We start from the raw sequence: 46,907 nt of genomic DNA on the forward strand, positions 1-46,907 counted from the left end.
ACCAAGCGGTGTTGTAATTTCTACTCTGTAAGTACCAGGTTGTGATACCTCTAGAGTAGCACTATTTTCATTAATAATAGGTGTTGTACTACCATTTAAAAACCATTGATATGAGGATGAAAAATTTTGTATATCAGCATCAAGAGTTACAGAACTTGCACAGGTTGTTATATCTTCTCCAAGATCTAATATTTTAAAACTATCGCCTTCAATAAATACAGCAGAATCAAATGTTTGATCACTTTGATCTGCAATAACTAATTTAATATGATATTGTACATAAGGTGTAATAGAAGCAGTAGCAGTTAAAACTTCTGTTCTACCATTATAATTAGTATCTCCAATATTATAGCCGTCAAAAAATTCTTCATTTAGAGCAGGACAAACACCAACTATTTCATCACGAACTGTATTAGTGCTTACAGGTGTAGATGTACCTGGTACTATTGCGATATTTTGATAAGGTGCAGTGCTTCCCGCTTCTCTAATTAAAAATGCAAAACCATCAGAAAATTGACAGGGGTTTATACCCGAATATTCTTCGGAAGCTAAAAGGTAATTAAATTGTACTTGATTTGAAATTGAAACAAAATCGAATTCTATTGCTGTGGCATTTAAAAAATTATTATTTCCTAATGCTGTTTCTAAATCTGTGTCTGTTCCCCAAGTCGTTGATCCCTCGCTTAAATCTGTAGTTGTTAAATTATTACCACCAGATTCGGCACGACCTGTAGAAAGCATAATACCATTCTCAAAAGGAAAATTAGAATTACCACGACTAAATTCGCCAAAACTTCTAAAACCATTAGCATCTCCGTTAACTACAGATGTTACGTTTGAAACTTCAACACAGCCATCCACTAAATTATCCTCAATAAGTTGGTTTACAGTAACGTTTCCATTAACGTTAATTTGTTGTGCAGTAAGCGTATATACACTAAAAAAAAGTGTAAATAGTATGAAATTGAAATGTGGGGGCTTTTTCAATGTGTTTAATTTATGATAAAATTACAACTTTTAAAAGATGTAAAGCGTGTTCGAAAGTAAATATTTTTTAGATGAAACGCAAAAATAATCGATAAAAAGCAGTTTTGCAAGTTCATGATTAAATTTTTAGAGTAAAGTGATCCTTAAAAATTTTCCCATTTTGGAGCTTAATATAAAACCAATAATCATCTGCTGGTAATACTTGTCCATTTAGTATGCCATCCCACCCTTTTCCTAAAGGTGAAATTTCTTTTAAAAGTTTACCATACCTATTAAATATCATAATTTTTGTATTGGGTTGAAACATTTCAGAAACACCAAATATTTGCCACGTATCATTTTGTCCATCATTGTTGGGTGTAAAAAACTTTGGGAAACCAATTACGGATACAGCATCATCAATTGTGCCACAATTATTTTCAATATCTGTAACAAATACAGTATAAATACCCGGTTTTACATTTTGAAAAATATTACTGTCTTGGAAAGGCGTTCTTAATTCAGTATCATTATTTAATATACTATATTGGTATAAACCTTCTCCAGAAGCATTTACTGTTATTGTATTATTTTGTGATGTATCAATAACTTCAATAGATCTAATAGTAGCTTCATTTGAAGGATCTACAGTTATAACTCTATCAGCGAAGCAACTAGAGGTAATATTAGTTATTCTTACGGAATAAGTGCCAGCATTATTAATATCTATACTATATGTTGAAGCTCCTGTGGACCAAGAATAGGTAAATTCATTCTCATTGCCATCAATTGGTCCTGCATCAATACTAATTGTTTCAGGAAAAAAATTAGTACAATAGTATTCTAGTGTTTCTTTTTCAATTTGTGGTGGTAAAATTACCATCAAATTTACAGCACTAATACCAAAACAATTATTATTGTTTTCAACGCGTGCATATATAGTTTGTTGTTCTGGTTGGGTGTTAGTATATGTAATATTTAAAATATTTTGTTCTCGTAAGGCGTCTTCATAATTTTCATAATACACTACATCAAGGTTGAGTGAAAGGTTACTAATAATATTTGCGCTAGCATCATTTAAATTAAAAGTAAAAAAACCGTCTTCTATTCCATCATCATCGCACCTTATAATACTAGTGTTAACTACATCTGTTGTACTTATATTTAAGGTTAATTCAGCTTCAGTACTACAACTGGTATCGTCATTTATAACACTAACATAAATTGTTTGTGGATTTGATGTGTTGTTGTAGTTTTCAGGGTTTGGTATTTCATTTATTCTAGCTGCATCAGTATAAAACGTTGTGGAAAGATTAGCAACACCATTTGTTAAAGCAGCGTTAGCTTCATTTAAATTAAAAATAGTAATATCGTCAAAAACACCATCTTCATCACATTGTAGAATATTAGAGTCTATCCTTTCAGGTGCAGGATTAACAATCAAAGTTAAAGTTGCAGTACTCACACAATCAGGATTCATTACATCTTCAATACGAACAAATATATCTTCATTAAATGGTGAATTATTATAATAATTATCAGGTAAAACAGTTGAAGATGTATTTAATTCTGCCCCTAAGGCTGTACTATGATATGTTACCCTTATATCTGATGGGTTTTGGCCATTTAAAATTTCATTAGTCCTACTTGATAATGTAAAAATAGCTCTTCCGTTGGCGTCATCGCCATCAGATAAATCATCACAAATTATATAATTGGAAGGTTCAGTAAAATTTGGACCTAACGTTGCAGAAAGATTAAATTGGGTAAACTCAAAACAACCAGTTGTATTATTAGTAATACGAGCATAAATTGTTTCAGGGTTAGATGTATTTATATATGGGCTAGATAATTGATTTGTTCCTATGTTAGCATCACTTTCTGATGTATGATATGTAACCGTTACGTTAGTTTGTGTACCCAAAATTTTAGTTGTGTTGCTCTCTAAATCAAATGTTGTAAGCCCATCATTAAATGGTGCAGTAATATCACAGCTTTCGAGATCTATTGAATCGCCAGAAGTATCGGCATTGTTTACAGGTGGATCTGAAAATTCGGCACTTCCAGTCCACTCTAGTGTGAAGGCACTTTCTCCAATGGGTCTGTCTATTACAATAAAATAAGTTTCACCTACCAGTGCATCAATAGTGCTTACAAAACTATCACCATCGGCACCAGGGCCTTCAGAAGTATCTACAGATGTAGAATTCATTCCTGTAAAATTACTAGACAATCCTGCTTGAACTGGGTTTGTGGTAGAACAACGAATTGCAGTTCCTATATTACCACACGATACATTGGGCCCAAAAACAAAAAAGTCATAATCTTCGTTTATATTAGTGCTTGCAGGTTTTAAGGTAAACCCTAAAGAACCGTTAGTAATTGTAGTTACTTTTAACCATACACTATTATTTTCTCGTCCAAAGCAGCTATTACTTTCTGATAGTTCTTGTTGTCCGGGGCCATTTACATCTAAATTAATTTCAGAATTCCCACATGCAATTACTGCATCTATACAATCCGTAGGAGATTGGGCTAATAGTAAACTATAGCTTATAAGAGTTAATAATATTGATGTTACTGTTTTAACAGATTTCAACGTGTTAAATTTTAAGAGTGAAATGATCTTTAAAAACTCTTCCGTCCTGAAGTTGGATAGAGAACCAATAATCATCCGCAGGTAATACTTGTCCATTTAATATACCATCCCAACCTTCACCTAAAGGTGATATTTCCTTTACAAGTTTACCGTATCTATTAAATATCAGAATTTTTGTATTTGGTTGAAACATTGCAGAAACGCCAAATATTTGCCATGTATCATTTTGTCCATCATTATTCGGAGTAAAAAATTTAGGAAAACCTATAACCGAAATATTTTCATCAACAGTACCACAGTTGTTTTCTACATCTCTAACAAATACGGTATAAATACCTGGTTTTACGTTTTCAAATGTATTACCGTCTTGAAATGATGTGCTTATTTCATTATTTATGTTAGCTATACTGTATTGATACAAACCTTCTCCCGTAACGTTAATTGTTATTGTATTATTTTGTGTAACATCAATAACTTCTATAGATGTAATAGTAGCTTCATTTGAAGGATCTACAGTAATTACTCTATTAGAGGCGCAACTTGTAATAGCATTGGTTATTGTTACCGTATATCTTCCAACAGTATTAATATCTATACTGTATGTAGTAGCTCCTGTAGACCAATTGTAAGTAAAATCATTTTCATTACCATTAATTGGACCAGCATCAATGCGTATCGTTTCAGGGAAAAAATTAGTACAATAATGTACTAATGCCTCTTCTTCAATTTGAGGTTCTAAATCCACTATTAAATTAACTGTACTAATACCAAAGCAATTATTATCGCTTTCTACACGCGCATAAATATTTTGTATAAATGGTGTTGTGTTAGTGTAAGAGGTATCTAGTGTGTTTTTTTCTGTTAGTGCATCTTCATAAGTTTTATAATATGAAATTGAGACATCATCAGGTAAGCCATTTGTTATTCTATCATTTGCATCAGCTAGATTAAATACATGAAAGCCATCTTCAACACCATCGTCGTCACACTCAGCAATTAAAGTATCAAAAGCATCTGTTATACTAGTGCTTAACGTTAATTCTGCATAAGAGCTACATAAGGTATCAATATTATAAACTTCAACATAAATAACTTGACCACTACTTGAATTGGCGAAATTAGAGGGGGTTTCTATGCGTTCTGTTCTAGCAGCGTCTGTATAAAAACGTACCATTAATTCATTATTGCTACCAGTTAAAGTTGTAGTAGCTTTTTCTAAATTATATACTGTTAAACCATCTGAAAAACCGTCTTCATCACACTGAATTAGTTCTGCGTTTATAACACTAGGGTTTTCTGTAAAACTTACACTAGCTACACCTTCTAATCTGTCTTCACACCGTCCAGTATTAAGATCAATAAGTACAGAATATAAGCCATTTAAACCATTTTCTATATCAAGAAAACTCTCGGTGTTAGTGAGGTTATTTCCATTTCTTGTCCATTCATAAGTAGCACCAGTTAGATTTGGGGCTTCTAATCTAAAAGTATCTCCATCGCATAATTGCAAATCAATACTTGTGGAGTCATTATCGCCTATAATATCTATTTTTTGAGTAAAAAAAGAAGTTATAAATGGAGGTAAACCTTGTGTGGAATTTCTACTTAATGAGATTTTGTTATGCTGATAGTTACAATCTAAACCTCTTGCATTTGGAGCGTTTATAACCGAAAGATTTGGAGAACCAGTAAAGAAAGTTCTGCTCATTGCTCTATAAATTCTACCATCAATACCGAGTTGCAGTCCACCTCTAAAGCCAACACGCTCATCTATAGTAACAGCACTATTAGAAACATCTGTAGCAGTTATATCATATTGTATTAAAGATGTAAACTGCGCATTTGGGTCACTAAACTCAATAGGGTCTGCTGCATCATAATACGCGGTAACATACAATAGTTCATTACTTTGCGAGAATTCTAAACCGTAAGCTGATTGCGGTTTACTTGCTTGAGACGAATTAATTTGTAATGGTGTTTGGTTTGAAACTTGGCCAGTATTAACATCAAAATCATATAAATACAAACCTGAGGTAACATTTGCACAGGCTATTTTGGTACCATCTGGTGAAAATTTTAAGTATCCTCTAGGATCTGTTATATTTAAAGATGGAAACGGAGACACTACAGGAGTTGTATTTATGCCGCTATCAGTTACTTGATAAGCATAAAATGTATCATAAAAAATCTGATTGTTTTCTATTCTATTAGAAGGGCCAAAAGTTATAACCCAAAGTTCTTGAGATTCGCAATCTTTTACTACAGCACTAATTTTTTCAGAACTATCATTGCGTAGGTTTATGTTTTTAGCTGTTGGCACTATATCGCCAAAGCCATTATTTAATCTCATATCTACGATAGAGTAATTAAAACCTAAATCTATAGAATCATTAGGGCCTCTAGTATCCACAGTAAATACGTAAAATAAACTCTCATTATTTGGTTGTGGAATAACTATAGCCGATTGTGTACTTGAAGGATCACCAAATAAACCACCACTGGTTTGGTTTGCATTTGGCATTGTACGGTGTAGCCTATCCCAAACGGTAATACCGTCTGTATAAAATAATAAATTCCCCTCTGTGTCAGAGATTGTGGTGCAGCCTTCAGCTGTACTTAGACTACCATCAGTAAGTTCAGATACTGTACCATCATCATTAAAAGTAATACCTGCGTTTTGACCAAAATACCAATTTGCAGCTTGTTTTTGAGCAAATAGGCTAAAGGTTGTAATACATAATAGTATTAATATGAGGGTGTTTTTCATCTTTTACATAGCAAATGCTATCAAAGATATTATAAATCCCGCTTTTTTAATAATCTATACGACAAAAAGATAAATAGGGCTGTCCAACCTAGAACTATGGCAATTTCATACCAATGCACAGCATAGTCATAAACTAATTCTGCTTTGTTAGGAAACTTTGTCATTGCCACACGCTGAAAAGGCTGGTCTATAAGTTTATACATAGATTCTAAAGGCATAAAGTTTTTAATTCTAAATGCACCATCAGCGGTTCCCACTATTTTGTAAGCTATCCAAAATACCAACCATTCAAAAAGATACAAAACAAATAAAAAAGCTAATGCAAATGCTGACCGTTTTACTAACATACCTAAGAATAAGCATAGACTAAAGAAGCCAACTAATTTTATAAAATATCCAAGCAAATAGTTCATCTCCTGAATAATTATTCCAAATTCATTGTAACTTGAGTAATACAAGCCAATACATAAAGAAATTAATCCTATTAAAATTGTAGATACAAATGAGAAAAATACAATGGTATAAAATTTAGATAGTATAAATTCCTTTTTACTTAAGCCATCTATCAAGTTTTGTTTTAATGTTTTATTACTGTATTCATTACCAATCATACTTACCACTACAATAGCAAAGAAAAATTTAAATTGTGAAGAAAAAAATGTAGTTAAATGCCAAATAATAGGAAAGTTAAACACGCCTAATTCTCCTAATTCTAGAGTAAAAAAACCAAAAACATTTATTTTTAGTGATGATAACAGAATAACAAAAAAAGGTAATACAAAAGATATAAAAATAAGTATTTTACTTGTTTTATTAAGTAGTAACTTTTGTAATTCTAGTTGTAAAAGTCGTAACATGGGTTGTGCGGGTTAGTTATTATCGGTTAGTTGTAAAAACTGTTCTTCAAGGCTTTCTTTACGTTGTACTAAATGTGTTAATACAATGCCATTTTTAAACAATTGCTTGTTAAAATCTTCAGAACTTAATGGTGCATTTAAAAATGCAGTAATTAAATGATCTTCAATTTTTACTTTACCAAACGCAGGATTATTTTCAATAAAATCAAGAAGTGGTTTTTCCGTATTACATTTTAACTCAAAAAAACCATAACTAGAAATCATCTCATCCACACGTCCAGAATATAATTTTTCACCCTTGCGTAATACAACAACATGCGAGCATACTTTTTCAACTTCATCCAATAAATGAGAAGCTAAAAGTATTGTAGTCCCCTTATTTGCAATGTCTTTAATAATTTGGCGTATTTGGTGTATTCCTTGTGGGTCTAGTCCATTTGTAGGTTCATCTAAAATCAATATTTCAGGATCGTTTAGTAGGGCAGAAGCAATAGCTAAGCGTTGTTTCATACCAAGAGAATAGGTGCTAAACTTGCTGTTTTTACGTTCTAGAAGTCCAACAACTTCTAGTTTATCATCAATTTTTGTTATAGCAACATCTTTAATTTTACATACCAGTTTCAAGTTTTGGTAGGCCGTCATATAAGGGTAAAAATTAGGCCTTTCAATAATAGCGCCTACTTTTTTTAGTGCATCATGTGTTGAAATACTACCGTCAAACCACTTAAAGTTACCTGCTGTTTTATTTACCACATTAAGTACAATGCCTAAAGTAGTAGATTTTCCGCTACCATTAGGACCTAAAATGCCGTAAACATTACCTTTATTGATAGTAAAGGATAGGTTTTTTACTGCTGTTAAATATCCAAAGTTTTTGGTGAGGTTGTTTATTGTTAAAATAGGTTCCAAACGCAAAGATTTTATACTGAAATATATTCAGAGATTGATTAGTTATAATGTTAAGACGATGGTACTATAAATTTGTTACATAAATGCTAAGAAAAGCTTAAATTTGAATAATGTTGCACTTATGGATGATTTAAAAATATCAAAACGGAAACCCTCTTATCCTATTTCAGATAAATTAGACCATTATCTTTCTGCATATAGCAGAAACCTTAAGTTGCCAATTTTTTATGAAGATTTACTAAGGTTTCAAGGCGCAATAGAGGTACTAGATGATGATGATCAAGATACACTTTGGGTACGCGTGTACTACAGCGAATTTGATAGAAAAGAAATTGATGCCTCTTTAAAAAAAGTATATACAATTTTACATTCTGATGGTAATGAAGCTATTTTTCCTTTTTTAAGCGTTGATGCTATAGACTACTGTACTTTTGGAAATTCAAAGCCCTTTAGAATAAAGGTTAGAAATGTTTTAAATGATAACTATACCTATTTTTATGTAAAAACCGCTGATGCTTCTAGAATTTACGGATTAGAGTTAGAGCATATGCTATCTCCTTACAATCTTAACTTTTTAGTGAGTAATAATACGCTTATTGAGGAGCATATTGCTGGTATTCCGGGTGATGTTTTTATTAAAAATATATTGCCAAATTGTAACAAAGGTGAAAAAGCACAAATAGCTAAAGAGTTTGTGAAATTTAATGAACGCTGTATGATTAGACTTTTAGGCGATATGCGTTCTTATAATTACGTAATTGTGCCTACGCATGATTTTGATAAGGTGGTTTATAAAGTTAGAGCTATAGATTTTGACCAGCAGTCCTACGAAGGAAAATTTAATATTTATCGCCCACAGTTTTTTAAAGAAAATCTAGAAATGGTAAAAATTGTTTCAGATTCTTTTCAAAAACTATCTATAGAACAGTACAAAATAGAAGAACGTTCTATTTTAGTAAAGCGATTAAAAAGTTATAACTCTCGTATTAATGAGCTTTTAGGTGCTATGGTTAAGGATTCAATTTCAAAAAAGGATCATATAGACTTATTAAAAATTAAAATATTTGAATATACCTATGATGTAAATTTTAAAAAATGTAAGAGTATGGGAGATATTTTAGAAAAAGCACTCGAATTTTTAGTACATAATTACGAAAACGTAAACCCTTTAAATATTAAAAATAAGCGTATTTAGTTCCAGTTCTCGTCAAAATCTAAATTATCATAATTTTCAACGTCTACATCGTCATCAAAAGCATCAAAATCATCAGTTTTGTCTGCTTCAAAAACACGGTCTGGTGCCGTATCCGGTACTTGCCCTTGCACAAACATTAGGTTAGGGTAGTCGTGCCCTTCAACAACTTCTACAATTTCAGCTAGCTCAACATAAAACGTCCACATGCTTAAAAAGTCATACACATAAATTAATTTAGTTTGTACTTCGTGTACCACGTCGCAAATCTCTGTTTCGTTCATTAAACGTGCAGCACCATCATCACTTAAATCAAATAATGATATTTCTTCACCCTGTTCCCATTGGTCATTACTAACATAAAATGATGCCATTTCTGTGCCGTCAAAACCAAACGATTGTGTGATAATGTTGTGTAAATCTTCTAAGGAATCTGTCTCGACAATTTCTAAATCACGAAAAATGTCTTCCTCGGTATCGTTGTCTAAAATAACCCTAAATCTGTAAATCATACTAAATAATTATAGTGTACAAAGATAGATATTTTTGAATCAAATTTAATTTTGAAGTGATAAATGTTACAGCATAAAAAAGCCCCAACATTACTGTTGAGACTTATAGTTAATTTGAGTTAGTCAATTCTTTTAATTATCCATTCATAGAAATTAAAAATTCTTCATTATTTTTAGTTTGTCTAAAACGATCATTAATAAACTCCATTGCTTCTACAGGGTTCATATCTGCTAAATATTTACGCATTACCCACATACGTTGTACAGTGTTAGAGTCTAGCAAAATATCATCACGACGTGTACTAGAAGATGTAAGGTCTATAGCAGGGAAAATACGACGGTTAGATATTTTTCTATCCAATTGCAGCTCCATATTACCAGTACCTTTAAATTCTTCAAAAATAACCTCATCCATTTTAGAGCCAGTTTCAGTAAGTGCAGTAGCAATAATGGTTAAAGAACCACCATTTTCAATATTACGTGCTGCACCAAAGAAACGCTTTGGTTTGTGTAAAGCGTTAGCATCTACACCACCAGATAGTATTTTACCCGATGCAGGTTGCACAGTATTATAAGCTCTTGCCAAACGTGTAATAGAATCTAAAAGAATCACAACATCATGCCCACATTCCACCAAACGTTTTGCTTTTTCTAGTACGATATCGGCAATTTTTACATGCTCATGCGCCTCTTTGTCAAAAGTAGAAGCAACTACTTCTCCACGAACATTACGTTGCATGTCGGTAACTTCTTCAGGGCGTTCATCAATTAATAAAATCATTTGATACACCTCAGGATGGTTTGCAGCTATGGCATTAGCAACATCTTTAAGCAACATTGTTTTACCAGTTTTAGGTTGTGATACAATCATACCACGTTGTCCTTTACCAATAGGCGCAAACAAGTCCATAATTCTAGTAGAAATAGTACTTTGTCTATCTGCTAAATTAAATTTTTCTTCGGGGAATAGAGGCGTTAAATGCTCAAAAGCAACTCGATCTCTCACCACATTTGGGTCTTGTCCGTTAATTTTACTCACTTTTATTAAAGGGAAATATTTTTCGCCTTCTTTTGGTGGGCGTACGTGCCCTAAAACAGTATCCCCTTTTTTAAGACCAAATAGCCTAATCTGTGATTGTGATACATAAATATCATCAGGGGATGATAAGTAGTTGTAGTCAGACGATCTTAAAAAACCATATCCATCTTGCATTACATCTAGTACACCTTCACTCTCAATAATGGCATCAAATTCAAAATCAGGCTCGCGGTAACGGTTTCTATTGTCTTTATTACCATTATTACCTTGGTTTTTATGATTTTTATGCTGGTTATTATTGTCGCGTCTTTGGTTTTGGTTACGCTGTTTATTATCGCGTTGTCCTCTATTTTGGTTGTTATTCGTGTTAGAGGTTTTTTGGTTTCTATCGTTATTAGGTTTGTGCTCTTTTTTATCAGCAACAGGTTTTTCCTGTGGGGTGTTTTTAGAAGGTGTATTATCTTCTTTTTTATTATCCTCCTTTTTAGTGTTCTCCGTTTTAGGTGTTTTTTGTACCCTTTGCCTAGGCTTTTTTTCAGCGGGAGTAGGCTTACTTTCTGCTTTTGGTGCTACGTCTTTAGTAGCGTTAGGGTTAGCTGCTTGGTAATCAAGAATTTGGTATACCAAATCTAACTTTTTCATAGATCGGTACTTTGGGATACTTAATTGTTTTGCAATTTCTTGTAAATCAGTAAGTTTCTTTTCTTTTAATTGTGAAATTTCAAACATAAATGTTTAATTGAATGCTATTATAGTGGATATAAAATTATTTGAGTTTTTCTGAAAAAAAATAGATTTTTTATTCTGAAGAGTTAACAATCTGTACTAGCGACTGTTGAGAATTATTACTGCAATAATACAACTTTATTTTAATTAATACTGTCAAAATTATAAAGAAACTACTATTTTTGCTTTCAAGAATTAATAATAACCATGTTACAACGCATTCAAAGCATATACTTACTATTAGCAGCAGGCAACGCGCTAGGGCTAATATTTGTATTTCATTTATGGATTACAAATGAAGGCGAAACCGTTTTTGCTTTAGATCAGTTACCTTATTTTGGGGCTTTTGTAGCATCAGGCGTATTATCAATTATCACTATATTTTTATTTAAAAACAGGAAGCTTCAGTTTGTACTGGGGCGACTTAACATCATATTAAACTTTTTTTTACTAGGATTTTTCGTGTATCTATCGCTAAATATATCTGGAGAAACAGTAGTTTCAGAGAAAGGTATTGGGATGTTTCTTCCTATAATTTCTATCGTGTTTTTGGCCTTGGCCAATAAAGCCATTAAAAAGGATGAAGATCTTGTAAAATCTGTAGACCGATTACGTTAAACCTAACATCTTAGTAGTATTAGTGCGTAAGCCCAAGGTGAAGATCTTGGGCTTTTTTTGTGGCCTTTTTCTATCCCTAAATGAGAGAAAACACTAAAAACTTTTATGAAGTATCACTTGTTTTATTTGGGCGTCTCCCTGGTAAGGGACGGTATTTTCTATTTTATTTCTATAAGCTCTAAATCAAAAACTAAATCCTGTCCAGCTAGCGGATGATTTGCATCCACAACAATATGGTCTTCCTTAACTTCAGCAACTCTAAACTGTATCTCTCTACCATCTTCACCTTTAGATGCTAATCCCATTCCTACTTCAGGTGTCATCTCTGGTGGTAGTTGTTCCTTTTTAACATCATAAAATAGTTCTTTTTTAACGTCACCGTAAGCCTCGGCTACAGGAATATTAATCGTTTTTTTCTCATTAATTGCCATAGCAATAATACCTTTCTCAAAACCAGGAATCAACATACCCTGTCCAAGCGTTACTTCTAGTGGTTCGCGCTCTAGCGAACTGTCAAAAACCTGACCATTACTTAATTTACCTGTATAATGTACTTTAACTGTATCATTCTCTTTTACTACACTCATGTTATATATATTTACTAATTTTAATCATGCAAAATTACAACTAATCTATAGAAAGCGCATACTTTTTTAGATGTTTAAAAGCCTTCTTTAATCTCTCTATAGGAAGGAAGCACTTAAACTTTTAATAATCTTTTTTTTTGCGTTACCCTATTGGGTCGGGCTTTTCGCTATATCTTTTTAAAGCGTCATTGCGAGGACGAAGTACGTGGTAATCTCATTAATGCTGTTAAGGATTCGTCTTTTTGTTGTTTAAGATTACTTTCTCGTACCTTCTCGTAATAACGTCTTAATAACAAAGTATTTATCGTTTCTCAAATTCAATAACCTCTAAATTATCAATTTTTTTACCATCAATGGTAAAACGCAACATGGTTCTAGTTTTATGAAACCCATGTTTACCCACCGCACCGGGATTCATATGGATAAGGCTCAACTTTTTATCTGGCATAACTTTTAATATATGCGAATGTCCGCAGATAAATAACCGCGGCGGATTTTGTTTTATGGCTTCCACAACACGCGCATTGTATTTTGGCGGATAACCCCCAATATGCGTCATCCATACATCAACACCTTCACACATAAAACGATTGTTTTCTGGGAATTCAGTTCGTATTTCGGCATTATCAATATTACCATAAACACCACGTAAGGGTTTCAATGCTTTGATGGCATCGGTAACCTTTAAATTGCCAATATCACCAGCATGCCACACCTCATCGGCTTGTTTTACGTATTTTAAAACGGCATCATCTATATAACTATGGGTATCTGAAAGTAGGAGTATTTTGGTCATTATAATTAAAATCTTAGACTTTTTATTTAAAAGCTATTTATTAATACAAAAAGTTATACGTAAATTAAACCTTAATTAAATATAATTTCTTTTTTTTTAGCTTAAAATAATTATGAGTTAAAATACTTAAAAGCGCACTAAACTAATCTTATCTATGCATATAAACAACACCAAGCTAGTTTTTAAAAAATACATTGTAGTTACAGCATTACTTTGTTTATCTAACAATATATTTGGACAAATTGAGTTTGAAGATGTCTAAATTTAAAATAACTCTAAATTAAATACATCAAAAATTATTAACTAACATCAAATTCTAATGAAGACAATAATTACCAATTTTTCTTTAGGACTTCTTATTTGGCAAGCATTAATGCTCGTTTCAATTGGGCTTTGGATATATTCTTTAATTGATATTTTAAAACATAAATTTGAACAAAATGACAAAATTGTTTGGGTTTTAGTTGTTTTATTTCTCCCTATTTTAGGTTCAATGTTATATTTATTTATGGGTAAGAATAAAAAATTAAAATTGAATTAAAACCTAAGTTTATATAAGAAGTCAACCAAATAAATATAAACGGCTAATTGTTTTAGAGATTTAAGTATTTATTAGAACTCTGTAGCGGTTGTAAAACTAAGTTTACCTTAATTATAGCTGCTATTTTTATTATTTAAACTAATAAAAAAAACTTTATAGAGTCTCATGTAATTATAGTATCTTAATAAATAAACCAATGTAATAAAATTAAATTTATTATCATGTGTAGCGCAAAGGCACAAAGCATACCTTTTAAAGAACCACAATGCTGCATGGTTAAAGCACCTAGTATATAAAAAAATATTAAAGAAAGAACGAGTTAGTTAATCATTTTAATATCAAAAATTATATACTTAAATAAACAACTACATTTTAGATTTAATAACTTTTAAGCTTAAAAAACTAAATATTTATCCTCTAGAAAAATATGTGCTTACCTGCTCATTAGAAGTTGTTTTCTCTTTTTTAATTAATTTATCAAATTGACCTATTAAAAAAATCATCCATCTTAGTTTAACATATTGTTAAAGTTCATTGAAATGGAAATTTATTTTTGAATTCTTGATGACATTCTCCCTTTTTTTTGATGTACTATAAAATCTCAATAATTTAAAAGTATATTTATGAAAACCACATTGAAAATATTGAATCTTGCAATTGTATCATTTATGTTAATCATCAGTTGCACTAAATCGGATGACTCTAATATTAAAGATGAAGAACAAGAAAACCCAAAAGATTCCATAGAAGTAACTGAAATAGATGTTCAGGTTCTCTTACCAAACGAGTCAACTATTGATATTTCTACAGCAAAATTAATATCACTTTCTGAAGAGTTTGATGTTTTTTCAGATGGAAGCTCTAAGGTATTATTAAATGCTGATGGTAGAGTTTTAACACTTCTAACTAATAGTAATGATGAAATTATTTTAATGGGTTTCATAACTGAATCCAATACGCAAATCTCTATAAAATCTACAATTGAAGTTTCTTTTTACCTTGCTTTAGGTACTGTTTTTTTACCAGAGGAGGTTAAACAACAATACTTCGATGAATTTGATACGTTTCCTGGTTTAGATGAAATTATAACTACAACAACCTCAAAATTTATAGAAAACTCAGCATATTTTGAGTCAACAGAATTTTCATTACTAATAGAACAAAAATTAAATGAACTAACCGATAATAAAACTACTATTAATACTAATACAAATAAAGGAATATCTGCCGATGGTAAAGATATTAGAAGTGGCATACAACTTAGAGAGGATGATATATTTTCCTTCTCCTTAATAAATTCATATAGAAGGCGTAGCCACGGTTTTATTTATAAGACTGAAATTACACCTGAAGACGGTAATGTGCAAACATTAATTAGTAGTATTTCTACTGAAAACCCAGCACCTTTTAAAGATGTTGAAATTAAATCTACTCAAGCCATTAGAGAGGTATTAGGAGTAATTGCAGATTTTGGGTCGGGAACTGGTTTAAATTTTGCTAAAACTGAAGCTGGCCCTAATACTTTAGAAATAATGGACGGCGAAGAAGAGGTGTTATACAAATGTAGAGTTATTGGAACGGCAATAGGAGAAATTAATAATGGGACTTTAAGTAATCTTGAAAAAGAAAAATTAGACGAACTTATTTACCGAACGCTTGCTTTTGAAGTAGTTTTACCAGTTTTTCTAGATGCAGCAGGACATTCTAAACTTTTACAAGGCCTTGATGAAACTAAATTTGAACTGTTTGCTGCACAAGTACAAATTATAGCATCTTCCATACCCGCAGCAGAAGACGCTATAAAACAAGGTGATTATAAAACTGCATTGACAGAAGTTTTAAAATCATATTATAATAATGCCTTAGGAGCCCAGGCAACAGATTTACTAAGTGCTTTATTTGAAGGAATAGTTGCAGCTGGTGTTCAAGTCAACACTGATTACTTTGTTCAAAATTCTGCTAATGCATCAAAAATAACTAATGGTGTTGCTAAGTTTCTTAATCGAGCTGATATTTTTTTAAAGTTTGTAGATTACGGACGCATTCTTTATGCAAATACCAATTCTAATTATTTAGAAGAATGGGATGTTATAGCTTCAAATAACAAAGTATCTATAACACCAGAAGAAACCATTGCTATTCAAGGAGAAGAGAAAACTTTTAAAGCAATAATTAAAGATGGAGATTTAGCAGCGGGACAATCGTATGAGTATAGATGGTCTACCTCTGGTAACTACGGTGTTTTAAGAAACGAGTTAGGTAAAGAAGGCACTTCTTTCACGAGTTCAAGAGAAGAAGTTACCTATTTTAGTAGCAATACAATAGAATTACCAGAAGAAGCTCAAGATGAAATTTCTGTAGAAGTTTTCATTAAAGAAGGACAAAACCTTATACGAGTAAATGATGCCAATGCAGTTGTAAATGTAAAACCCCTAGGTTTTGAAATTAGGCCAGATGGTATTACCATACAAGGAGGTAATCAATTAACCTTAAATCTTAGACGTACTGATCAAACCAACCCGATAGAAAACTCAACCCAAGATTATCGCATAGTTTGGGATACACCAGCTGAATTTGGTCTTTTTAATGGCAGCGCAAGTAACATTACCAAAATAAATGATAATGAAATAGTTTACGAAGCCTTAGAAAAAGAACGCGATGGTACTGAACAAATAACAGCAAGTATTTATGCAAGAAGAAAAGGAACTTCAGATGAGTACGCCTTTGTAGATAAAATTTCTGCTAGCATTGAAATAAAAAACGACCCCAATTGTGAAATTTCTTATGAGTCCTTAGTACCTGTAGTTAGATTCCCAGAAGTCCCAAGATCCCAATGTGAAACCACAGCCTACTCTGGCAGAGTATTTATTTACGTACCGTATGACGAAAATGCAACAAGTTATAATGTAGAATGGACCGAGACCTACACTGGCTGGAACAACACCTACTTTGATAACAGGAGAAATAACCTTAGTTGGACCAATGAAAGCTTTGATACTGCTATAATTACCAAAGATGGTAACGTGTTCGAGGTATATTCTGGATTGGGAAATGGCATCTCTTGTGCCAGACCAAGTGCATTTCTAAATCAACTTATCGAAAGGCTTAATTCAACCTCTGGCTTTGCAACGGTAACCATTTGCTATGATTAACATGAACCTTAAAAAAATAAATTTGAGCAGTTACTGTTTTATATATAATTGAAATTCTGTAAATTCCTTGTACTTTCAATAGTATGGGGAATTCACAAACACAAACCAATCAGGAACTCATTTTGAGTTTTAAAATAAATGATACTGCCCCTAAAGTTCGAGCTAGTTTGTTAAAGTGAAAGCTAATGCTCGTTTTTAACGAGTGGTAGAAAAGATTATCATAACCTGTTGTGCATTTTGTGTTAAAGTAAATAAATTAATGTCAGTTCGAGTGATTTTTTAATCAAAAAATTGCACCGAGAACCAATTCATATATAAAAATCCTTATTCTCGATACAATTTCGACAAAAAAATCATTTTTTCAAAATAAACAACGGATTATCATAATGTAAAGCAATAGTATGATTATATAGAGTAGCTTTATGTTATGCTGATTTATAGAATTGCTTAGCAAGCGAACGTTAGTAACTAGTTCCTACAAAGAAATAATTTACAATGACATTTCAAAAAAGATTAAGAGGAGAATTTATCCTATGAAGATTATACTAAGCCTCTCGATTAAATTCCTAAAACTTCTATGCTATTAATATAAATGTAAAAATACAATATAAACTCTCACAATTATAGTACCTTACGATAACAAATCAATGTTATGAAATTAAATTTAGTATCGTGTGATGCACAACGGCCAGATAAGAGAGCAATTGCAAATTGTATCATGGAGATTTCGTTACATATTGATGCATCATTATCATATGAACTTACTGAAATACTTTTAGAAGGAGACGCTGTGGATATTGAGGTAGCGGATAAAAACTCTGGTTCTGCTTTAAGAGCGTTACGTAAATTGGCTATAGATTATGAAATTGTAGAATAAACCTTAATTTTTAAAGTTTTACTACTTGTGCATTATACATAAAGGTATCCTGCCAACGCTCAAAGCGTTTATCAAATTTCTCAGCAAAAACCAAATATTGGCATTTGCTTATACTTTCGGGAGTTCTAGTAACTTCAGCAAGGTTATTGTTACCAAATAAAAATTCAGCATCTTCAATAATGCATAGTTGGAGCTTATTCAAATTAATGCCGTTTAAAAAAAATATCTTGTTTAATCGTTTTGGAGTGGCAATAACAATGTCTGTTCCTTCATAAATTTCATCCCTCTGCGTGTCTATTGGTTTTTCATCATAAGCACAATATACACGCAAATCGTTTCCTTTTTTAAACGCATTAAACTCCAATTCTAAATCTAAAGCAGCTTGTTTGTTTTTTACAAAAATTAATGCTCTTGGTGCGTCCTCAAAAGCTGTACCTTTTAATTTTTGAATTACACTAATTACGATACTAGTAGTCTTGCCAGATCCTTTTGGGGCAATAACAAACATACTAGCACCACCTTTAATTTTAGATAGTATTTTTTTTTGAAGCGGTAAAGGCGTGTTAAAGCCTTTATGTTCTAAAATTGCTTTTAAAGGTGTTATGAGTTTTTTAAACGGCATAGTATAAGTCCTGAATTTGTGACAAATATAGTTTAAAAGAAAAGAGATGTTTATAGTAAATATTTAAGATATTGAAATACATGATTTTGTGTTTTTATTTATGTTGATAAAATACTATTAACGGCATTTGATACAAACGAGTGCTAGCAACTAAGATGAAATTTATAGCATTGATTTTGGTAAACTATACTAGTTGTTTTGTTTAAACCATAAACTAGCAAATACACCCGCGTTAGGGATTGAACGGCATGTTTGAAATACTTTTTAAAACTTTTGCAAATAAACAAAATCTGTTTTAAGGATGAGATTGCTTCACTGCGTTCGCAATCACGTTTGGGCAATGACGTTTTAAAAAGATTGAGTAGTGAAAGCCCGACCCGACCTTAGGAGGGTAACCTGCCTGCGATACCGCAGGTAGGCAGGCGCCCACTTCTGGATACAATTCCTCATGATTCGGAATTACTTGAAGTGATAAATTTCTATTCACTTTAATACTTTTAATATTTAATTAAGATTAGCCTTTATGGCGACTGCACAAATCTCTCTATCTTTGCTGCTTGATAAAAGCATTACCACAAGTTGCGATATTTTATAGAATTGAGTTATAACGGTACCGCCTACCATGGGTGGCAAATTCAGCCTAAAGCCATAACGGTTCAGGAGGTTTTGGAGGATGCGCTCTCTACAGTGCTTAATGAAAAAGTTGGGGTGATGGGCGCTGGTAGAACAGATGCGGGCGTACATGCAAAACAGATGTTTGCTCATTTTGATACTGGAGCGACGTTTACAGAAGCAGATTTGGTGTATAAACTAAATTCGTTTTTGCCGTTTAATATTGCCGTAGCGGACGTTTTTAAGGTTCAGCCAGAAGCACATGCACGGTTTGATGCTATTAGGCGCAGCTATTTGTACCGTGTGGGGTTTAAGAAAAACGTGTTTACACACCGCAATACATATTTGTTAAAGCAACCGCTAGATATCGAGAAGATGAATGCGGCAGCCAAAATTTTATTTGAGTATAAGGATTTTCAATGCTTTTCGAAAACACATACGGATGTAAAAACGTATTATTGTGATATTATGAAGGCAAAATGGTTTTTACGTGACGATGAGCTCCATTTTACCATTACTGCCAACCGTTTTTTACGAAATATGGTGCGTGCCATTGTAGGTACAATGATTAATGTAGGATTGGGTAAAATTTCACTGGAGGATTTTCATGCCATTATAACATCTAAAAATAGGAGTGAAGCGGGATTTTCAGTTCCTGCTCATGGGTTGTATTTAACCGAGGTGGCCTACCCCGAAACGATAAAATTATAAATGACGAAGAAAAAGGAACAACTATTTGATGTAACGCTGTTTAAACGCTTATTTAAATTTATAAGACCATATAAGATTACATTTGCCATTGTTTTTGTTTCTGTAATACTTATTGCAGGCTTGGGTGTTGCTACACCCTATTTGTTGCAACAGGCTATTGATGAAAACTTAACCAACAAAGTTGCTGAAGGCTTTTTGTGGTTCGTGTTAATCATGGTAGGCTTATTGTTTTTAGAATTTTTGTTTCAGCTCGTGTTCATATTTTATTCAGGTTGGTTAGGTCAGCATGTAGTAAAGGATGTTAGAGTGAAGTTGTTTAATCACTTGCTTCGTTTTAAAATGACCTATTATGATAACTCTTCAGTTGGGGTATTGATAACACGTTCGGTCACGGATATGGAGCGTATTGCTGATATTTTTGGTCAAGGACTGTTTCAGATATTTAAGGATTTATTGACGATGATAGTGGTTTCTGGGGCCATGTTTTATATGAACTGGAAACTTACTTTAATTGTATTTGGCATGTTACCGATTGTACTTTACGCTACACGCTTATTTCAAAAATATATGAAAAAGGCGTTTGAGGAAGTGCGTACTGAAGTGTCTAACCTAAATTCTTTTGTGCAAGAGCGTTTAACGGGAATGAAAATTTTACAGTTGTTCGCTAGAGAGGATATTGAAAATGAAAAGTTTAGACAAATTAACGAACGCCATAAAAAAGGCTGGCTAAAAACCATTTGGTATAACTCCATTTTCTTTCCTATTGCAGAATTGTCATCGTCTATTACCATTGGTCTGGTAGTGTATTTTGGCGGTTTGGGTAACGCGTTAAGCGATACGGCATCTCAAGGTGTTTTAGTGGCGTTTATTATGTTTATTCCAAAGTTATTTAGACCATTACGACAAATAGCAGATAAATTTAATACCCTACAAATGGGTATGGTAGCGGCCACAAGAGTATTTAAAGTACTGGATACCACCTCTCAAATTGATGACCATGGTACACATGAAGCAGAACATTTTAAAGGTGATATTGCCTTTAAAAATGTATGGTTTAATTATGTAGAAGACGAACCTGTACTAAAAGGTATTTCTTTTGATGTAAAAGCTGGACAAACCATAGCTATTGTTGGCGCAACGGGTGCTGGAAAATCTACGATTATTAATTTGCTAAATCGTTTTTATGAAATTGAAGATGGTACAGTATGTATTGATTGTATTGCTATTAACGATGTAACCTTAACTTCATTACGCACGCAAATTGCTGTTGTACTGCAAGATGTATTTTTATTTGCAGATACTATTATGAATAATATTACTTTAAACAATCCAGAAATTACTGAAAAACAGGTTGTTGAAGCGGCAAAATCTATTGGTGTACATGAGTTTATCAACACTTTACCCAATGGGTACCATTATAATGTTAAGGAGCGTGGTGTTATGTTGTCTTCTGGTCAGCGCCAGTTAATATCATTTTTAAGAGCTTATGTTACCAACCCAAGTATTTTGGTTTTAGATGAAGCGACTTCGTCTGTGGATTCTTATTCTGAACAACTTATCCAGAATGCTACCGATAAAATTACAAAAGGTAGAACATCTATTGTGATTGCGCACCGTTTAGCAACCATTAAAAAAGCAGACAAAATTTTAGTAATGGATGCTGGTGAAATTGTGGAGCAAGGAACGCATGATGAACTTCTTGAAAAAGAAAATGGGTATTACAGGAATTTGTATGAAGTACAGTTTTTAAATGACAAGGAGGTGGCTTAAGTTCTACTTTTGTTTGAATTTGAAAAATAATAGGAGAACTAACAAAATACCAACAATTAACAAAATCCATTTCCAGTGGTTTGTTTGTGAGATACTAATAGGACTTGCATCGCCCATTAAGACTAAACCTGCCCAAAATTTTGGAGCCACCGTTCTGCCTTCAGTATTACTAATATAATTTAGTTTTGCCAGTCTTAAAGCTTTATCTTTTGGTTTTCCATCATTTATGTTTTTATAAAATGATTCTATGATTTCTGATGTGGAACGTTCGTCTACCTTCCATAAACTTGTTAAAATACTTTCGCTCCCAGCATAGTTAAAAGCATGTGCAAGAGAGATCATGCCTTCACCGGCTTGATAACCAGGTTTTCCTGTTTCACAAGCCGTTAAGATGGCTAAATTAGCGTTTAAACTTGTGTCGTATATTTCATAAGCGTATAAAGAGCCATCTTCATTTTTATCGGTTACGTTTTTGGCAAAAAGTAGCCTTGAGAGTTCTGGATTTATATTGTTTGATTCGGCGTGTGTTCCTATGTGTATAATTTTGTGCTCACTAGCGTTTTGTTTAAAAATGTGTTCTGTTGAGTTTTCATTTAAAAAATAATCACCATCAAAAAGGCTCGCGTAAGCTTTGGCTAAATCTACATTAAAGGGTTGTTGTAATAACTTTAAATAGGTTCGATCTAGGTTTATGGAATCAGTTATTGCCAATTTATAATCCGCTTTCATTTTATCATTAAACTCAGGAGCAAAAGCAATGAAGCTATTTTTGTAATCGTTTTTACTTTTAGATTGTTCTAATAAATATAAACTATAATTATAAGATATATTATATTTTGCTAAAAGGCTTTTTGTATCTAGCTCTTTAAAAGAGTCAATTTTAATCGGCGTTAGCGTTTCAAAACTGATGTTATATAAATCTCCATCGGGTATGATGATGACGTTTTCGGTGGTAATTTCAGTTTCAAAAGGTTTCCATAAATTTTTATATAAATCGAAAAGTAAGTCACTGGTTTGAGAAATGTGATATTGATTTTCTAATAATTGGGCTATTTTAACCTTAGCGCCTTCAAAATCTAATGGCATAATCTTTTTTACCTCATTATTCATAATTAAGACTTGAAGCTTTTTGTCAATAAAGAAATAGCGAACAATAGAGGTATTGTCAGGAATTGTTTTTTGTAAATCTCCTAATGATTCAAAAAGCGTCGCATAACGCATTTTATAATATTTAGGATGTGATTGTTTTAAAGAGTCTAAAAATTGATCTCTTTTGTTATTAGCCTCAATAAAATCCTTTATTTTTGTTGAGCTAGACAGTACGCTATCTATATTTTGTTTAAGTTGATCCTCGCGTTGAATTATTTTTCGATCGATATTAAAACGTGCTAAATCTTTAAGATTTAATCTTGATCTAACCCGATTATAAATGCTAGATTCATGAATGTTCATTATAGCATCAAGATGCGCTTCATCTTTCGTTTTTTCATATAAATCAAGATGTAGTTTCTTTCTAAAATCAATTAACTTTGTATTATCTGTTAATAAAACCTCCAAGTCTCCTTGGGATTTAATAATACTTTTTTTGGTTTCTAATACGGTGATTGCTTTTTCTGTTTCTTTTATTTGATGTTCAAGAAATGAAGTACTTTTGTTATCTTCAAGAAAGTATTTTGATTTTATGTTTACTAATAATGATTGCGGTTTTCTAGTTTCGTTTTGAATTGAATCTAACAAGGAAGTTAGTCTTAAATTATCTTCAGAAAAATACTCTAAAGCTTCATTGCTGTAGCGTAAAGCGTCTTTGTAATTTTTAAGCTGAAAATTAACTTGTGCTAAGTTTTGTGTTTGAAAAAAACGTAATAGTTTATTTTCAAATTCTTTTTTGTGTGTGTAATCATAGCCCTCTTTTGCTAGAGCTAGTGCTTTGTCTGGATGTCCAATTTTGCTATAAAATAAAGACATTTCGATAAGAGCATCTAGAAAACCAAACGTATACGGCATGTCGCTTTTTCTATATTCATCTTCTGTTTTTTCATAACTTATTCTAGCATTTTCCATATCTCCCATGTTTTCATATATGGAAGATCTGACAAGTAACGCATAAGATTTCCATGAGGGTAATTCATCTATTCTTGCTAGTCCATTGTCACTATGCATATCGGCTTTGTCATAATTCATTGCAATTAAATGTACATGGGCTAATATTAAATCTGATTTTGCCAAACTTAAATCATTTTTTGGGAGAAACTTTTGCTTCTGTTGATATGCATAATTCATCAAATCTAAAGAGCGTTGATTGTCTCCAATACCTCTGTAGAATCCTCCTAAATTTTCAATACATGCGTAAAGCCTTTTTCTAATTAATAAAACGTTGTCGGCATCAGTTTCATGGCTAATTGCTTTTTCAAGATCAGCAATAGCAAAGTTCATTTTATCAATAGAGGCCTTAGTTTTTCCTGAATTGAAGAGATTCAAGGATATAGAGTTTTTTAGATTCCCTTTTTCATGGAATTTATCAGAAAGTTTTTTTTGATTAGCAAATAAAAGCGCTTTCTCCAAATAATAGATAGAACTATCTAATCGCTGTGTATAAGCATTTATAAGTCCTAAATACTTTAAAGTTTTAAAGGCTAAGTCGAATTGCGTACTATCTTTTTCATTAATCTTATTTTTTAGAGTAAGTAATATTTCTTCAGCTTTAGGATATACTCTTTTTGAGTAAAATACTTTTGCTTTGTTAAAATTGATACTATCATTATAAGATAGTTGATTACTTTCTTGAGCGTTGATTTTTCCATAAAAAAGGAAACATAAAAAAACAAGTAAAGCATTTGATGGAAGAATTTTAGACATGGCGTTACTTTTTTAATTCTGAAATTATAGATTTACTTTTTTCTGAATTACTTTTTTCTAAATACTCAATCGCTAAATCTATGTTGTCCATTTTTAAATAAGATAACCCCAAATAAAAGTAAGCTTCATTTTTAAAGCTGCTCTCCGTGTTTCTTATAGTTGCTTTCAAATAATTTACAGCTTCATTCTCGTTTTTATTAGCTAAGTGCGCAACACCTAAAAAATAGTTAAGTGTGTCATTTTCTGGTTTATTTTGGAGCAAAGGGCGCCACTTTTTAATAGCCATGGTATATTTTTGCTTTTTGTAATCTACCATAGCATCATCAAAAATGTAATTGTCAGTTTCGCCCATATTAGTTTCTAAACCTCTATCTTCAACATAATACTTATCAAATAAAGCTTGATTTGATTTTGGTTGATTAAAAAACCACACACTGCCTATCAAAATAGCAATAGATGCCGCGATTGATAAGTGTTTAAAGTTCAGTTTGAATACCTTTTTATCTGTATATTGCTCTGATTTTTTTTCTTTGAGTTCCTCATGAAAACCATCTACTTTGTTCTTAAAAATAGCTTTTCTAACACCAAAAAGCATCGCGCCTATGTCTTTTACTTGTTGTTTTAAAACAGGATTATCTTTTAATTTTTCTTCAAAAGCATCGCGTTTTTCAGTAGGCATGGTATTTTTTAAGTACCGTTCTATAGTTTCTAAAAGTTCTTGCGATATGGGATTGCTATGTTCCAATTTATTAGGGGTTTAATTAAGGGTTTTTCACTAGTGATCTTAATTTTTCTAAACAGCGGTATTTTTTATTTTTCGCTGAAGCTTCTGTGATATTAATTATTTTTGAAATGTCTCTAAGCGATTTTTTATCATAATAAAAAAAGGATAATAGTTTTTTGCAAGCGTCTCCTAATGTTTCAAAAGCATCAACTACTTTATCTATTTTATTATCATTTTCTTCATTAAGTATATCGGTTTCAAAAGTGTTTTTATCGGTTAACGTTTGTATTTGTAAATGATCCTCAAATGAATTCGTTTTTCTATATCTCGCAGAATTTAAATGATTTAACCATTTATTTTTTGCTATGGTATATAAATAGCCGTTAAGGGCAGATTCATTTTTTGGTACAAATTTATTGTCTTGAACGTTCTCCCAAACCGTAACAAAAGCTTCTTGAAATATGTCTTTTGCTTCTTCACTAGAACCGCTATTTTTTACAATATAATGTTCGGTTTTGCGAAAATTTTCTTTGTATAAATTTTTAAGTACTTGCTCATCGTTCGCTTTAATAGAATCAATTAGTAATTGCTGACTTGAGAAGCCTTTTTTTAGTGTATTTCTCTCTGGCATAAGTTGTTAATAGCGGTAGAAAGATACACTTTTTTTGTTAAAATTTATGACATTTTTTTATTCTATTGTTACTGTTAGTTGTACGTCAGTTTTTATAACTAGCACATCATTTAAGATATCGTTATAGTTAGGTTGGTTACCATGAGACATACAATTACTATTTTCATGGCTTGCATTTATTATATGTTTAAGAGGTTGCACATTATTACATAAAGTGAACATTAAAAATGTCATCAAGATTTTTTTTTATTTTTTTAAATGATTGTTTTACTATTACATACTAGCTATTGTAAATAAGCTACGTGGTTTGTTTAGGGTTTTATGTTGGCAGACTGACCATGCGTTAGGGATTGTAGTGGAAAGCCAACAGCCCGACGCAGGAGGAGCGAGGACTTGTAGCGTAAAGCCCGACCTTTTTAGGTAACGCCCAAATAATGATATTTAAAACACAGACTATAATTGCCATTTGTAGCATGTAGAATTAATGTTTTTTAGGCACAAAATCTTGTACTGATATTTCACCAGTTAACATTAGTATAACTACTGTTAGCATTGAAACTCCCATATAACAGATAAGAAAGAATAGCAGATATAGCGGAATTTTCCAAAACAACGATTTTATGCTGTCGTTAGAATTACGATATGCCACATAAATACAGAATAAAACCATGACTAATGAATATAATAGGGCATAATCTATATAGAATTGTGGATTTATTATTAGTGTGATTACAGAGTAAACCGATGATATTATACTAAAAGCTGTTATTCCATAAATTGAAATAATCATGTGTTCTGCAAAATTGTAATTCTTTTTATTGAAGAATATAAAACTAGAAAATGCTAGAAGCGGAATGTAGGCTAAAAACAGTACTGAGCTATACTCCATGGTTGAGGCTATAATTTTTTTTTTACCCTCGCCTCCAGTACTTGTTTGTACGTAACTAACACTTCCAAAATCAATACTTTCCCAAGCAATTTTTTTCATTAAAAAAAGCGTGAGTCCAGACAGTGTTAATGTAATGGCTAACATGCTCACGGGGTTTAAATATTTTTTTCTTAAACCATCAATATATCCGCCACAAACACTTTCTGGCTTTAAAAGCATGTGCTTTATGGTTGTAATAAAGGTATTATCTAAGTTAAAGTAACGCTCTAGAAAATCATAAATTAAACTTTTATTGGTAATTCTTTGTCTCACCACTTTGCCACCACAATCTGGACAAAAGCTATAATCTGTTCTTAAAGTGTTATTACAGTTTTTGCAATTCATAATTTAACTATTAAATTTAATTATGACGCCTATAAGTACTAGAACAAAAAATAAGATAGTGAAAATGACACCATATACAAACCCAATTAATAGGAATCGGGCAAAACTGTCTAGTAGGCTAATTTTAAAAACGCGATGTAATATGTAGAATAAATATGCAAATGTAAAAACACTAACAAATAGCGAAATGGTTAAATAATCTCCACCACAAACCAAAAATAGAATACTTAATACGGCACTTACAATAATAATTTGAGCAGAGTAGTATAGGTTAAGTACTATATGTTCGGTAAAATTATAACGTTTATCACCAACCAAAAAATAGGCAATCCATGTAGAAAATGCAGATACTGGCACGCTTAATACATAAATAACACTTTGGTAGTTATTTATGGCACTATAGTCCATATTCTCTGGCGAGAAGGGATTGTTTTTCTGGGTAGAAAGCTCTTTTATAGAGTCTCCATATAAATTACTTAGATCCATAGCATCCTTAAAAAAGGTATTCATTAAAAACACTTGGATACCTACAAGTGTTAATGAGATTGCAAAATATTGAATAACATCTACGTATTTTTTACGTGTACCTTCTATGTAGCTTACAATAACCTCTTCTGGTTTGGTAAATAAGTAAACTAGAGTTTTTAATAGTTTATTATCAAGGTTGAAGAAGTAAAGATTAATCTCTGACCAAATATTTTTAAAGTTTAGCCTGTTTCTAATTATTTTGGCGCCACACTTAGAACAATAATTTTGGTGAGATTGTAATTGTATGTCGCAGTTTTTACAGTGCATTACGCTAAATCTTTCTTAATCATTTTTATAAGTTCTGTTGTATCCTCAAACACTACAAATTCCCCATCTGTAAAATAGGATATGTGTCCGGTTTCCTCACTAACGGCAAGTGCTAAGGCATCAGTTTTTTCGGTAACGCCTATTGCAGCTTTATGGCGTAAACCAAAACGTTGGGGGATACTCTTTTCATTATTTACGGGTAGTACGACACGTGTGGCTTTTACAATATTATTGCTTATGATAATGGCGCCATCGTGTAACGGACTGTTTTTAAAGAAGATACTTTCTATAATAGGTTGGGTAACCTTTATATTCATTTCATCGCCAGATTCTGCTAAAAAATCTAAATTATTATTGCGTTCTAAAACGATTAGTGCTCCAGTTTTAGACATGCTCATTTTATTACATGCCGAAATGATAGCATCCACATCAGTTTCGATAGTGCCTTCGGTTTTTAAGAACTTTAGCTGTTTTAAAAATTTACGTCGCCTATTAAAATTAGTAGAACCTACCATGAGTAAAAACTTCCTTATTTCTGGTTGAAATACAACGATAAGTGCAATAATACCAACGCGCATAAAACCACCAAAAATACCCGAAAGGAGTTCCATGTTTAGAAATTCAGTAAGTTTCCAAACCCCATAAATAATGATAATACCAATAAAAATATTTATAGCAACAGTACCTTTTACAAGTTTATAAAGGTAATAGAGTAGAAGTGCCACAAGAACAACATCTAAGTAATCTATAAAACGGAGGTTTAAAATGTCATCAAAGATGTTCAATAGCTGATAGGTTTTTGTAAATTTAAGAAATTGTGGTTAATAAATAAATTCGTTTTTAGATATCTCAATATTTTCTAAGGTTAGTGATAAAAGTTCTGATTTAATTAGAATATAATCTTGAAACGATATTTCTTTTTTTAAATCAATGATGACTTTAACTACTTGTTTTTGTTTTTTTAATTCTTTAATTAGAACATTTTTAAAATCAGAAATATTGGAAGTATGAAAATCAATTTCTTTAGATGGTAGAATTAAATCTACTCTCTCAGGTGAAATGACGTTTATATATAATTTTTTGGTAAAATCTAATTGAGATATTTTAGCAAAATAACTTCCGGAAAGCTCTTCATGAAAATTTACATCCGTAAACTCCAAAAACCCCAAATTATTCCTAATCAAATCATGACAGGTAAAGTAGTTCTTAGCTTTTTCATTTTTATGGCTAGAAGATGTTTTTTTGTCTTGAAGAAATTTAATGTGAGGAATAACCTGTCTTAAAGTTAAACGTTTATCTACATTTATCAACCAATTTGTGGTGCTAATCAAGTTTTTTCGGTTTAGCAAAACACTATCAGGTTGTGTTTCATCATAAAACAAATACGCAGCAGACACATCTTGCAATTCAGTAATACTAGCCTTTTCAATTTGTGGTAATTGTAGTTCTTTTTCGTTTCCGCAGGAAAAGATAAAGACAGTAATAAAAATGAATAAAATATTTTTCATGATTAATTAGTAGTTATGTTTTGGTCTTAACACACCCCTTAATCCCCTCTTAATAGAGGGGAAACTGTTGTGGTTGTTTTTTGTGATATTTCATTTTCATTATAACAATATCTTTTTAGAGTATGAGTGTCCCTACTAATAAGGAGGGAGTAAGGGAGGTGTAAAACCATTATCTTCAAATCTAAAAATATAATCTTCAATTGCCCTGATAACATTATCAATATCATTCATTATTTGATGGTCAGAAAATCTCAACACATGAATATTTAATTCATTTAATCTTGTGGTTTTCTTTACGTCTTTTTCATGTACTTCCAGTATTTCATGTGAATACCCATCGCATTCAATGGCTAATTCCAGTTTATTACAAAAGAAATCAACAATATATTCATCTATTGGTTTCTGTCTATGAAAATCGTAACCATACATTTGTTTTCTTCGCAAATAAGTCCAAAGTTTTATTTCTGACTTTGTAGAGTTGTTTCTAAGTTGTCTAGCTAATTCTTTTAATTGCGAATTGTAGTAGATTTTCATACTTTATCTATAACACACCCCTTAATCCCCTCTTAAATAGGAGGGAAACTGTTGCGATTATTTTTTCTAATATTTCATTTTAATAATATATTTTTTTAAGAGCAAGAGTGTCCCTCCTAAAAAGGAGGGATTAAGGGAGGTGTTTTTTAAGATTTATTTAGTTTATCATACAATTTAACACACTCCACAGCCTCTTTAACATCATGTACACGCAAAATAGAAGCACCTTTTTGCAAGCCAATTGTATTTAAAACAGTAGTACCATTTAAAGCTTCTTTGGCAGAAGTTTCCAAAGTTTTATAAATCATAGATTTTCTTGAAACCCCAACAAGCAATGGCTTTTCAATCATTTTAAATAATTCCAACGTATTTAAAATTTCAAAATTTTGCTCTAAAGTTTTAGCAAATCCAAAGCCAGGATCTATAATAACATCAATAATACCTAAATCTCGGGCTGCTTTAATTCTTTCAGAAAAATATAATAAAATATCCTTTACCAAATTGTCGTAGTCTGTTAAACTTTTCATGTTTTGCGGTGTACCTCGCATGTGCATCATAATATAAGGCACTTGCAATTCAGCAATTGTTGGTAGCATAATATCATCTAATTTCCCTGCCGAAATATCATTAATTAAAGCAGCACCAGCTTCAATACACTGTTTCGCAATAGTACTTCTAAAGGTATCAATAGAAAGTAAAGCTTTAGGAAAATGCTTTAAGATAAGATTTACAATTGGTAGAATGCGTTGTAATTCTTCATTTTCACAAACATGATCTGCATTTGGTCGAGAACTATACGCACCAACATCAACAAATGTGGCACCTTCATTTAGCATTTGTTCTACTTGTTTTAAAATTGAAGTTTCGTCTTTATATTTTCCGCCATCGTAAAACGAATCTGGTGTTACGTTTAAAACACCCATCACTTTAGGTGTAGTTAAATCAATAAGTTGGCCTTTACAATTTATCGTCATTACTAGGTTTTCTGTAGTGTTTGTATTTGGTTTAAAACTTTAAACTTTAAACTCTAAACTTTGACATTATAATAATTTATGCGAAATTTACGGAAAATAGATATTGAACACATAATTTATGCAAGATACTTCTAAACAATATAATGCGGTAATTGATAGCTGTAAAAGTTTATTTGAAAAGAAAATGAGCGATTATGGTAGTGCGTGGCGTATTTTAAGATTACCATCACTAACAGATCAAATTTTTATAAAAGCACAACGTATTAGAGGTTTGCAACAAAACGCTGTTCAAAAAGTTGATGAAGGACAAGAAAGTGAGTTTATAGGCATAATTAATTATTGTATTATGGCGTTAATTCAGTTAGAAAAGGGTGTGGTAGAACAACCTGATATGTCTACAGAAACATCTTTAGAGTTGTATGAAAAGCATATTTCTATCACAAAAAAATTAATGGAAGATAAAAATCATGATTATGGTGAAGCATGGCGTGATATGCGCGTAAGTAGTTTAACAGATTTAATTTTGCAGAAATTATTACGCGTTAAGCAAATTGAAGATAACCAAGGCAAAACCTTGGTGAGTGAAGGTATTGATGCAAATTATCAAGATATGATAAACTATGCGGTTTTTGCGATGATTCATTTATCTAAAAAATAGCTGTTATTCCTGCGAAGACAGGAATCCGAAAAAAAATATAGAAAAGTTAAAAATATAGATTCCTAACTTCGCAGAAATGATAAAAGTATGAAAGCATTAGTAGCAATAAGTAGAATATTAGTAGGCATATTATTCATCTTTTCAGGGTTTATAAAATTGAACGACCCTATTGGTTTTTCGTATAAACTACAAGAGTATTTTAGTCCAGATGTATTAAATATTCCGTTTTTAGAGCCTTATGCGTTATTAATTTCGGTATTTGTTGTGGTGTTTGAAGTGGTTTTAGGCGTGTTTTTACTAATAGGTTATAAACCTAAATTCACAGTTTGGAGTTTATTACTCATGATTGTATTCTTTACGTTTTTAACCTTTTATGCTGCGTATTTTGAGAAAGTTAAAGATTGTGGCTGTTTTGGAGATTTTATAAAGCTAAAACCATGGGAGACGTTCTGGAAAGATGTGGCACTCCTTGTATTAATTTTAATTTTATTCTTTGGTGTTAAGTACATAAAACCAGTGTTTGGTAAATTACAAACAACCATACTAGCATTACTAGGTTTTATTGTGAGTTTATGGTTTGGGTATCATGTATTGATGCACTTACCATATATCGATTTTAGAGCTTATGCTATTGGAAAAAATATAAAAGAAGGTATGACAATACCAGAAGATGCACCGGCGCCAGTACAGTTATATAGTTGGAAATTTAATGTAAATGGCGAAGAACAGATAATAACTACTAATGGAGCTTATCCTGATGTTGACGGAGAATTTATTGGCGTTGAAACACAAGTTATACAAGAGGGCTACATACCACCAGTAGTCGATTTTTCAATAGAAAGTGAGGATGAAGATTTAACAACACATTACTTAAATCAAGAAAACTTAATTGTTGTAGTGTCGTACAGTCTTGAAAAAATAGAACGCGACGGCGTTTTAAAATTAAAAGCATTACAAGATGAAGCCAGAAGAAATAATTATCAAATTATTGGGTTGACAGCATCTGGAAACGATGCGAAAAAACGAATAAGCGAAGCCTATAATATCGATTTTGAGTGGTATTTATGTGATGAAAAAGCATTAAAAACTGTTGTGCGATCAAACCCTGGAATTTTAGAATTAGATAAAGGCACTGTAAAACAAAAAGTGCATTGGAATGATATTGAGGATTTGGAGTTGCCAGAAGTAGAGAAAAGACCAGAACCCAAGGAATTAGAAGAGGCAGTAGCATATTTTGTAAATGGGAAGTTTCAACCAAAGAACTAGTTGAAGCTTTAGATACTAATCTGATAGAAAGTGTTAATGTTATAAAAGATACAATCCAATTGAAGGAATTGAATACTCAAAATAATACCTTTTATACTGGAATTATTGAGGTAAAGCTTAAAAATGAATAATTTTCAACTAACAACTAACAACTAACAACTAACAACTAACAACTAACAACTAACAACTAACAACTAACAACTAACAACTAACAACTAACAACTGATAAACTATCTCCTAAATAAAGCCCTTTACGCGCTACTCACATTATTCGGAGTAGTAACGGTTATTTTCTTTTTATTTAACATACTACCCGGTGATCCCGCTCAAATGATGATGGGGCAAAATGAGGATAGCGAACAACTAGCCAAAGTAAAAGCAAAATATGGCTTTGATAAACCTGTTTTAACACAGTACGCCTATTATATCAATGATGTATCACCATTATCATTTCATTCCAAAAACAAAGAAGATTATACATATTTAGCCGAAAATAAATACGCAGCAGCCAAACTATTTTCCATAAGAAATACAACCACCGTTTTAAAGTTTCCATATCTACGAGAATCTTTCACAAAACAGGGTAAAAAAGTGACACAAGTTTTAGGCGAAACACTACCAAATACATTTGTATTGGCAGTTTCTGCAATACTAATTGCCATAATTTTAGGAGTAGCTTTAGGTATTGTTTCTGCATTATTTAAAGACAAATGGTTAGATAAAACCATACAAGTTTTAAGCACATTTGGTATGAGTGTACCCTCGTTTTTTAGTGCCATTTTATTTGCATGGTTTTTTGGTTACGTATTGCACAAATACACTAATTTGGAGATGACAGGTAGCCTTTACGAGCTAGATGATTTTGGAGAAGCTATGCACATTAAGTGGAAAAATCTCATTTTACCCGCTATTGTTTTAGGTATTCGTCCGCTAGCCGTTGTTATACAACTCATGAGAAATTCGTTGTTAGAAGTATTTAATCAAGATTATATAAGAACAGCGAGAGCTAAGGGTTTAAGTGAGTTTCAAATTATAAAACGTCACGCTGTTAAAAACGCATTAAATCCTGTGGTTACAGCAATATCAGGGTGGTTTGCCTCTATGTTAGCAGGCGCAGTTTTTGTAGAATTTATTTTTGGGTGGAATGGCCTTGGTAAAGAGATTGTTAACTCTCTAAACACACTAGATTTACCAGTAATAATGGGAGCAGTTTTAGTAATTGCAACGTTATTTGTAATTATAAATATTATAGTCGACTTAATTTATGTTTGGTTAGATCCAAAAGTTAAATTACAATAAAACAAAATATGAAACAGATATTATATTCATTATTAATAACGCTAGGGTTTTACAGTTGTGGGGAAGACCCAGTGCAGTTTAATACAGCAGCATTAAACGACACTTTAGTTAATTTAGAAGGAGATAACGTATCTCTAAAATCTATTTTAGAGCAACACCAAGGCAAAAATATAGTGATAGATATTTGGGCATCTTGGTGTCCAGATTGTATCAAAGGTATGTCAAAAGTAACGGCACTTCAAAATAAGTATCCAGAAGCAGTGTATTTGTTTTTTTCCTTAGATAGGGGAGTACCCGCTTGGAAACGTGGTATAAAAAAGTACAATGTAGTAGGTGAACATTATTTCTTGCCAAAAGGAAAAAAATCACCATTTGGTAGTTTTGTAAACATAAGTTGGATTCCAAGATATATGGCTATTAATAAAGCTGGCGAAATCGTTGTATTTAATGTTATTGAGGCTGATGATAAAAAGTTGATTGAAGCTCTAAAAAATTAAGTATTTTTGTATTAAATAAAGCAATTCTAAACTATATATCTTCTTTAAAAGAAGTTTAAATTAATCTTATGAGAAAACACATCGTAGCAGGAAACTGGAAAATGAATAATGATTTGGCTGAGACCGAGACATTAATTACAGCACTTAAAAGTAAAACAAAAACAACAGATGCTGAGGTTATGATAGCTCCAGCGTTTACAAATTTGTGGCAAGCGTATCAAACATTAAAGGATAACGATGTAATTGAAGTAATTGCACAAAATATGCATGCTGCTACTAACGGTGCTTACACAGGCGAAATAAGTGCAGATATGTTAAAAAGTATCGGTGTAAATACAGTAATACTTGGCCATAGCGAGCGTCGCGAATATTTTAAAGAAACCGATGCATCACTTGCTAAAAAAGTAGATGCAGCTTTAGCTAAAGATATGCGTGTAATTTTCTGTTTTGGCGAAGAATTAGCCGATAGAAAATCAGGAAATGAAGAAAATATTGTTGGCAGTCAGATTAAAAATGCATTATTTCATTTGGATGCTTCAGCATTTAAAAATATCGTTTTAGCCTACGAGCCTGTTTGGGCAATTGGTACAGGTGAAACTGCTTCACCAGAGCAAGCACAAGACATGCATGCATTTATTAGAAAAACTCTAGCAGACCAATACGGCTATGAAATCGCAAATGAAGTTTCTATACTTTACGGCGGAAGTGTGAAACCAGCCAATGCAAAAGAAATTTTTGGAAAGCCAGATGTGGATGGCGGACTTATTGGTGGTGCCTCACTAAAGGCTGAAGATTTCTTTGCTATTGTAAACGCATTTTAAGCATAAAAAATAATTTGGGCGTTACCCACGCAAAAAAGCGTGGGTCGCGCTTTACGTTACAAGTCCTCGCTCCGTTCCTACGCTGTGGGCTATCCACTGCAATCGCTAACGCGGGTACACCCGCCAATAAATAGCTAAAACCATGTCCAATACCATCTACATAGGTTATTATTTCAAAGTGCAGCCTTTACAGCCTGGGGTAGAAATTTTAATTGCCGAATTAGGTTATGCAGGTTTTGAAAGTTTTGTAGAAACCGAAACAGGAGTAACAGCCTACGTTCAAAAAGAGGAATGGAGTGCAAGCATCTTAGATGATATCCAAATTTTGAATTCAGATGAATTTGAAATCACCTATACCTTTGAAGATATAGTGCAAACTAACTGGAATGCAGAGTGGGAAAAGAATTTTAATCCCATAATTGTAGATGAATTAGTTTCAGTTCGTGCTCCTTTTCACGAAAAGCCAAATACCAAATACGATATCATTATAGAACCAAAAATGAGTTTTGGTACAGGACATCATGAAACTACGCATATGATGATTCAACATATTTTAAAAAACAATTTTAAAGATAAAACTGTTTTAGATATGGGTTGTGGCACTGGTGTTTTAGCTATACTGTCAGAACTAAAAGGTGCAAAATCAATAGACGCGATAGATTATGATAACTGGTGCTACTTAAACAGTATTGAAAATGTAGAGCGCAATAATTGTGAGCATATTACAGTTATAGAAGGTGATGCTTCTGCTATAAAAAATAAGTACGATATTATAATAGTAAACATTAATCGTAATATTTTAATGCAGGATATGGCAATTTATACCATGCATTTAAATAAAGGTGGTGTTTTGTTTTTAAGCGGATTTTATGCTGAAGATATTCCAATGATTCAAAAAGAATGTGAAAAACATGTGTTAAAATTTGAAGAAAAATTGCAAAGGAATAATTGGGTATCATTAAAATTTTTAAATTAGTATAAAAATTGCGCTTTAAAAAGATTAAAAAATGAGTTTAAAAGAGAAACTTTCCGAAGAGTTATTGCTTCAAGAAGAAGTATTAGACCAAAACGAAATTGTATTATACAATGATGATGTTAATACTTTTGATCATGTTATTGATAGTTTAATACATGCCTGCGACCATACTTCGGAACAAGCAGAACAATGTTCTTTAATTGTGCATTATAAAGGAAAATGTACTGTAAAAACAGGTGATTATGACGACTTAAAACCTAGATGTTCTAAATTGTTACAAGCTGGTTTAAGTGCTGAGATTGTTTAGTAAACAATGATAATGATATTTAGCAAACCTCACAGATTTTTTAGTCTGTGAGGTTTTTTATTTATAATGTAGTTGGGCAAACAAAATCAGTAGTAGGTAAATCTGTAGTTTTAATGGCGCCAAAACCGCCATCAATATCTACTAATTTATTAAACCCACGGGCTTTTAATATGGATGCAGCAATAACTGAACGGTAACCACCAGCACAATGAATGTAATAAGTATTGTCTTTATCTATGGTATTCATATTATCGTTTATATAATCTAAAGCAAAGTGTTGTACATTATCTCCCTTTAAATGCTCAGATTTATATTCACCGTCTTTTCTAACATCTAAAATATTTATATTCATGTTTTTAAAGTGATTAGAAAAAACATCTACAGAAATAGAAGCTATGGTTTCAATATCTTTTCCAGCTTTTTTCCAAGCACTAATACCACCTTCTAAATACCCAAGCGTATTGTCGTAACCAACACGAGATAAGCGTGTAACAGTTTCCTCTTCTTTTCCTAGTGGAGTTACTAATAAAATAGGTTGTTTTAAGTCTGTTATTAAAGCACCTACCCATGGTGCAAAACCACCGTTAAGACCAATAAAAATGGAGTTTGGTATGTGGCTTTCAACAAATTCTTTTTGCGTACGAACATCTAAAACTAGAGCATTTTCATTATTGGCTATGGCTTCAAAAACTTCAGGAGCTAGAGGCGTATCTCCTTTTTTAAGCACATTTTCAAAAGCGTCATAACCCTCCTTATTCAATAGGGCATTTTTTGCAAAATATTGTGGTGGTGGGGCAATACCGTCTAGAACTTCTTTTACAAACTCAGCTTTGGTCATATCTGCACGTAAGGCATAGTTGGTTTGCTTTTGGTCTCCTAAAACACCAACAGTTTCTTTACTTAAATTTTTGCCACATGCTGAACCTGCACCATGCGCTGGATATACAATAATATCGTCTGGTAACGTCATTATTTTATGTCTTAGGGAGTCATAAAGCATGCCTGCTAAGTCTTCTTTAGTTACATCAGATTTAATAGCCAAATCTGGTCTACCAACATCACCAAGAAATAAAGTATCTCCAGAGAAAATAGCGTATTCTTTACCGTTTTCATCAATTAAAAGAAATGTAGAGGACTCTAAAGTATGTCCAGGTGTGTGTAATACTTTTATAACTATGTTTCCTAACTTAAATTCTTCATTATCTTTTGCAGAATGAATATTATATTCTGTTTCGGCTTCTGGTCCAAAAATAATTTTTGCACCAGTTTTTTTTGCTAAATCTACATGCCCGGAAACAAAATCTGCATGAAAATGAGTTTCAAAAATATACTTAATTTTTGCATTATTACGTTCCGCTTTATCAATATATTGCTGTGTTTCGCGTAATGGGTCTATAATTGCTACTTCACCATTAGACTCAATATAGTAAGCGCCTTGTGCTAAACAGCCAGTATATATTTGTTCTATTTTCATCATAAAATTTTTTGTTATTCCCAATAAGGAAGGAATATTTTCAATTACATATTTCAAAATTACAAAAGCTAATACAATTGTTTTGTAACTTATATTACTTTTAAAACTATTTTAACTCTTTGTAAATGATGTAAGTAGCCATAATTAATACAAAGTAGCCAAAACTTTTTTTTAATTTTTTTCCACTTATAAATTTAGACAGAAAGACCCCCAGAATAATTCCTAAAATTGATATTCCTGTAAATATTAAAAGGAATGTCCACTCTATGTCTAAAGTTTGTACATCGCCTGTAAACCCAATTAAAGAGTTAATAGTTACAATGATTAGTGAGGTGCCTACAGCTTTTTTCATTGGAATATTTGCCCATAGTACCAAAGCGGGAACATATAAAAACCCGCCTCCTGCACCAATAATACCTGTAATAGTTCCTATAATTAATCCTTGAATAAATGTTTTATAGTAGGGTTGACTCTCAGCGTTTTCAATTGGTTCTTTTTTGTTTTTTATCATGGAATAAGATGCAAGTATCATAATAACGGCGAAAAAAATCATGATGCCCATATCTTTTGTTAAGCTAAAATCCTCAACACTAAATAGCATTTTTGGAATTCCTGGAACTAAATAGCGCCTAGATAAATACACAGCAATAAATGACGGAAATGAAAAAGCTAAACCTGTTTTAAAATCAACCAAGCCTTTTGTGTGTTTTTGGTATGTACCAACCATAGAAGATGTACCAACAACAAAAAGTGAATACGCTGTTGCAACTACTGGGTTATAGCCCAATAGGTATACTAATAATGGAACAGTTAATATAGAACCTCCACCACCAATTAACCCTAAAACTAGACCTACAATTAAAGCACCAACATATCCTAAAATTTGGGTGTAGTCCATTTAGTGTGGTAGTTTGTTTTTAAGGAGTCCGTAAATAAATGTACCGAAAATAGCAGCAGCAATAACTATTAGCATGCTATAAATACCTGTGCCTAAAAGAATATACATTGGGCCTGGGCAAGCACCAACAAGCGCCCAACCCAAACCGAATATTGTACCACCAACAATGTAGCGTACAAAACCGTTATCTTTTTTAGGTACAAAAATAGCTGCACCTTTTATACTTTTTATTACGCCACGTTTTGAGAGTTGTAAAAACAAGATTCCTGAGGCAATTGCAGTACCTATAATACCATACATGTGGAAGGATTGAAAACGAAACATCTCGTAAATACGATACCACGAGACTGCTTCGGACTTTACCAAAACAATGCCGAAAAATATGCCAACAAGTAGAAATTTTAATACTTTCATAATCTTAAAAAATTAGTGGTAAAATAAAATTTGTCATGATAAGCCCTCCTATAAAAAAGCCTATTACAGCTATAAGTGAAGGTTTTTGTAAACTGCTTAAACCGGTAATTGCATGTCCTGAGGTGCAACCGCCTGCGTAACGTGTACCAAAACCTACCAGTATACCACCAATAACTAAAAGTAGTAGCGCTTTAGGTGATGCTAAAACATCTAAGCTGTACATTTCATTTGGAACTAGATTTTGTCCTGGGTTATTGAATCCCATATTTTGAAGTTCTGCTACTGTTGTTGGATTTAGGTCTGTACCTGAATGGTTTGATAGAAACTGTACTGCAATAAAACCACCAATTATAGCGCCTAATACCACAGTTAAGTTCCAAAGTTGGTCTTTCCATTTAAAGTTAAAAAAGTCTGTAAATTTTCCTGCGCCTGCAATTGAGCACATGGTGCGTAGGTTTGATGACATTCCGAAGGTTTTGCCAAAATAAAGCAGTAATGCCATAACTAAGGCGATTAGTGGACCTGAAATATACCAAGGCCAAGGATTTAAAATTGTCTCCATATTTAGAATTTTAATGCGAATTTAAAATAAACTTGTTTTATGTATTGTAATAAATGTTACTTACAGAACGTAAAAAGGTAATGAATTAAGAACTGATGTTGGCGGATGAGTGCGCTAGGGATTGAACGGCGTGTTTGAAATCCCCGACGCAGGAGGGATTGAGTAGTGAAAGCCCGACCCTTGTGTTAGCCTGCCTGCGATACCGCAGGTAGGCAGGCGCCCAAATTAGCTATAAGACTTGTATTTTGTTTCGGCTGAGTTTGATTTTATTTTGATTTTCTAATTGTTTGAGCAGCCTGGAGATGACAACGCGAGAGGTGTGGAGGTCTTCGGCGATGTCTTGGTGTTTTACGATAATGGTTTTTGAGGCATGGAGTTTTGTTTTGTTGATGAGGTATTTGTGGAGGCGCTCGTCCATTTTAATGAAGGCGAGGTTGTCTATAGTTTGTAGCATTTCCTCAAAACGAATTTGGTAACTTTCTAAGATAAAATTACGCCAACTGGCATTTTCGTGAAACCATTTTTGCATGTTTTGAACGGGTATCATGATGAGGGTGGAGTCTTTTTCGGCTACAGCGCGAATTTTACTTTTTGTAGTGCCCATGCAGCAGGTGAGAGACATGGTACAGGTTTCGCCAGCTTCGAGGAAATAGATGAGGAGTTCGTTACCGTCTTGATCTTCGCGGAGAATTTTAATGTTGCCGCTTAATAATAACGGGATGTGTTTTAGGGTTTGATTGATGTCTATGATGATATCGTTTGTTTTAAACTTTGTTAGTTTGCCAATGGTTTCTATTTCACGAAGTAGTGCCTTATCTAGGTTTTTATTGAACTTTTCTTGTAGGAGTGTGTGTGTCATATTCAAAAGTAATAATTTTAAAAATTGAAAGAAATTGTTTGGTGGAGTTTTAATAAAAAATGTATATTTGCACCCACTAAAAAAGGCCATGTGGCGCAACTGAATAGCGCACTTGATTACGGCTCAAGAGGTTGCAGGTTTGAATCCTGCCATGGTCACAATCACCCAAGAAACCACGCTTTTAAGCGTGGTTCTTTATTTTATGGAAAAACCAAACGTAGTTTGAAGTTTGGCAATAAAGTAAACAACTAGAACGATAGTCCGTGGTTTCTTATTTGCAGGATAGAGCTATGAGGGATGCGCTAGCGAATCCTGTTCTACAAAAGCCGTTATTAAAGATAAATCTTTATTTAAAAAGTTTGAACTTTGCCCACTCTAGGTCACGGATAAATGTAATATCCCAGCGTTAAATCAAACTTCTTTGAATTTATATGTTGGAATGAATTTTTTATTTTTAAAGAGAAGCTTTGAGGATCATCGCAGATAATCCTCTACAGGTCATAGTAAAACCAATAGTTTTAAAAGTTTTTTAAATTGTTGGTTTTTTTAATTGTAGAAAATTTGTTAAAAAACTTGATTTAATCAATAGGTATTTTATTTAAATTAATTTGTTTTTTTGACCTCATTTTTTCCTAGAGACTCTATAAATTTCTGCTTATTACAGTATCTGCGAGCTCCAATTGAATAGTATTTTAATTTTTGTTATTAGTCAAATAATATTATGAACTAAGTTTTAAATTTAAAAATAAAGCGATAGATATATAGTGGCGATATAGAATTTTTTATTTAAAAAAGTTTATGAAGTAGAATTTATGGTGATAACTATTGTAGTTATTCTATATGTCAAGACGTTTGAGTAATATTACTAATCCATCGGGATGGTTATTTTATATTCTGGATTTTGATGTTTCTTTCACCTTGGTACTTTATTAAATCTGCTCTACTTCTTCTTTTCTTGAAATTTTGATTAATTAAATCCAGTAAGAGATACTCTTCAGAACATTTTTAACAATTAATTAACGATTATTCTATCTTTGTAGAAAGAAAAAAAATGCGTTTAATTTTTACATTAGGAGTACTTTTTTGGAGCACTGTACTATTTGCTCAGACAGATACAACTTTACAAAATAGTAACATAAATAAAGTTAAGCTTTTTATAATACAAAAAGCAAAGGACTCTGCATTAATCTACTTAAATAAAGTTAAAGACGAAAAGAAGCAAGCTCGATTTCAAGCTATCCTTAATTCAAAAGAACTTTCTAACAAGGAATATTATTATTTTTTAGAAGATTGTTTCAAAAATAGAAATATTTCTGATGTTGAGTTTTCAAAATACATTGAAGCAAATATTGAAGAACCTGAGAAAGATGTAATTGACTTAGATTACGTAAAAATCAAATGGCTTCAGGTATCAAAAGTAAGAGATGAAGGTGATTTGGATGAGTCATCAAGAATAAATGATGGATTGTTATCTTATATAAGTAAATTTAATGATAAATCAATACATTACGAGTTGGCTAAAGTGTATGCTAATGTTCATAAAATTGTCCTATCATATATCCAAAGAGACATTGAATCTACTAAGAGTTTAATAGATAAAAACTTAGAAGTTTCAGAACGACAAAATGATGTATTAGCTCAAATTAATGCGCTATATCTTTTGTGTGATGTTTACGTCATAGAAGGAAAGTTAATTAAATTTATAGAGACAGCAGAAAAGGTGTTATTGTTAGAAAAAGAACTCGAGCGTAAGAGCATATTTTATACAGGTAACATTATACATCTTATAGATGGCTATGCATTTAAAGGCGGAGAAGATAAAAGAGTTAGGGAGTTATTAATGAAACTCTACAACGATGATGAAACTCGTATAGAAAGTCACTCTCTATTTGCAAATTACCTTTCTAGACTCCCAAAAAATGATTTGTATAAAACTAAAATCTATAATCTTTTAGCTAAAGATAATGCGCTAGATTACTGCAATGAAATTATAAAGCAAACTGAGACGCATTTAAATAAAAATGAGTTCTTTTTTGTTTTGAGTAGTGCATCACTTTTATTGGAAAAAGAAGGGTTTTTAAAAGAAGCGTTGGTTCTTTCTCGTAGATGTGTTGTGTTAAATCAATCTATTTATTCCGAAGATTTAGCCAGTTCACTTGCAAGTTCTGAGGTAAAGGAAGAAGTACGAATAAAGGAGCAAGAAATAGCTTATCAGAAAAAGCAATCTAAATTATACCTTATCTCAGGTTCCTTGTTTGCCATAGCACTTTTTGGAGCTGTATTTTTTCTTATTACGTCAAGAAGACAATCCAGTAAGTTAAACGAGCAAAATCGTATTATTCAAAAGGCTTTTGAAGAAAAGGAATTGCTTATTAAGGAGGTGCATCATCGAGTGAAAAACAACTTTCAGATTGTATCTAGTTTGCTAGAATTACAAAGTAAAGGTATAGAGGATGAAAAGGCACTAGCACTAGCCAATGAAGGTAAGACCCGTGTAAAATCTATGGCACTTATTCATCAAAAATTATATCAAAATAAAAGTGGACTTATAAACTTTGATGAATATATCAAGTTATTAGTTAATGAGATTAATACTATGTATGCTGGAAAAAGCAATGTCCAAACAAATATTAATGCAGAAAATATAAAGTTAGATGTAGATACAGCAATTCCACTAGGTCTAATCATCAACGAAATTATCACCAACTCTTATAAGTATGCTTTTTCGAAAGCGGAAAAAAATATACTTAATGTGTCTTTAAACAAGGAGAATGGAGAAAGAAATTATAGATTAGAAATATCAGACAACGGGCCAGGTATTGATGTTAATATTGATGTAAAAAAAGCAAAAAGTCTAGGGCTAAGATTAATTACTAGACTTGTAAAACAATTACAAGGTCAGATGAAGATTACTAGCCAAGGTGGTGCGCAATTTGATATTTTGTTTAAAGATATGATGGCAAGAAATGCGATTGATTAATTTTGTAATAATACGTTCAGAACAGTTTTTGGATGTTTTAGAACATTAAAGATAATAATGTTAAAATTGGAAAGAACATTATTTTATTTTAGAGACTTATGAGTAACGTCAAAATTTTAGTTGTAGAAGATGAAATCATCATTGCTGATGATATATGTGATACACTAGAGACTTTGGGATATACCGCATTAGAGCCTGCTATAAACTATACGGAAGCTATTGAGCGTATTGAGGCTGAATCTCCAGATATTGCCATTTTAGACATTCAATTGTCAGGAAAAAAAACAGGTATTGATTTAGCAAAGAAGATTAAGAATGAATATAATTTTCTATTCATCTTTTTAACATCAAATGCAGACAGCTTAACAATAAATGAAGCAAAAAAAGTGATGCCTCCGGCTTACTTAGTAAAACCTTTTACTAAGGAAGACTTATATACATCTATAGAAATTGCGCTATTCAATTTTGCTGGAAAAACAGGTCAATCTATAAGTGACGATGTCGTTATTAAGGATGCACTTTTCTTCAAAAACAAAGGCGTGTTTATAAAATTACGTTTTGATGATATACTTTTAATGAAAAGCGACCACGTTTATGTAGAGTTTTTGTTAAAAGATAAATCAAGGCAAGTTGTAAGAACAAGTCTTAATGATGTTATTTCTAAAGTAGACAATCGCTTTATTAGAGTTCACAGAGGATACATTATCAACACAGAGTTCTTAACTGAAATTGATCCTAATTCCGTGCGCATTGAAAACGACTTAATTCCTATTGGTAAAAAATACAGATCAGATTTACTAAAAAAAATAAATCTTTTGTAGTAGGGAAATACGATTATTTTTAAATTACCCGTTTTGCATTTTGAGTTAAAATAAATAGTTTAATATTTGTTCGAGTGATTTTTTAATTAAAAAAACGTAACGAGAACCAATTCATATGTAAATACTTGTTATCGATACAAATTTCACTCATTTCACTCATTTCAATCGTGGAATTCACTTGAATTGACAAAATTTTTTAAAAATGCATAACGTGTTTAAATTGATTAAAGGGACTCTTTTCTACAAATCAATATACCTTCATAATTCATATTTTTCCGATTTCTTAATCCTCCTAGAGTTATAAATTTAAGGTGTATTTACCTGTTTTGACTAAAGAAAACAATCATATCTTCTCATTTATCTTCTTCAAGATGTTGTTTAGAACATCTTAAGATTCACTCAGAACAATAATAACAAAAATTTAGTACTACTTATATACATTTGCATTGCAATTTGTGTATTTAATCGATAAAATATAGTATTTCAACGATATTTATTCAAGTTTTAAATACTTATTGAGCTATAGAAAATATGAACCCTAATATAATTATTACCATTTCTACTTATGTATTCATCAAATAGAACATCGCTTTTAACAAGCAGGTCTTTTGCCATAACAGAATATTTGAAACAATTGAATGGCATCTTTCAAATTTTTTTTAGAAGTTTTACTATTGCTCTGTTATTTCTTTTTTGTTTTTCTTCAGCATTAGTTTTTGCTCAAGAAACCCCTCAGTTTCCTAATACGCAAGTACTGGTTGATGGTACAGATGGGCAACCTGGAGCAACATATCTTGTCGAAAATGTTTCCTTACAAGTTAATGGAGGTACCTTTGATGTAGATGCACTTATCAGCATTGTGTCATTTACAGGTACGCCTACTGTTCAAAATATAGATGAGACGCAAGCCGCTCTGAATAGATTTGAGCCGTCTATTACCTATGACACCGCCGAAGAAGCTGTAGAATGGAATATCCAATTTATTGTTGCTAATTCTGCAGATACAAATATTGCAAATGCTGTTAGTATTCCCCTAGATAGTTTCTCTATGGAAATTATTGATATGGATGCTGAAGAGTTTACGATAGTTTCTATACCTGCTAGTTATGAATTAGAAGGGCAAACCCCTCCAGGTACTATCATCTCTCAGGTAACTACAGACCCTACAAGCACATTGGAGTTCAGAAGTCAGGATATTACAGATGCTGGAGTCTCTGCCAATAACACAAGATCAGTTATAAGGCTTAATTATGAGAACGTTTCTTCTATAAACTTTACGCTTGGAAGAGCAAATAACGACCCTAACCAGACTCGTAATATATCTATAGGTTTTTTAGGTGAAATTAATTTTGGAAGCCCAACTACAGTTATTACAAATGCACCACCTGTGGTAAGTAATAAGTCAACGTCTACTAATCAGGGTGTACCTACAACCTTATTAAACTTGTTAGTGGATGCAACAGATCCAGATAATAATATAGACATCACTTCTGTAGTGCTTATAGACCCTAATGACCCACTTAATACAGGTGGTTTTGGTGACAATCTTATAATTTCTGGAGAAGGAACCTATTCAGTAAATAATGCTGGTGAAATTATTTTTACACCAGAAAATACGTTTATTGGAACTACAAGTGCGCTCTTTAATGTAGAAGATCTTGCAAATGCAACATCAAACACGGCAACATTTACCGTTACTGTTCCAGCTAATATCGATGCACAAAACGATGACTTTACAGCAAGTCCTATTCAATCAGGGACAGCGGGAAGCACATCCACAGTATTCGTAAACGACGCACTTAATGGAACTACCGTAACATCAACAACAGTAGATGTATCTATAGTAGATGCAGATGGTTCTGGTGCTACCATCAATGGAGATGGAACAATAGATATTCCATCAACAACGGCTCCAGGAACCTATGCT

At 32.1% G+C, this 46,907-nt stretch carries 42 protein-coding genes and 1 tRNA gene (1 of these 43 cut by a window edge); 18 read left to right on the plus strand and 25 right to left on the minus strand.

The window, feature by feature from the left end; all coding sequences use genetic code 11:
• From ACKGJY_RS09845 to ACKGJY_RS09865, 5 genes are all read right to left on the minus strand, one after another.
• On the minus strand, positions 1-987 hold the start of the coding sequence (locus ACKGJY_RS09845) for a choice-of-anchor L domain-containing protein (RefSeq protein ID WP_413973711.1). It extends 3,861 nt beyond the left edge of the window; 987 of the gene's 4,848 nt are visible here — the first part of the coding sequence; the start codon lies at positions 985-987; its stop codon lies beyond the left edge, outside the window.
• 118 nt (positions 988-1,105) lie between these two features.
• Entirely contained in the window at positions 1,106-3,565 is a 2,460-nt protein-coding gene (locus tag ACKGJY_RS09850) for a T9SS type B sorting domain-containing protein (RefSeq protein WP_413973712.1), read from the minus strand.
• Positions 3,566-3,569: 4 nt separating this feature from the next.
• Positions 3,570-6,332 (minus strand): T9SS type B sorting domain-containing protein, encoded by a 2,763-nt coding sequence (locus ACKGJY_RS09855; RefSeq protein WP_413973713.1) that lies wholly within the window; start codon positions 6,330-6,332, stop codon positions 3,570-3,572.
• 29 nt (positions 6,333-6,361) lie between these two features.
• The gene (locus ACKGJY_RS09860; protein ID WP_413973714.1) at positions 6,362-7,189 is read right to left on the minus strand and encodes an ABC transporter permease; all 828 of its coding nucleotides are present in this window, start codon (positions 7,187-7,189) and stop codon (positions 6,362-6,364) included.
• 12 nt (positions 7,190-7,201) lie between these two features.
• Positions 7,202-8,098 carry an ABC transporter ATP-binding protein gene (locus tag ACKGJY_RS09865; RefSeq protein ID WP_413973715.1) on the minus strand — a complete coding sequence of 299 codons (897 nt, stop codon included), beginning with the start codon at positions 8,096-8,098 and terminating at the stop codon, positions 7,202-7,204.
• Between the two features lie 121 nt (positions 8,099-8,219).
• Here ACKGJY_RS09865 and ACKGJY_RS09870 point away from each other — a divergent pair, with 121 nt between their 5' ends.
• Positions 8,220-9,293 carry a hypothetical protein gene (locus ACKGJY_RS09870; protein WP_413973757.1) on the plus strand — a complete coding sequence of 358 codons (1,074 nt, stop codon included), beginning with the start codon at positions 8,220-8,222 and terminating at the stop codon, positions 9,291-9,293.
• On the opposite strand, the gene ACKGJY_RS09875 is transcribed toward ACKGJY_RS09870, so the two are convergent.
• Positions 9,290-9,802, minus strand: a complete 513-nt coding sequence (locus ACKGJY_RS09875; RefSeq protein ID WP_413973716.1) for an IS1096 element passenger TnpR family protein — start codon at positions 9,800-9,802, stop codon at positions 9,290-9,292. The two genes, ACKGJY_RS09870 and ACKGJY_RS09875, sit on opposite strands and share 4 nt — an antisense overlap.
• Positions 9,803-9,938: 136 nt before the next feature.
• Entirely contained in the window at positions 9,939-11,570 is a 1,632-nt protein-coding gene (rho, locus tag ACKGJY_RS09880) for a transcription termination factor Rho (RefSeq protein ID WP_413973717.1), read from the minus strand.
• Positions 11,571-11,774: 204 nt separating this feature from the next.
• Between rho and ACKGJY_RS09885 the strand changes: the two genes are divergently transcribed.
• Entirely contained in the window at positions 11,775-12,185 is a 411-nt protein-coding gene (locus ACKGJY_RS09885) for a DUF4293 domain-containing protein (RefSeq protein WP_413973718.1), read from the plus strand.
• A 158-nt stretch (positions 12,186-12,343) separates the two neighbouring features.
• Here ACKGJY_RS09885 and ACKGJY_RS09890 read toward each other — a convergent pair whose 3' ends face one another.
• Together ACKGJY_RS09890 and ACKGJY_RS09895 are read right to left on the minus strand one after the other, a co-directional pair.
• Positions 12,344-12,772 (minus strand): FKBP-type peptidyl-prolyl cis-trans isomerase, encoded by a 429-nt coding sequence (locus tag ACKGJY_RS09890; RefSeq protein WP_413973719.1) that lies wholly within the window; start codon positions 12,770-12,772, stop codon positions 12,344-12,346.
• Positions 12,773-13,073: 301 nt separating this feature from the next.
• Positions 13,074-13,568: a metallophosphoesterase family protein gene (locus tag ACKGJY_RS09895; protein ID WP_413973720.1), complete on the minus strand. Its 495-nt coding sequence runs from the start codon at positions 13,566-13,568 to the stop codon at positions 13,074-13,076.
• A 319-nt stretch (positions 13,569-13,887) separates the two neighbouring features.
• On the opposite strand from ACKGJY_RS09895, the gene ACKGJY_RS09900 reads away from it, so the two are divergent.
• The 3 genes from ACKGJY_RS09900 (at position 13,888) to ACKGJY_RS09910 (ending at position 18,138) form a co-directional block, all read left to right on the plus strand.
• Positions 13,888-14,109, plus strand: coding sequence for a PLD nuclease N-terminal domain-containing protein (locus ACKGJY_RS09900; RefSeq protein WP_413973721.1), 222 nt, complete (start codon positions 13,888-13,890; stop codon positions 14,107-14,109).
• A gap of 623 nt (positions 14,110-14,732) precedes the next feature.
• Entirely contained in the window at positions 14,733-17,261 is a 2,529-nt protein-coding gene (locus tag ACKGJY_RS09905; RefSeq protein WP_413973722.1) for a hypothetical protein, read from the plus strand.
• 652 nt (positions 17,262-17,913) lie between these two features.
• Complete coding sequence (locus ACKGJY_RS09910) at positions 17,914-18,138, plus strand: hypothetical protein (RefSeq protein WP_413973723.1); 225 nt, start codon at positions 17,914-17,916, stop codon at positions 18,136-18,138.
• Between the two features lie 10 nt (positions 18,139-18,148).
• On the opposite strand, the gene ACKGJY_RS09915 is transcribed toward ACKGJY_RS09910, so the two are convergent.
• Entirely contained in the window at positions 18,149-18,760 is a 612-nt protein-coding gene (locus tag ACKGJY_RS09915) for a DEAD/DEAH box helicase (protein ID WP_413973724.1), read from the minus strand.
• Between the two features lie 579 nt (positions 18,761-19,339).
• Between ACKGJY_RS09915 and truA the strand changes: the two genes are divergently transcribed.
• Positions 19,340-20,083, plus strand: a complete 744-nt coding sequence (gene truA / locus ACKGJY_RS09920; RefSeq protein ID WP_413973725.1) for a tRNA pseudouridine(38-40) synthase TruA — start codon at positions 19,340-19,342, stop codon at positions 20,081-20,083.
• On the plus strand, positions 20,084-21,853 hold the full coding sequence (locus ACKGJY_RS09925) for an ABC transporter ATP-binding protein (protein WP_413973726.1): 1,770 nt from the start codon (positions 20,084-20,086) through the stop codon (positions 21,851-21,853).
• A 3-nt stretch (positions 21,854-21,856) separates the two neighbouring features.
• On the opposite strand, the gene ACKGJY_RS09930 is transcribed toward ACKGJY_RS09925, so the two are convergent.
• From ACKGJY_RS09930 to folP, 10 genes are all read right to left on the minus strand, one after another.
• Positions 21,857-24,709: a CHAT domain-containing protein gene (locus ACKGJY_RS09930; RefSeq protein ID WP_413973727.1), complete on the minus strand. Its 2,853-nt coding sequence runs from the start codon at positions 24,707-24,709 to the stop codon at positions 21,857-21,859.
• Between the two features lie 4 nt (positions 24,710-24,713).
• Positions 24,714-25,454 carry a tetratricopeptide repeat protein gene (locus tag ACKGJY_RS09935; RefSeq protein ID WP_413973728.1) on the minus strand — a complete coding sequence of 247 codons (741 nt, stop codon included), beginning with the start codon at positions 25,452-25,454 and terminating at the stop codon, positions 24,714-24,716.
• A gap of 16 nt (positions 25,455-25,470) precedes the next feature.
• Positions 25,471-26,064, minus strand: coding sequence for an RNA polymerase sigma factor (locus ACKGJY_RS09940; protein WP_413973729.1), 594 nt, complete (start codon positions 26,062-26,064; stop codon positions 25,471-25,473).
• Positions 26,065-26,121: 57 nt separating this feature from the next.
• Positions 26,122-26,298 (minus strand): hypothetical protein, encoded by a 177-nt coding sequence (locus ACKGJY_RS09945; protein ID WP_413973730.1) that lies wholly within the window; start codon positions 26,296-26,298, stop codon positions 26,122-26,124.
• Between the two features lie 247 nt (positions 26,299-26,545).
• Positions 26,546-27,337, minus strand: coding sequence for a DUF3667 domain-containing protein (locus tag ACKGJY_RS09950; RefSeq protein ID WP_413973731.1), 792 nt, complete (start codon positions 27,335-27,337; stop codon positions 26,546-26,548).
• A gap of 3 nt (positions 27,338-27,340) precedes the next feature.
• A complete protein-coding gene (locus ACKGJY_RS09955; protein ID WP_413973732.1) occupies positions 27,341-28,132 on the minus strand; it encodes a DUF3667 domain-containing protein in 792 nt (263 codons plus the stop codon).
• A complete protein-coding gene (locus ACKGJY_RS09960) occupies positions 28,132-28,917 on the minus strand; it encodes a diadenylate cyclase (protein WP_413973733.1) in 786 nt (261 codons plus the stop codon). The genes ACKGJY_RS09955 and ACKGJY_RS09960 overlap by 1 nt, the downstream gene beginning before the upstream one ends.
• A 36-nt stretch (positions 28,918-28,953) precedes the next feature.
• Positions 28,954-29,640, minus strand: a complete 687-nt coding sequence (locus tag ACKGJY_RS09965) for a hypothetical protein (protein ID WP_413973734.1) — start codon at positions 29,638-29,640, stop codon at positions 28,954-28,956.
• Between the two features lie 135 nt (positions 29,641-29,775).
• Positions 29,776-30,174, minus strand: coding sequence for an endonuclease domain-containing protein (locus ACKGJY_RS09970; protein ID WP_413973735.1), 399 nt, complete (start codon positions 30,172-30,174; stop codon positions 29,776-29,778).
• Between the two features lie 146 nt (positions 30,175-30,320).
• Positions 30,321-31,148: a dihydropteroate synthase gene (gene folP, locus ACKGJY_RS09975; RefSeq protein WP_413973736.1), complete on the minus strand. Its 828-nt coding sequence runs from the start codon at positions 31,146-31,148 to the stop codon at positions 30,321-30,323.
• A gap of 118 nt (positions 31,149-31,266) precedes the next feature.
• Between folP and ACKGJY_RS09980 the strand changes: the two genes are divergently transcribed.
• The 7 genes from ACKGJY_RS09980 (at position 31,267) to ACKGJY_RS10010 (ending at position 36,972) form a co-directional block, all read left to right on the plus strand.
• Complete coding sequence (locus ACKGJY_RS09980) at positions 31,267-31,806, plus strand: DUF1599 domain-containing protein (RefSeq protein WP_413973737.1); 540 nt, start codon at positions 31,267-31,269, stop codon at positions 31,804-31,806.
• 87 nt (positions 31,807-31,893) lie between these two features.
• Positions 31,894-33,072: a BT_3928 family protein gene (locus ACKGJY_RS09985; protein ID WP_413973738.1), complete on the plus strand. Its 1,179-nt coding sequence runs from the start codon at positions 31,894-31,896 to the stop codon at positions 33,070-33,072.
• 222 nt (positions 33,073-33,294) lie between these two features.
• Positions 33,295-34,371, plus strand: coding sequence for an ABC transporter permease (locus ACKGJY_RS09990; RefSeq protein WP_413973758.1), 1,077 nt, complete (start codon positions 33,295-33,297; stop codon positions 34,369-34,371).
• A gap of 8 nt (positions 34,372-34,379) precedes the next feature.
• Positions 34,380-34,868 carry a TlpA family protein disulfide reductase gene (locus ACKGJY_RS09995; protein ID WP_413973739.1) on the plus strand — a complete coding sequence of 163 codons (489 nt, stop codon included), beginning with the start codon at positions 34,380-34,382 and terminating at the stop codon, positions 34,866-34,868.
• A 68-nt stretch (positions 34,869-34,936) separates the two neighbouring features.
• Positions 34,937-35,689, plus strand: coding sequence for a triose-phosphate isomerase (gene tpiA, locus ACKGJY_RS10000; RefSeq protein WP_413973740.1), 753 nt, complete (start codon positions 34,937-34,939; stop codon positions 35,687-35,689).
• A gap of 142 nt (positions 35,690-35,831) precedes the next feature.
• On the plus strand, positions 35,832-36,665 hold the full coding sequence (gene prmA / locus ACKGJY_RS10005; protein ID WP_413973741.1) for a 50S ribosomal protein L11 methyltransferase: 834 nt from the start codon (positions 35,832-35,834) through the stop codon (positions 36,663-36,665).
• 31 nt (positions 36,666-36,696) lie between these two features.
• Complete coding sequence (locus ACKGJY_RS10010; protein ID WP_413973742.1) at positions 36,697-36,972, plus strand: ATP-dependent Clp protease adaptor ClpS; 276 nt, start codon at positions 36,697-36,699, stop codon at positions 36,970-36,972.
• Between the two features lie 61 nt (positions 36,973-37,033).
• Here the strand turns inward: ACKGJY_RS10010 and ACKGJY_RS10015 are convergent, their stop codons facing one another.
• From ACKGJY_RS10015 to ACKGJY_RS10035, 5 genes are all read right to left on the minus strand, one after another.
• On the minus strand, positions 37,034-38,446 hold the full coding sequence (locus ACKGJY_RS10015) for an MBL fold metallo-hydrolase (protein ID WP_413973759.1): 1,413 nt from the start codon (positions 38,444-38,446) through the stop codon (positions 37,034-37,036).
• Between the two features lie 106 nt (positions 38,447-38,552).
• Positions 38,553-39,344 (minus strand): sulfite exporter TauE/SafE family protein, encoded by a 792-nt coding sequence (locus tag ACKGJY_RS10020; RefSeq protein ID WP_413973743.1) that lies wholly within the window; start codon positions 39,342-39,344, stop codon positions 38,553-38,555.
• Positions 39,345-39,758, minus strand: coding sequence for a DUF6691 family protein (locus ACKGJY_RS10025; protein WP_413973744.1), 414 nt, complete (start codon positions 39,756-39,758; stop codon positions 39,345-39,347). It abuts the gene before it with no gap.
• A 4-nt stretch (positions 39,759-39,762) separates the two neighbouring features.
• A complete protein-coding gene (locus ACKGJY_RS10030) occupies positions 39,763-40,320 on the minus strand; it encodes a YeeE/YedE family protein (RefSeq protein ID WP_413973745.1) in 558 nt (185 codons plus the stop codon).
• A gap of 229 nt (positions 40,321-40,549) precedes the next feature.
• On the minus strand, positions 40,550-41,179 hold the full coding sequence (locus tag ACKGJY_RS10035; protein ID WP_413973746.1) for a Crp/Fnr family transcriptional regulator: 630 nt from the start codon (positions 41,177-41,179) through the stop codon (positions 40,550-40,552).
• Positions 41,180-41,263: 84 nt separating this feature from the next.
• On the opposite strand from ACKGJY_RS10035, the gene ACKGJY_RS10040 reads away from it, so the two are divergent.
• The 4 genes from ACKGJY_RS10040 to ACKGJY_RS10055 all read left to right on the plus strand — a co-directional run.
• A tRNA-Arg gene (locus ACKGJY_RS10040) sits at positions 41,264-41,337 on the plus strand.
• 893 nt (positions 41,338-42,230) lie between these two features.
• Complete coding sequence (locus tag ACKGJY_RS10045) at positions 42,231-44,159, plus strand: sensor histidine kinase (protein WP_413973747.1); 1,929 nt, start codon at positions 42,231-42,233, stop codon at positions 44,157-44,159.
• A 98-nt stretch (positions 44,160-44,257) separates the two neighbouring features.
• Positions 44,258-44,980 (plus strand): response regulator, encoded by a 723-nt coding sequence (locus tag ACKGJY_RS10050; RefSeq protein WP_413973748.1) that lies wholly within the window; start codon positions 44,258-44,260, stop codon positions 44,978-44,980.
• A 565-nt stretch (positions 44,981-45,545) separates the two neighbouring features.
• On the plus strand, positions 45,546-46,907 hold a 1,362-nt coding region (locus ACKGJY_RS10055; protein WP_413973749.1), incomplete at its 3' end, for an Ig-like domain-containing protein.

The sequence above is a fragment of the Hyunsoonleella sp. 2307UL5-6 genome (assembly GCF_047345485.1).
Lineage (GTDB): Bacteria > Bacteroidota > Bacteroidia > Flavobacteriales > Flavobacteriaceae > Jejuia.

Bases quoted from the DNA above. Each gene is read 5' to 3' on its own strand.
- ACKGJY_RS09945 (WP_413973730.1), bottom strand. From the start codon at position 26,298: ATGACATTTTTAATGTTCACTTTATGTAATAATGTGCAACCTCTTAAA.
- prmA (WP_413973741.1), top strand. From the start codon at position 35,832: ATGTCCAATACCATCTACATAGGTTATTATTTCAAAGTGCAGCCTTTA.
- ACKGJY_RS09875 (WP_413973716.1), bottom strand. From the start codon at position 9,802: ATGATTTACAGATTTAGGGTTATTTTAGACAACGATACCGAGGAAGAC.
- rho (WP_413973717.1), bottom strand. From the start codon at position 11,570: ATGTTTGAAATTTCACAATTAAAAGAAAAGAAACTTACTGATTTACAA.
- ACKGJY_RS09855 (WP_413973713.1), bottom strand. From the start codon at position 6,332: ATGAAAAACACCCTCATATTAATACTATTATGTATTACAACCTTTAGC.
- ACKGJY_RS09885 (WP_413973718.1), top strand. From the start codon at position 11,775: ATGTTACAACGCATTCAAAGCATATACTTACTATTAGCAGCAGGCAAC.
- ACKGJY_RS09965 (WP_413973734.1), bottom strand. From the start codon at position 29,640: ATGAAAAATATTTTATTCATTTTTATTACTGTCTTTATCTTTTCCTGC.
- ACKGJY_RS09950 (WP_413973731.1), bottom strand. From the start codon at position 27,337: ATGAATTGCAAAAACTGTAATAACACTTTAAGAACAGATTATAGCTTT.
- ACKGJY_RS09955 (WP_413973732.1), bottom strand. From the start codon at position 28,132: ATGCACTGTAAAAACTGCGACATACAATTACAATCTCACCAAAATTAT.
- ACKGJY_RS09925 (WP_413973726.1), top strand. From the start codon at position 20,084: ATGACGAAGAAAAAGGAACAACTATTTGATGTAACGCTGTTTAAACGC.
- folP (WP_413973736.1), bottom strand. From the start codon at position 31,148: ATGACGATAAATTGTAAAGGCCAACTTATTGATTTAACTACACCTAAA.
- ACKGJY_RS09870 (WP_413973757.1), top strand. From the start codon at position 8,220: ATGGATGATTTAAAAATATCAAAACGGAAACCCTCTTATCCTATTTCA.
- ACKGJY_RS10050 (WP_413973748.1), top strand. From the start codon at position 44,258: ATGAGTAACGTCAAAATTTTAGTTGTAGAAGATGAAATCATCATTGCT.
- ACKGJY_RS09985 (WP_413973738.1), top strand. From the start codon at position 31,894: ATGAAAGCATTAGTAGCAATAAGTAGAATATTAGTAGGCATATTATTC.
- ACKGJY_RS09915 (WP_413973724.1), bottom strand. From the start codon at position 18,760: ATGCCGTTTAAAAAACTCATAACACCTTTAAAAGCAATTTTAGAACAT.
- ACKGJY_RS09930 (WP_413973727.1), bottom strand. From the start codon at position 24,709: ATGTCTAAAATTCTTCCATCAAATGCTTTACTTGTTTTTTTATGTTTC.
- ACKGJY_RS10025 (WP_413973744.1), bottom strand. From the start codon at position 39,758: ATGAAAGTATTAAAATTTCTACTTGTTGGCATATTTTTCGGCATTGTT.
- ACKGJY_RS09940 (WP_413973729.1), bottom strand. From the start codon at position 26,064: ATGCCAGAGAGAAATACACTAAAAAAAGGCTTCTCAAGTCAGCAATTA.
- ACKGJY_RS09905 (WP_413973722.1), top strand. From the start codon at position 14,733: ATGAAAACCACATTGAAAATATTGAATCTTGCAATTGTATCATTTATG.
- ACKGJY_RS09895 (WP_413973720.1), bottom strand. From the start codon at position 13,568: ATGACCAAAATACTCCTACTTTCAGATACCCATAGTTATATAGATGAT.
- ACKGJY_RS09860 (WP_413973714.1), bottom strand. From the start codon at position 7,189: ATGTTACGACTTTTACAACTAGAATTACAAAAGTTACTACTTAATAAA.
- ACKGJY_RS09980 (WP_413973737.1), top strand. From the start codon at position 31,267: ATGCAAGATACTTCTAAACAATATAATGCGGTAATTGATAGCTGTAAA.
- tpiA (WP_413973740.1), top strand. From the start codon at position 34,937: ATGAGAAAACACATCGTAGCAGGAAACTGGAAAATGAATAATGATTTG.
- ACKGJY_RS10010 (WP_413973742.1), top strand. From the start codon at position 36,697: ATGAGTTTAAAAGAGAAACTTTCCGAAGAGTTATTGCTTCAAGAAGAA.
- ACKGJY_RS09890 (WP_413973719.1), bottom strand. From the start codon at position 12,772: ATGAGTGTAGTAAAAGAGAATGATACAGTTAAAGTACATTATACAGGT.
- ACKGJY_RS09910 (WP_413973723.1), top strand. From the start codon at position 17,914: ATGAAATTAAATTTAGTATCGTGTGATGCACAACGGCCAGATAAGAGA.
- ACKGJY_RS10015 (WP_413973759.1), bottom strand. From the start codon at position 38,446: ATGAAAATAGAACAAATATATACTGGCTGTTTAGCACAAGGCGCTTAC.
- ACKGJY_RS10045 (WP_413973747.1), top strand. From the start codon at position 42,231: ATGCGTTTAATTTTTACATTAGGAGTACTTTTTTGGAGCACTGTACTA.
- ACKGJY_RS09970 (WP_413973735.1), bottom strand. From the start codon at position 30,174: ATGAAAATCTACTACAATTCGCAATTAAAAGAATTAGCTAGACAACTT.
- ACKGJY_RS10035 (WP_413973746.1), bottom strand. From the start codon at position 41,179: ATGACACACACACTCCTACAAGAAAAGTTCAATAAAAACCTAGATAAG.
- ACKGJY_RS09995 (WP_413973739.1), top strand. From the start codon at position 34,380: ATGAAACAGATATTATATTCATTATTAATAACGCTAGGGTTTTACAGT.
- ACKGJY_RS10020 (WP_413973743.1), bottom strand. From the start codon at position 39,344: ATGGACTACACCCAAATTTTAGGATATGTTGGTGCTTTAATTGTAGGT.
- ACKGJY_RS09900 (WP_413973721.1), top strand. From the start codon at position 13,888: ATGAAGACAATAATTACCAATTTTTCTTTAGGACTTCTTATTTGGCAA.
- ACKGJY_RS10030 (WP_413973745.1), bottom strand. From the start codon at position 40,320: ATGGAGACAATTTTAAATCCTTGGCCTTGGTATATTTCAGGTCCACTA.